Annotated in this window: 54 protein-coding genes, 1 pseudogene and 2 riboswitches (1 of these 57 cut by a window edge); of the genes and pseudogenes, 13 read left to right on the top strand and 42 right to left on the bottom strand. The window is 41.1% G+C overall.

The window, feature by feature from the left end:
• From KTHG_RS01145 to KTHG_RS01050, 20 genes are all read right to left on the bottom strand, one after another.
• A protein-coding gene (locus tag KTHG_RS01145; RefSeq protein ID WP_020189080.1) for an ABC transporter ATP-binding protein crosses the window boundary here: on the bottom strand, positions 1–426 show its 5' portion. 237 nt of this gene lie to the left of the window's left edge; only the first 426 of its 663 coding nucleotides appear in the window; its start codon is at positions 424–426; its stop codon lies off the left edge, out of view.
• On the bottom strand, positions 423–1,349 hold the full coding sequence (locus tag KTHG_RS01140) for an ABC transporter permease (RefSeq protein WP_020189079.1): 927 nt from the start codon (positions 1,347–1,349) through the stop codon (positions 423–425). The genes KTHG_RS01145 and KTHG_RS01140 overlap by 4 nt, the downstream gene beginning before the upstream one ends.
• Entirely contained in the window at positions 1,346–2,491 is a 1,146-nt protein-coding gene (locus KTHG_RS01135) for an ABC transporter permease (protein ID WP_020189078.1), read from the bottom strand. The genes KTHG_RS01140 and KTHG_RS01135 overlap by 4 nt, the downstream gene beginning before the upstream one ends.
• A gap of 35 nt (positions 2,492–2,526) precedes the next feature.
• Entirely contained in the window at positions 2,527–3,996 is a 1,470-nt protein-coding gene (locus KTHG_RS01130) for a DUF6583 family protein (RefSeq protein ID WP_020189077.1), read from the bottom strand.
• Between the two features lie 173 nt (positions 3,997–4,169).
• Positions 4,170–5,759 carry a CTP synthase gene (locus KTHG_RS01125; RefSeq protein WP_020189076.1) on the bottom strand — a complete coding sequence of 530 codons (1,590 nt, stop codon included), beginning with the start codon at positions 5,757–5,759 and terminating at the stop codon, positions 4,170–4,172.
• A gap of 181 nt (positions 5,760–5,940) precedes the next feature.
• Complete coding sequence (gene rpoE, locus KTHG_RS01120) at positions 5,941–6,471, bottom strand: DNA-directed RNA polymerase subunit delta (RefSeq protein ID WP_020189075.1); 531 nt, start codon at positions 6,469–6,471, stop codon at positions 5,941–5,943.
• Between the two features lie 310 nt (positions 6,472–6,781).
• On the bottom strand, positions 6,782–10,006 hold the full coding sequence (gene icmF, locus KTHG_RS01115; protein WP_020189074.1) for a fused isobutyryl-CoA mutase/GTPase IcmF: 3,225 nt from the start codon (positions 10,004–10,006) through the stop codon (positions 6,782–6,784).
• A gap of 132 nt (positions 10,007–10,138) precedes the next feature.
• On the bottom strand, positions 10,139–11,296 hold the full coding sequence (locus KTHG_RS01110; protein WP_020189073.1) for an acyl-CoA dehydrogenase: 1,158 nt from the start codon (positions 11,294–11,296) through the stop codon (positions 10,139–10,141).
• 80 nt (positions 11,297–11,376) lie between these two features.
• Positions 11,377–12,567, bottom strand: a complete 1,191-nt coding sequence (locus KTHG_RS01105) for an acetyl-CoA C-acetyltransferase (protein ID WP_044527189.1) — start codon at positions 12,565–12,567, stop codon at positions 11,377–11,379.
• Between the two features lie 87 nt (positions 12,568–12,654).
• Complete coding sequence (locus tag KTHG_RS01100) at positions 12,655–14,835, bottom strand: (Fe-S)-binding protein (protein WP_020189071.1); 2,181 nt, start codon at positions 14,833–14,835, stop codon at positions 12,655–12,657.
• 287 nt (positions 14,836–15,122) lie between these two features.
• Entirely contained in the window at positions 15,123–15,713 is a 591-nt protein-coding gene (locus tag KTHG_RS01095; RefSeq protein WP_020189070.1) for a cob(I)yrinic acid a,c-diamide adenosyltransferase, read from the bottom strand.
• Complete coding sequence (locus KTHG_RS01090; RefSeq protein ID WP_020189069.1) at positions 15,710–16,105, bottom strand: bifunctional adenosylcobinamide kinase/adenosylcobinamide-phosphate guanylyltransferase; 396 nt, start codon at positions 16,103–16,105, stop codon at positions 15,710–15,712. The genes KTHG_RS01095 and KTHG_RS01090 overlap by 4 nt, the downstream gene beginning before the upstream one ends.
• Positions 16,048–16,650 (bottom strand): histidine phosphatase family protein, encoded by a 603-nt coding sequence (locus tag KTHG_RS01085; RefSeq protein WP_083851433.1) that lies wholly within the window; start codon positions 16,648–16,650, stop codon positions 16,048–16,050. Before KTHG_RS01085 ends, KTHG_RS01090 begins: the two co-directional genes overlap by 58 nt.
• A complete protein-coding gene (cobS, locus tag KTHG_RS01080; RefSeq protein ID WP_020189068.1) occupies positions 16,623–17,393 on the bottom strand; it encodes an adenosylcobinamide-GDP ribazoletransferase in 771 nt (256 codons plus the stop codon). Before cobS ends, KTHG_RS01085 begins: the two co-directional genes overlap by 28 nt.
• Positions 17,374–17,961, bottom strand: a complete 588-nt coding sequence (locus KTHG_RS01075; RefSeq protein WP_020189067.1) for a bifunctional adenosylcobinamide kinase/adenosylcobinamide-phosphate guanylyltransferase — start codon at positions 17,959–17,961, stop codon at positions 17,374–17,376. Before KTHG_RS01075 ends, cobS begins: the two co-directional genes overlap by 20 nt.
• Positions 17,946–19,013, bottom strand: coding sequence for a pyridoxal phosphate-dependent aminotransferase (locus KTHG_RS01070; RefSeq protein ID WP_020189066.1), 1,068 nt, complete (start codon positions 19,011–19,013; stop codon positions 17,946–17,948). Before KTHG_RS01070 ends, KTHG_RS01075 begins: the two co-directional genes overlap by 16 nt.
• Positions 19,003–19,959, bottom strand: coding sequence for an adenosylcobinamide-phosphate synthase CbiB (gene cbiB / locus KTHG_RS01065; RefSeq protein WP_020189065.1), 957 nt, complete (start codon positions 19,957–19,959; stop codon positions 19,003–19,005). The genes KTHG_RS01070 and cbiB overlap by 11 nt, the downstream gene beginning before the upstream one ends.
• Positions 19,956–21,422 carry an adenosylcobinamide amidohydrolase gene (locus KTHG_RS01060; protein WP_020189064.1) on the bottom strand — a complete coding sequence of 489 codons (1,467 nt, stop codon included), beginning with the start codon at positions 21,420–21,422 and terminating at the stop codon, positions 19,956–19,958. The genes cbiB and KTHG_RS01060 overlap by 4 nt, the downstream gene beginning before the upstream one ends.
• Positions 21,423–21,424: 2 nt before the next feature.
• On the bottom strand, positions 21,425–22,420 hold the full coding sequence (locus tag KTHG_RS01055; RefSeq protein ID WP_020189063.1) for a FecCD family ABC transporter permease: 996 nt from the start codon (positions 22,418–22,420) through the stop codon (positions 21,425–21,427).
• Positions 22,420–23,379, bottom strand: coding sequence for an ABC transporter substrate-binding protein (locus KTHG_RS01050; RefSeq protein ID WP_020189062.1), 960 nt, complete (start codon positions 23,377–23,379; stop codon positions 22,420–22,422). Before KTHG_RS01050 ends, KTHG_RS01055 begins: the two co-directional genes overlap by 1 nt.
• 58 nt (positions 23,380–23,437) lie before the next feature.
• Positions 23,438–23,569, bottom strand: a riboswitch (adenosylcobalamin (AdoCbl) riboswitch).
• Positions 23,570–23,771: 202 nt separating this feature from the next.
• Here KTHG_RS01050 and KTHG_RS01045 point away from each other — a divergent pair.
• From KTHG_RS01045 to KTHG_RS01030, 4 genes are read left to right on the top strand one after another with little or no spacing between them, the layout of a single operon-like run.
• On the top strand, positions 23,772–24,779 hold the full coding sequence (locus KTHG_RS01045) for a MupG family TIM beta-alpha barrel fold protein (RefSeq protein ID WP_020189061.1): 1,008 nt from the start codon (positions 23,772–23,774) through the stop codon (positions 24,777–24,779).
• Positions 24,770–25,657 (top strand): N-acetylmuramic acid 6-phosphate etherase, encoded by an 888-nt coding sequence (gene murQ, locus KTHG_RS01040; RefSeq protein WP_020189060.1) that lies wholly within the window; start codon positions 24,770–24,772, stop codon positions 25,655–25,657. Before KTHG_RS01045 ends, murQ begins: the two co-directional genes overlap by 10 nt.
• 20 nt (positions 25,658–25,677) lie before the next feature.
• The gene (locus tag KTHG_RS01035; protein ID WP_020189059.1) at positions 25,678–27,138 is read left to right on the top strand and encodes a PTS transporter subunit EIIC; all 1,461 of its coding nucleotides are present in this window, start codon (positions 25,678–25,680) and stop codon (positions 27,136–27,138) included.
• Positions 27,128–27,979, top strand: coding sequence for a MurR/RpiR family transcriptional regulator (locus KTHG_RS01030; RefSeq protein WP_020189058.1), 852 nt, complete (start codon positions 27,128–27,130; stop codon positions 27,977–27,979). Before KTHG_RS01035 ends, KTHG_RS01030 begins: the two co-directional genes overlap by 11 nt.
• Before the next feature lie 145 nt (positions 27,980–28,124).
• On the opposite strand, the gene argS is transcribed toward KTHG_RS01030, so the two are convergent.
• Together argS and KTHG_RS01020 are read right to left on the bottom strand one after the other, a co-directional pair.
• A complete protein-coding gene (gene argS, locus KTHG_RS01025) occupies positions 28,125–29,792 on the bottom strand; it encodes an arginine--tRNA ligase (RefSeq protein ID WP_020189057.1) in 1,668 nt (555 codons plus the stop codon).
• Positions 29,792–30,232, bottom strand: coding sequence for a YwiB family protein (locus tag KTHG_RS01020; RefSeq protein WP_020189056.1), 441 nt, complete (start codon positions 30,230–30,232; stop codon positions 29,792–29,794). The genes argS and KTHG_RS01020 overlap by 1 nt, the downstream gene beginning before the upstream one ends.
• Positions 30,233–30,381: 149 nt before the next feature.
• Here KTHG_RS01020 and KTHG_RS01015 point away from each other — a divergent pair, with 149 nt between their 5' ends.
• A complete protein-coding gene (locus KTHG_RS01015) occupies positions 30,382–31,473 on the top strand; it encodes a GGDEF domain-containing protein (protein WP_020189055.1) in 1,092 nt (363 codons plus the stop codon).
• A gap of 226 nt (positions 31,474–31,699) precedes the next feature.
• On the opposite strand, the gene KTHG_RS01010 is transcribed toward KTHG_RS01015, so the two are convergent.
• The gene (locus KTHG_RS01010) at positions 31,700–32,200 is read right to left on the bottom strand and encodes a YwhD family protein (RefSeq protein WP_020189054.1); all 501 of its coding nucleotides are present in this window, start codon (positions 32,198–32,200) and stop codon (positions 31,700–31,702) included.
• 70 nt (positions 32,201–32,270) lie between these two features.
• On the opposite strand from KTHG_RS01010, the gene KTHG_RS01005 reads away from it, so the two are divergent.
• Positions 32,271–32,456 (top strand): 2-hydroxymuconate tautomerase, encoded by a 186-nt coding sequence (locus KTHG_RS01005; RefSeq protein WP_020189053.1) that lies wholly within the window; start codon positions 32,271–32,273, stop codon positions 32,454–32,456.
• A 342-nt stretch (positions 32,457–32,798) separates the two neighbouring features.
• On the opposite strand, the gene abc-f is transcribed toward KTHG_RS01005, so the two are convergent.
• The 5 genes and pseudogenes from abc-f to lipL form a co-directional block, all read right to left on the bottom strand.
• Entirely contained in the window at positions 32,799–34,397 is a 1,599-nt protein-coding gene (gene abc-f / locus KTHG_RS01000; protein ID WP_020189052.1) for a ribosomal protection-like ABC-F family protein, read from the bottom strand.
• 285 nt (positions 34,398–34,682) lie between these two features.
• Positions 34,683–35,189: a YwgA family protein gene (locus KTHG_RS00995; protein ID WP_020189051.1), complete on the bottom strand. Its 507-nt coding sequence runs from the start codon at positions 35,187–35,189 to the stop codon at positions 34,683–34,685.
• A 19-nt stretch (positions 35,190–35,208) separates the two neighbouring features.
• The gene (locus tag KTHG_RS00990; protein ID WP_020189050.1) at positions 35,209–36,507 is read right to left on the bottom strand and encodes an HD domain-containing protein; all 1,299 of its coding nucleotides are present in this window, start codon (positions 36,505–36,507) and stop codon (positions 35,209–35,211) included.
• A gap of 185 nt (positions 36,508–36,692) precedes the next feature.
• Positions 36,693–36,911: pseudogene (locus KTHG_RS00985) on the bottom strand (YuzB family protein); the annotation flags it as partial.
• A gap of 84 nt (positions 36,912–36,995) precedes the next feature.
• A complete protein-coding gene (gene lipL, locus KTHG_RS00980; protein ID WP_020189048.1) occupies positions 36,996–37,829 on the bottom strand; it encodes an octanoyl-[GcvH]:protein N-octanoyltransferase in 834 nt (277 codons plus the stop codon).
• Between the two features lie 154 nt (positions 37,830–37,983).
• Between lipL and hemQ the strand changes: the two genes are divergently transcribed.
• Positions 37,984–38,748 (top strand): hydrogen peroxide-dependent heme synthase, encoded by a 765-nt coding sequence (hemQ, locus tag KTHG_RS00975; protein WP_020189047.1) that lies wholly within the window; start codon positions 37,984–37,986, stop codon positions 38,746–38,748.
• A 36-nt stretch (positions 38,749–38,784) separates the two neighbouring features.
• Here hemQ and KTHG_RS00970 read toward each other — a convergent pair whose 3' ends face one another.
• The 6 genes from KTHG_RS00970 to KTHG_RS00945 form a co-directional block, all read right to left on the bottom strand.
• Entirely contained in the window at positions 38,785–39,552 is a 768-nt protein-coding gene (locus tag KTHG_RS00970) for an HAD hydrolase family protein (protein ID WP_020189046.1), read from the bottom strand.
• 276 nt (positions 39,553–39,828) lie between these two features.
• Positions 39,829–40,212 (bottom strand): DUF423 domain-containing protein, encoded by a 384-nt coding sequence (locus KTHG_RS00965; protein ID WP_020189045.1) that lies wholly within the window; start codon positions 40,210–40,212, stop codon positions 39,829–39,831.
• Positions 40,213–40,227: 15 nt separating this feature from the next.
• Entirely contained in the window at positions 40,228–40,518 is a 291-nt protein-coding gene (locus tag KTHG_RS00960; protein WP_020189044.1) for a YwdI family protein, read from the bottom strand.
• Between the two features lie 4 nt (positions 40,519–40,522).
• Positions 40,523–40,690, bottom strand: coding sequence for a hypothetical protein (locus KTHG_RS00955; RefSeq protein WP_020189043.1), 168 nt, complete (start codon positions 40,688–40,690; stop codon positions 40,523–40,525).
• A gap of 12 nt (positions 40,691–40,702) precedes the next feature.
• Positions 40,703–41,383 carry a uracil-DNA glycosylase gene (locus KTHG_RS00950; protein ID WP_020189042.1) on the bottom strand — a complete coding sequence of 227 codons (681 nt, stop codon included), beginning with the start codon at positions 41,381–41,383 and terminating at the stop codon, positions 40,703–40,705.
• A 3-nt stretch (positions 41,384–41,386) separates the two neighbouring features.
• Positions 41,387–41,998, bottom strand: coding sequence for a DUF4230 domain-containing protein (locus KTHG_RS00945; RefSeq protein ID WP_020189041.1), 612 nt, complete (start codon positions 41,996–41,998; stop codon positions 41,387–41,389).
• 184 nt (positions 41,999–42,182) lie between these two features.
• Between KTHG_RS00945 and thiD the strand changes: the two genes are divergently transcribed.
• Positions 42,183–43,031, top strand: a complete 849-nt coding sequence (thiD, locus tag KTHG_RS00940) for a bifunctional hydroxymethylpyrimidine kinase/phosphomethylpyrimidine kinase (protein ID WP_020189040.1) — start codon at positions 42,183–42,185, stop codon at positions 43,029–43,031.
• Between the two features lie 435 nt (positions 43,032–43,466).
• Here the strand turns inward: thiD and KTHG_RS00935 are convergent, their stop codons facing one another.
• Positions 43,467–44,885, bottom strand: a complete 1,419-nt coding sequence (locus KTHG_RS00935) for a magnesium transporter CorA family protein (protein ID WP_020189039.1) — start codon at positions 44,883–44,885, stop codon at positions 43,467–43,469.
• A 114-nt stretch (positions 44,886–44,999) separates the two neighbouring features.
• Between KTHG_RS00935 and KTHG_RS00930 the strand changes: the two genes are divergently transcribed.
• Together KTHG_RS00930 and bshB2 are read left to right on the top strand one after the other, a co-directional pair.
• Complete coding sequence (locus tag KTHG_RS00930) at positions 45,000–45,353, top strand: YojF family protein (RefSeq protein ID WP_020189038.1); 354 nt, start codon at positions 45,000–45,002, stop codon at positions 45,351–45,353.
• 14 nt (positions 45,354–45,367) lie between these two features.
• On the top strand, positions 45,368–46,063 hold the full coding sequence (bshB2, locus tag KTHG_RS00925) for a bacillithiol biosynthesis deacetylase BshB2 (RefSeq protein WP_020189037.1): 696 nt from the start codon (positions 45,368–45,370) through the stop codon (positions 46,061–46,063).
• Positions 46,064–46,117: 54 nt separating this feature from the next.
• On the opposite strand, the gene KTHG_RS00920 is transcribed toward bshB2, so the two are convergent.
• Positions 46,118–46,420 (bottom strand): hypothetical protein, encoded by a 303-nt coding sequence (locus tag KTHG_RS00920; protein ID WP_020189036.1) that lies wholly within the window; start codon positions 46,418–46,420, stop codon positions 46,118–46,120.
• Between the two features lie 2 nt (positions 46,421–46,422).
• On the bottom strand, positions 46,423–48,633 hold the full coding sequence (locus tag KTHG_RS00915) for an ATP-dependent helicase (protein WP_020189035.1): 2,211 nt from the start codon (positions 48,631–48,633) through the stop codon (positions 46,423–46,425).
• Between the two features lie 216 nt (positions 48,634–48,849).
• Here KTHG_RS00915 and ilvA point away from each other — a divergent pair, with 216 nt between their 5' ends.
• The gene (gene ilvA / locus KTHG_RS00910) at positions 48,850–50,109 is read left to right on the top strand and encodes a threonine ammonia-lyase IlvA (protein WP_020189034.1); all 1,260 of its coding nucleotides are present in this window, start codon (positions 48,850–48,852) and stop codon (positions 50,107–50,109) included.
• 214 nt (positions 50,110–50,323) lie between these two features.
• On the opposite strand, the gene KTHG_RS00905 is transcribed toward ilvA, so the two are convergent.
• Genes KTHG_RS00905 through KTHG_RS00895 form a run of 3 tightly spaced genes read right to left on the bottom strand, consistent with a single transcriptional unit; the run spans position 50,324 to position 53,152 of the window.
• Positions 50,324–51,121, bottom strand: coding sequence for an ABC transporter ATP-binding protein (locus KTHG_RS00905; protein WP_020189033.1), 798 nt, complete (start codon positions 51,119–51,121; stop codon positions 50,324–50,326).
• Positions 51,114–52,145, bottom strand: a complete 1,032-nt coding sequence (locus KTHG_RS00900; RefSeq protein ID WP_020189032.1) for an ABC transporter permease — start codon at positions 52,143–52,145, stop codon at positions 51,114–51,116. The genes KTHG_RS00905 and KTHG_RS00900 overlap by 8 nt, the downstream gene beginning before the upstream one ends.
• Before the next feature lie 17 nt (positions 52,146–52,162).
• Positions 52,163–53,152: an ABC transporter substrate-binding protein gene (locus tag KTHG_RS00895; RefSeq protein ID WP_020189031.1), complete on the bottom strand. Its 990-nt coding sequence runs from the start codon at positions 53,150–53,152 to the stop codon at positions 52,163–52,165.
• 216 nt (positions 53,153–53,368) lie between these two features.
• Positions 53,369–53,413: riboswitch (PreQ1 riboswitch) on the top strand.
• A gap of 8 nt (positions 53,414–53,421) precedes the next feature.
• Between KTHG_RS00895 and KTHG_RS00890 the strand changes: the two genes are divergently transcribed.
• On the top strand, positions 53,422–53,931 hold the full coding sequence (locus KTHG_RS00890; RefSeq protein WP_020189030.1) for a QueT transporter family protein: 510 nt from the start codon (positions 53,422–53,424) through the stop codon (positions 53,929–53,931).
• A gap of 42 nt (positions 53,932–53,973) precedes the next feature.
• Here KTHG_RS00890 and KTHG_RS00885 read toward each other — a convergent pair whose 3' ends face one another.
• Positions 53,974–55,590, bottom strand: a complete 1,617-nt coding sequence (locus tag KTHG_RS00885) for a long-chain fatty acid--CoA ligase (RefSeq protein WP_020189029.1) — start codon at positions 55,588–55,590, stop codon at positions 53,974–53,976.
• A 220-nt stretch (positions 55,591–55,810) separates the two neighbouring features.
• On the opposite strand from KTHG_RS00885, the gene KTHG_RS00880 reads away from it, so the two are divergent.
• Positions 55,811–56,131, top strand: a complete 321-nt coding sequence (locus KTHG_RS00880; RefSeq protein WP_020189028.1) for a YflT domain-containing protein — start codon at positions 55,811–55,813, stop codon at positions 56,129–56,131.
• A gap of 145 nt (positions 56,132–56,276) precedes the next feature.
• On the opposite strand, the gene KTHG_RS00875 is transcribed toward KTHG_RS00880, so the two are convergent.
• Positions 56,277–57,227 carry an L-threonine 3-dehydrogenase gene (locus tag KTHG_RS00875; RefSeq protein ID WP_020189027.1) on the bottom strand — a complete coding sequence of 317 codons (951 nt, stop codon included), beginning with the start codon at positions 57,225–57,227 and terminating at the stop codon, positions 56,277–56,279.
• Positions 57,228–57,671 lie beyond the last annotated feature (444 nt).

Here is a 57,671-nt window from a genome sequence, read left to right as displayed (position 1 = left end):
CCCAATAATTAAATTCACCTTACGCTGCGTACCACCGGACAATTTTTTTACGACGGTTTTGCGCTCCTGCTCTATCGAGAGCTTTTTTAAATAATACGCGATTAATTCATCATCAATCGTTTCTTTCAATAGACCTTTAAAGAACGCCAGATTTTCATCGACGGTCATATGCTCCCACAACGCAATTTCCTGCGGCACATAGCCAATACGTTTTTTTCGTTCATTCGCACTCCACTGCACACCATCATATAAAATGGTGCCAGCGGCAGGCTTTTCAATACCGGCAATCATTTTAAGTAGCGTGGATTTCCCGATACCATTTTGGCCGATAAAAAGTGTCATACCAGCCGTCGGAATTTCAAGTGAACACTTTTCATATACGGCTTTTTTTCGGTAATGTTTCGTGACATTTTGTAGCGTAATCATGCCACCCCTCCTAACTGTAGCAAGATGATAATAACAGCAAGCGTCATCGCTAAAATAAGTGCCATAAATAATTGATGACTCCATGTGCGCACATGCGTCAGTAGCAATGCGACGCCAATTTCAAAAACAACGGCGGCCGCAAGTAATATGAAAATGGCTGTAGCAGATACCGATAGGCCAATCAGCATCATCAGACCAAGTGCCCCGACAACTAGTACAAAGCTATGCGCCGCGACATACACCATATAAAACTTGCGATAATTCGTCTCATAAATACGCACCCTCGCCAATGCTTGTGGCTGGCAAAGTGCGCGATTAAGACCAATTTGTGCGACACCAACAAGCAACATCACAATAATGACAGCTGCTAAGCCAAGTGACTGCGGCGATGAATCGACTAATGAACGCATCGTTAATTGCCCCTTTGGCTCCACCTTTTTATATTTTGCGAAAACATCTTCAAGCGCGATGTTTTTTACTTTTAAATGCTGTGCGACGATATATGGTAGCTGCTGTTTATAAGCGGTTTTACTAATTGTTTCTGTTACAATATCGCCAACCATATTATGTTGTACATAAAGCGTTAATACGCCGCTTGTCTGTCTTGCTGCTAAGCGTTTTTCATAGTCATCTGGAATGATCACAACCGCCACAGCACGCTGCTTCGCTACTTCATCCTCAGGATAGCGCTCCTCTGTTGATAAATTTGTGACGTGGAAGCGTGGCTGTTTTTTTAATGCTGTCATCAATTGTTTTGACGATTCACTATCGTCAAAATTTTGCACAGCAACGGGTAATTCAATAAGACGATTTTGCTCTGCAATCAGCAGTTTTAGAACGCCTCCTAATACAAGAAGTGCCGCGAATAAAATCGCATAGGTGCGCCAGTTTTTAACAACAATCAATTGAAAGAAAGACTTCATGCGCGCCCCCTCCTTCCAATGATTACAAGCAGTAGCACGAGTAATATACCAATACTAAGCCAAATCGACAACGCGTAATCGATAACATAATTGTTCATAAACAACTGCAACAGCGCATCAAATAATGGCGCAAATGGGTTGTAATATAGCCATGTGCGCTGGAAGTACATCGTCGGAATAATCGCACCTGAGCCGAGCATAATGAATAGCGTCACAATTATTTTCACGATGCCCGCTAAACGGTTTGCACACAATAAGTCAATGACGACATACACGAATGCCATTAAGACGACAAGGCTACTAATTGTGATCACTAAATACGATAGATTATATGTTTCAAATGCGGGCTGTACGAAGTGATACAGCGCAAATATACTAATAAACGCAAACGCAAGTGTATAAACCGTTGCGAGTGCATAGCGCGCAAGTAAAAGTTTTTCCTTTGCAAATGGATACATTTTTAGCCGGTCGCGCATTGCTCTTGGCATATTCATCTGGAAAATTGTGAGCAGTGCTAAAAAGAAGCCTAGCAATACGAGTACATACGCCGATACGACATAGTAATCGGCAAACGGAATCGTTTCTATTTGATGGGCATCAAAAATTGCACCACGATTTAAGCCATTCGCTAATAAATCCATCATCATCGCAATAATTTCATCATTCGAGGCATCGCGGTAAAAATGACCATACGTCAAAATTCCTGCCTCTGAGACCATCAAGCGGTCATAGACAGATAAAGTCAGTTGATTAATAAGAAGTCCTTGCAGCGAGCGATCATCGTATGTCACGACCTCAATGGGCAATGAACCATTTTTATAAAATGCCTTAGTCATGCCTTCTTTCAAAATGATATAGCCATTAATTTTTTTATCGCGCACGCCTTGCTCTGCTGCCTTTTCATCGTATTCCTTTAAGTGAAAGCCATTCGCGAAGCCATCACCCTGTTGTATGGATTTTAAAATCATACGTGTCTCTGCTGTTTCATCGTTATCTACGACGCCAATATGAATCGTTGACTCAGCTGACTGTTTTTGAATGCCGACAATCGTCGCAAGTATAATAAAACAGGCAAACACTAAATACGGAATGATGTACCACTTTTGCAATAAAAAAGAGTGGTACGCTTTCAGTATCTTCATAAAAGCACCACCCTTCTTCTTATTTATTCAAATGATTAAGCGCCAAACTGACTAAATAGCATCTCCATATTCGTTTCAATTGAATCTTGAAGTTCTTGTAGTTCAGCATCTGATAATGTATTTAAATCAACAGCGCCGTCTGCTTTCACATTTAATTTTTCTTTTACATTTGTTGTTGTATCAATATTAATTTTAATTGGTTCGCCGTCCACATCAAAGCTAATTGTCCCTTTTGATGTTTGTTTATTATTCTTCACATCTGAATCAAGCGTACCTTCATATTTTGCGTTGTACGTTTCACCTGTTTGATCTGTAATCGTAAAGTCGATATTATTCGTACGTTTATTGCCATCTAATTTTTCGTCGTTTTTCATGTTAATGGCAAACTCTTCGCCTTCAGTAATTGATGTCACTGTGTAATCATCTTTTACTGTGCCTTTACCTTTTGATGTACCTTCTAAACGGAAGCTTTCAACCGCTTGGTCACTACTTTTAAGCTCTGCTACTACTTGTACATCATCGTCCACTTTTTCTGTCATCGTAAATAGCATGTTGTTGTCTTCTTTGCCATCTGCACCTGACCAATTGATATCACGTTTTACGATTGTTTTACCGTCTAAGAAGTTTTTCGCAACAATTTTACCAAATTTCTCATCATCGATGTCCTTCAGTAAATCATCAATTGATTCCTCGTATGATTTTGTTGTTACGCTTGTGATAGATGAACCAAACATTTTTTTGATTTTTTCATCTTTCTTCAGCTCAGCGCCAACATTTTTTAAGACACGTTTAATATCTGCATCTTCTAATGTCATCGTTACTGTATTTAGCTCTTCTTTTTTACCGAATACATCTGTCGTTTCTTTTCCTTTTTCAAACTGCTCATCTTCTAAAGAATCCATTACAACTTTTAAATAACGGTACTGCATTTCTTCCGCTTCTTCTTGCGTCATATTTGATGCCATTAATTCATTTAAGTTCAGCATGCTCGGATCGAAATCCTCTGGTGCTGGCTCGCCTGCAATGCGTTCATATACTTTTTTCATATCAGCATTTTTAACCATTAATTTATCATTGAATAATGGTGCTGCAATGTACTGTGCATCTTTGTCAGCTGTCCACTCAAATTTATCTATTTCTGTACCCGCAAAAGTTGGTACAAATGATAATTCTGATTGTTGATTCTTTTCGTCATGACCTGCGTTAAATACAAGATTTGTTGATTCGACCATTGATGCCGGAACACCAAGTGATGATAGTAATGAGTCTGAAACTTCTGCACTCAATTTAACCGATCCACGGTATGATTCATTAACCATTTCATCTTGAAGTGCTACCTCATTTTTGAAACGTTCATCGAAATAGCTACCCCATGTTTCCATTGATTGCTTTTCACTTAATAAATATTTGTTCTTTGGTGTATTTGTCATGTAATAATAAATGCCGCCTGCTGCTGCTAATAATAAAACAAGTACACCTACGATAATCCCTACTTTTTTACCCATATCCACACTCCTTTTCTCTTTAATTCCATTATATAGGAAATCAACACCTATCTCTATGGTCTGTATTTCCTTCATTGCTTTAACACTTTTTCACTATATTTCACTATTTAAATATAGAATAGGCGAAAAAAATGAGGGCTCCTCAAGAGGTAGCCCTCATTTACTAGTACCGATTATTTTACAGAAGCACCAATGAAGTCACGGAATAACGGTTGTGGACGTTGTGGACGTGACACGAATTCTGGGTGGAATTGTGCCGCCACGAAGAAGTCTTTTTCTGGTAGCTCAATGATTTCTGCTAAACGGCCATCTGGTGATAAGCCTGAGAAGACAAGACCAGCTGCTTCCATTGCTTCACGGTATTCATTATTGAATTCATAACGGTGACGGTGACGTTCGTACACTAAATCTTCTGCGTAGATTTCACGTGCGCGAGAGCCTTCTTTTAATTTACATGGGTATAAGCCAAGACGTAATGTACCGCCAAGATCTTCTACGTCTTCTTGGTCTGGTAATAAGTCGATGATTGGGTATTGCGTTTCAGCCAATTCGGTTGAGTGCGCGCCTTCTAAGCCGAGAACATTTCGTGCAAATTCAACGGCCGCCATTTGCATCCCTAAACAAATACCTAAGAATGGTACATTGTTTTCACGCGCAAATTTAATTGCTTCAATTTTCCCTTCGACACCACGGTCACCGAAGCCACCCGGTACAAGGATGCCGTCTACATCTGACAGTAATTCGTTCACATTTTCAGCGTTGATGTGTTCCGCATTGATCCAGTCGATATCGATATCGGTATCATGCGCGTAGCCTGCGTGTTTTAATGCTTCTGCTACAGAGATGTACGCATCTTGCAGCTCAACATATTTCCCAACAAGTGCGATTTTTGTTGTTTTCGAAAGGTTTTTCACGCGTTCCACAAGTGCTTTCCATTCGGTCATATCAGCAGCTGGTGCTTGGATACCGAAGTGGTCAAGTACGATTGAATCTAGCCCTTGTGCTTGAAGTGCTAATGGAATATCGTACAAGCTTTCTGCATCGACACATTCCACGACTTCATTTGATTCGACGTCACAGAATAGCGCGATTTTGTCTTTCATGCCCTGTGGTACTGGACGGTCCGAACGTAATACTAGTACGTTTGGTTGAATCCCTAACGAACGTAATTCTTTTACTGAGTGTTGTGTTGGTTTTGTTTTTAATTCGCCTGACGCTGCGATATACGGTACAAGTGTACAGTGTAGGTAAAGCACGTTGTCACTACCTAAATCGCGTTTTAATTGGCGAATTGCTTCTAAAAATGGTAGTGATTCGATATCACCAACCGTACCGCCGATTTCCGTAATCACGACATCCGCGTTTGTTTCACGGCCTGCGCGTTGGATACGGTCTTTGATTTCATTTGTGATATGAGGAATAACTTGTACCGTACCACCATTGTAATCACCGCGACGTTCTTTACGTAATACTGAAGCGTATACGCGACCAGAAGTGACCGTTGAATGTTTGCCTAAGTTAATGTCGATGAAACGTTCATAGTGACCTAAGTCTAAGTCCGTTTCTGCGCCGTCATCTGTAACGAATACTTCCCCATGTTGATACGGGCTCATTGTGCCTGGGTCAATATTGATGTACGGGTCAAATTTTTGTGTTGTGATTTCTAGGCCACGGTTTTTTAATAAACGGCCAAGTGATGCTGCCGTGATCCCTTTACCAAGTGATGATACAACGCCGCCTGTTACGAAAATATATTTAGTCAAAATAATTCCTCCTCAGTAATTCTTTCTTTCCCAAAGCACTAAAATACCTTTAGAAAAAACAAAAAAACGCTCCGCCCGCAACTAATTGCAGGGGGAGCGTGAATTTACACGGTCATACTCCTTTTTTAAGGAGCCCATATAAAAGGTTAAACGTTTTGTTATTTAATGTCAAGAGTGAAGATTATTTTTCGTCTTCGTCCTCTTCGTCTTCGTAGTCTAAATCGTCTTCATCGTCTAAATCGATGTCTTCTTCAACAACGTCAAGGCCAGCTAATTCGTCGTCCTCTTCGTCTTCGTTTAAATCGCGATCAAGATCGTCATCTGATTCATCGTCGAAGTCATTTTCGTTATCTTCTAACACTAATTCTTCGTCGTCATCTTTGTCGATTTCTAAATCAATTTCTTCGTCTTCATGTTCGTGAACTTTTACAGTTGGAGCAGTTTCTTCTTCAACTTGGTCAATTGCGTACCATTCACGTAGACCCCAGCGGCTTTCACCTAATACTAGGAAACGACCGTCGATGTTCATATCTGTATAGAATTGTACGATTGCATCTTTTAGTTGCGCTTCTGTACGCGCGCCTAAAGCAATAATTTGGTCAGTAATTTCGTTAAATGGAATCGCTTGGCCTTTTTCAACTAAAATACGATGTGCTAAGTTAATTAATGATTCTTGAGTTAATTGTTCTGATGTTAAATCACGAAGGTTCAATTCGTGCACGTCCTTTCTCTACTTAAACATACTAATTATTATATACATATTGTGCTCTGTTACGCCACATTCAATTGTCTTTTTTCTGACGTTTGACACTACGATAAACGTAGTAAAATAAATATAGGGCTAAAATTAAAAGTGGAATCGCGCCCAATTGTTTATTATACAACAAATACGTCGCAATGGCGCAAGCGATTATAATTAAATAGTGTATGATTCTCTCCATATACCTTGGTGCTCCTCAGCATAGCTTTTCCCTATATTATACAGAAAAAACCATAAAAACACGTCTATGAACCTTCTTTTATTACATATTTCGACGATATTTACCGCCAACTTCATATAAAGCATTTGTGATTTGTCCCAAACTTGCGTATTTAACCGTCTCCATTAACTCATCAAAAATATTATTTCCTGATTTCGCAACTTCTTGCAGACGTTTCAGCATTTCAGCAGATTTCCCTTCATGCTTCGCTTGGAATTTACGTAAGTTCACAATTTGCGTTGTTTTTTCTTCTGTCGATGCACGCGCAATCTCCATATTATCGAATAATTCTTCATCATTGGCATTTGGATTTAAGTACGTGTTCACACCGATAATTGGTAGCTCACCAGAATGTTTCAAATGTTCATAGTACATTGATTCTTCTTGAATTTTTGCACGCTGATACTGCGTCTCCATTGCGCCAAGCACGCCACCACGGTCATCAATACGGTCAAATTCTGCAAGTACCGCTTCTTCCACTAATGTCGTTAACTCATCAATAATATAGGAGCCTTGTAAAGGATTTTCATTTTTTGAGAGGCCATGCTCTTTCGTAATAATTAACTGAATGGCCATCGCGCGGCGAACAGACTCTTCAGTCGGTGTTGTAATCGCTTCATCGTATGCGTTTGTATGCAGTGAATTACATTGATCTTGCAGTGCCATTAATGCTTGCAGCGTCGTACGAATATCATTAAAATCAATTTCCTGTGCATGGAGGCTACGACCTGACGTTTGTACATGATATTTTAATTTTTGACTACGCTCATTCGCACCGTATTTATCACGCATCGCAACTGCCCAAATACGACGTGCCACACGGCCAATCACTGTATATTCTGGGTCTAAGCCATTTGAGAAGAAGAACGATAGATTCGGCGCAAAGTCATCAATATTCATACCACGGCTTAAATAGTATTCCACAAATGTGAAGCCATTTGATAACGTGAACGCTAGTTGTGAAATTGGATTCGCACCTGCTTCTGCAATATGGTAGCCAGAAATCGACACTGAGTAATAATTACGTACATCATGGTCGATGAAGTATTGCTGAATATCGCCCATCATACGTAGTGCAAACTCTGTTGAGAAAATACATGTATTTTGCCCTTGGTCTTCTTTTAAAATATCCGCTTGTACCGTACCACGCACGACATGTAAGGTTTCTGCTTTTACCGCTGCATGTTCTTCTTCTGTAAGCTCACGTCCAAGCTCTGCTTCCTTCTGCGTCACCTGCTGATCAATCGCCGTATTTAAAAACATCGCTAAAATAATCGGCGCTGGTCCGTTAATTGTCATCGATACCGATGTTGACGGTGCACATAAATCAAAACCGGCATACAGCTTTTTCATATCCTCTAGCGTACAAACACTCACGCCTGATTCACCAATTTTCCCGTAAATATCTGGGCGCTCATTCGGGTCCTCACCATAAAGCGTCACCGAGTCAAAGGCCGTTGATAAACGTTTGGCATCATCGCCCGCTGATAAATAGTGGAAGCGTTTATTCGTACGCTCTGGTGTGCCTTCACCTGCGAATTGACGTTTTGGATCTTCTCCCTGACGCTTGAATGGGAATACGCCTGCTGTATACGGGAACGAGCCTGGTACGTTTTCGCTATACGCAAACTGTAAAATTTCGCCGTAGTCCTTCATTTTTGGTAGGACGATTTTCGGAATTTTTGTACCCGATAAAGACTCGCTCACTAAAATCGTGCGAATTTCCTTATCACGTACTTTCGTCACCATAACATCCCCTGAGTAGCTTTCTTTTAGCGCCTCCCAGTTATCTAAAATCTTCTTCGATTGTGGTGTCAGTTCAATTTGAAGCGCTTTCAATTTTTCCGTTAAAATCGCTTGTGTCGGTGCATCATCCACTAATGAAATCGCACCCTCTAGCTGGAAGATTTTACGCGCAATATCGACCTGCTGTGCGGTTGTCTTTTTGTAGCCACGTACCGTATCGGTAATTTCACGTAAATAATAGCGGCGGTCATTCGGGATAATAACATGGTCCTTTTGCGTTTTTACAAATTCACTATACGACGTTTCCCAGTTAAGACCTGCTTTATCACGTAGCACATGCAACAGTGCCGCAAATAATGAATTCGTTCCCTTGTCGTTAAATTGACTCGCAATTGTACCATAGACGGGCATATCGTCTGGTGATTCATTGAAGCGATTATGACTACGCTGATATTGTTTTTTCACATGCGTCATCGCATCCTCTGACCCTTTACGCTCAAATTTATTGATGACAATCAAATCGGCAAAATCAATCATATCGATTTTTTCTAGCTGTGTTGGCGCACCAAATTCACTCGTCATCACATACATCGATAAATCCGATACTTTTGTAATGGCCGCATCCCCCTGACCAATACCGCTTGTTTCTACGATAATTAAATCAAAGCCAGCTGCCTTCACTACGTCTAGTACATCATCGAGATTATCTGAAATCTCTGAGTGTGACTCACGCGTTGCCAGTGAGCGCATATAAATACGATTATTAAAAATGGCATTCATGCGAATACGGTCACCAAGTAATGCTCCGCCTGTTTTTTGCTTTGTCGGGTCAATCGACACAATCGCAATACGTACATCTGGTAGTTCTTGTAAGAAGCGACGAATTAATTCATCTGTGAGAGAGCTCTTACCTGCACCACCTGTACCTGTAATACCTAAAACAGGCGTATTTTTTGAACGTTTGCGTGCCTCCGCCATAAATTCCTCAGACGCTTTATTTTCAGCAATCGTAATCGCCTTCGCAAGCGCTAGTTGATTATCTGGTGACATAGCATCAAGCAGGGACACATCTTCTTGCTCAACCGTTTTGAAATCACTGTTTTCAAGCATTAAATTAATCATACCTTGAAGGCCTAATGTGCGCCCATCCTCTGGTGAGAACAGATGATTGACACCATATGCGTGAAGCTCCTTCGCCTCGGACGGTAAAATAACCCCGCCACCTCCGCCAAAGATTTGAATATGCTCAGCGCCTTTTTCTTTCAGTAGGTCATAAATATATTTAAAGTATTCGACGTGACCACCTTGATAAGAAGAGACTGCAATCCCTTGTGCGTCCTCTTGAATCGCTGCATCGACAATTTCTTCTACAGAACGATTATGCCCTAGGTGAATGACTTCTGCACCGCTTGCTTGCAAAATACGACGCATAATATTAATTGTGGCGTCATGCCCATCGAATAAACTTGATGCTGTCACAAAACGTAATGCATTTTTCGCTTGGTATACCGTTGCTTCCATAATAGAACTCCCCCTTTTAGTAAAAAAAGAGACTACCCGCTGATGCGTCCTCTCTTTATAGAAAATGTTCTCTATAGGATCGAATACAACTAACGAATAGCCTCAACATGAATCATATCTGTACTATCAAAATTATGCTTTTTGTAATGGACGCGTATTTTCTAAACCACGCGCAATAACCATACGTTGAATTTCTTGTGTACCTTCATAAATTTGAGTGATTTTTGCATCACGCATGAAACGTTCCACAGGATATTCTTTTGTATACCCGTAGCCACCGAATACTTGAACCGCTTCAGTCGTTACGTTCATTGCTGTATCCCCAGCCATCAATTTCGCCATTGCTGACGCTTGACCGTATGGTAGTCCTTCCGTTTCTAACCACGCTGCTTGGTAAGTTAATAGACGAGAAGCTTCGATTGCTGTCGCCATATCTGCTAGTTTAAAGCTAATGCCTTGGTTTGCAGAAATTGGTTTACCAAATTGAACACGTTGACCAGCATATTCTACTGCTGCATCAAGTGCGCCTTGTGCGATACCAACAGCTTGTGCTGCGATACCGTTACGGCCGCCATCTAATGTTTTCATTGCAACTTTGAATCCTTCACCTTCAGCGCCAAGAATATTTTCTTTTGGCACACGGCAGTTTTCGAAGATGATTTCCGTAGTAGCAGATGCACGAATACCCATTTTGTGCTCTTCTTTCCCTACTTTGAAGCCTTCGAAATCCGATTCAACGATGAATGCTGTTGTACTACGACGGTCTTTCGGGTCTAGTAGTGCAATTACGATATAAATATCTGCTACCCCACCGTTTGTGATGAAGATTTTCGAGCCATTTAAGATATAGTCATCGCCATCTTTCGTTGCGATTGTTTTCATACCACCTGCATCACTACCTGAACCTGATTCTGTTAAGCAATACGCGCCAATTTTTGCACCTTCAGCCATTGGGCGTAAGTATTTTTGCTTTTGCTCTTCAGTACCAAATTTGAAAACAGGCCAACCTGCTAATGATGTATGAGCTGATAACGTAACAGCTGTTGAGCCACAAACACGTGCTAACTCTTCAACTGCGATACAGTATGCTAAAAAGTCCATACCTGCACCACCGTACTCTTCAGGCCATGGAATACCTGTTAAGCCAAGCTCTGCCATCTTATCGAAAATCTCGCGATCAAAACGTGCTTCTTCGTCGCGCTCTGCTGCTGTTGGTGCCACTTCATTTACGGCGAAGTCGCGTACCATCTTACGTAACATTTCGTGTTCATCTGATAATTTGAATTGCATGTTGTTTTCCCCCTATTTCTAAATAACTAATTTTGCAGCGTGTTCTAACCTTAATCTTCAATGCAAGCTCGAACACAAGTCTATGGTGCTACTTCAATCATGATGGCGTCTCCTTGTCCGCCACCCGAACAAATCGCTGCGATGCCGATACCGCCACCGCGACGCTTTAATTCTTTTGCGAGTGTTAGCACGATGCGCGCTCCACTAGCGCCAATTGGATGCCCAAGCGCAACTGCGCCTCCATTGACATTCACCTTTTCAGGGTCGAGACCAGCAAGTTTATTCGCTGTTAATGCCACGACTGAGAAGGCTTCATTTAGTTCAAATAATGCAATATCTTCTAATGTCTTGCCTGTCTTTTTAAGAATTGTTTCAATGATTAGGCCCGGTGTTTCTGGGAAGCGCTCCGGCTCAATTGCGATTTCTGCATGACCAATAACAGTTGCTAATGGTTCAAGCCCTCGCTTTTGTGCCTCGTCCTCTGCGACAACGACAACGGCTGCTGCACCATCATTAATCCCTGGTGCATTGCCGGCTGTCACTGTGCCATCCTTGCCAAATGCGGGCTTCAGCTTCGCCAGTGACTCCGCTGTTGTCCCTTTACGTGGTGCTTCGTCTGTATCGACAACGACGGGCTCACCCTTACGCTGTGGAATCGTTACAGGAACGATTTCTTCCGCGAAAATACCGGCCTCAATCGACTTCACAGCAAGCTGCTGACTACGCGCCGCAAATGCATCTTGCTGCTCGCGCGTAATCGTAAACTTATCTGCTGTTTCATTGCCGTAAACACCCATATGCACATGATCCGGATGGAATGCACAGGTTAGGCCATCGTGAAGCACGCCATCGACTAGCTTGCCATCACCCATGCGTAATCCCCAGCGTCCTTGTGGTAAGTAGTACGGTGCATTAGACATCGACTCCATACCACCAGCAACGATAATGCGCTCGTCACCTAAGCGAATCAGTTGGTCTGCTAACGTAATACTGCGTAGACCTGACGCACATACTTTGTTGATTGTCTCGGTCTTTACCGTATACGGAATGCCTGCTTTGTGCGCTGCTTGTCGTGACGGGATTTGACCTTGCCCCGCTTGAAGTACCGTCCCCACGATTACTTCGTCGACTTCTTCCGGTTTAATATTCGTTTGCTCAAGTGCACCTTTAATGGCGATACCACCTAAGTCGCTCGCCGTTAAACTACTAAGTGCACCTCCGAATTTACCGAATGGTGTTCTTGCTCCTGCTACAATGACTGATTTCACTATTCAACACCTCTTTACTTAGAATAAAGTTGGACCTAAATCATGAAACGGACAGAAGAAAAACGCGGAATCCCACGTTTTTCCTAACGATTAATTTGATAAACTTGCTTCTTCTACGCCCGCTGCTACAGGTTCTTCAGCAGCAGGTGGTGCATCACCGAAAATCGATTTTTCTAGTAATTCTGCTACGTCGTATGTGCCAACAGAATCCTCTACCTCTTTCGCCTTCGTACCATCTGATAACATCGTTAAGCAATATGGACAACCAGCTGAAATTACCGTTGGATTTGTTGCAAGTGCTTGCTCTGTACGCGCGACATTGATACGGTTGCCGACATGCTCTTCCATCCACATCAGACCACCACCAGCGCCACAGCACATTGCCTCGTCACGATTACGTTCCATTTCAACAAGCTCTACACCTGGAATCGCTTTTAAGATTTCACGCGGTGCATCGTATACATTGTTGTAACGGCCTAAGTAACATGAATCATGGAAAACGATTTTTTCGTTTACTGCATGTTGCGGCTTAATACGACCTTCTTGTAATAATTTGAATAAGAACTCTGTATGGTGATAAACCTCACCACTCCAGCCGAAGTCAGAGTACTCATTTTTGAATGTGTTATACGCATGTGGATCGATTGTAATAATCTTCTTCACTTCTGCTTTATCAAACTCTTTAATATTCGCTTCAACAAGCTCTTGGTATAAGAACTCATTACCTAAACGACGTGGTGTATCACCAGAGTTTTTCTCTTTGTTACCTAAAATTGCGAACTTCACGCCTGCTTCATTTAACAGATGAGCAAATGATAGGGCGATTTTTTGTGAACGGTTATCGAATGATCCCATTGACCCTACCCAGAATAAGTGTTCAAATTCTTCGCCAGCTTTTTGAGCTTCTTTCACAGTTGGGATGTGAAGTTCTGGACGAGCTTCGCGCCATTCTTCTTTTTGCTTACGGTTGATACCCCATGGATTCCCTTGACGCTCGATATTGTTCATTGCGCGCTGTGCATCCGAGTTTACTTTACCTTCTGTCATCGTTAAGTAACGACGTAGGTCGATAATTTTTTCTACGTGCTCGTTCATTACCGGACATTGGTCCTCACAGTTACGGCAAGTTGTACATGCCCAAATTTCTTCCTCTGTGATAACATCGCCGATTAATGATGGGCTATAAATATCCTCAATTACTGCACCTTCAGCGCCCGCTGCAGCTGCTAATTGATTGCCTTTTGCATTGTTGAAAATAAAGCTTGGTACCCACGGCTTTTGCTGTGTTTGTACCGCGCCTGTAAATGTTAAGTGGTCACGTAATTTTGTCATCAAATCCATTGGTGATAACATTTTACCTGTGCCTGTTGCGGGACACATGTTTGTACAACGACCACATTCCACACAAGCGTATAAGTCGACGAGCTGTAAGTCAGTGAAATCGGTAATTTTACCAACACCAAATGACGCTTCGACTTCTTCTTCGCCTTCTGCCTCATCATCTTCTTCAAATGCGCTGAAGTCGATTGGTTTTAGCTTCCCTGGAGGCGTTAATGGATTTAAATATACATTCGCCGGTCCTGCGATTAAGTGCGCGTGTTTTGATTGTGGAACATATACTAAGAATGTTAGAAGCACTAATAAGTGAATCCACCACATAATATAAAATACTGTGATTGCTGCGGCTTGTGGTAAGAATGAGAATATTGCGGCAATTGCAGATGCAACTGGCTCCGTCCATACCCAAGTCGTTTCACCGTGCCAAATGAGGCCCATACCGTTACCAACTAATACAGAAACCATTAGTGATCCGATAAAAATGAGCACAAGCCCCGCTTTTAGACCGCGTTTTAAACGGACAAGTTTTTCAATGTATCGACGGTAGAATGCGCCGATTACCGATACTAAAATCATTAGTGTAACGAGCTCTTGGAAGAACGTAAAATATGGATATAACGGTCCAAGAGGTAAATGTGATCCTGGTGCTAAACCTTTCCAGATAAAATCGATTGCACCAAATTGAACTAAAATGAAACCGTAGAACATCATAACGTGAAGAATACCACTCTTCTTATCCTTCAACAGTTTCTTTTGTCCAAACACAAACACCCAAATTTTATTCAGGCGCTCTTTCACATTGTGATCGAATTCCTCTTTCTTACCCATCTTAATGAATTCGATTCTTGTCTTAATTAGGTATGCAAATAAATACACACCATACGCGATAACTAGAATCGCCAAAATCCAGTTCGCGATTAATAATGGACTCATGCCTTTTCCCCCCTAAAGACTGATTTTCCTTTTTGTATAGTATTTGGTTACATTTGGAATTAGTAATATTCTACTTTATGAATCATCACTCAGTCAATAATTTTCCGCAATATGTTTTATTTTTTCGTAAAAATACATATTTTTCTTTAAAAACAATATTAAAAAAAGATATAAGGTATCACATAACGTGCATACCTTATATCTTTTTTGTGGTTTTATTGGAATATTTTACTACAAAATGAATTTTACTTTTATGGATAGATGTACATCGACATCTACATGTAATATTACTTTTTGTCCTTTTTCTTACTAGTCGTAAACACATTTGCACTACGAACATACTCATTGTTTGGTACACCAAGACGTGCATTCACAACAAGTGCTGCTGCGAATAAATAGTCTGATAGACGGTTTAAATAGCGCTGTACAACAGGTGATACATCGCCCTCTTCGGTATTTTTTAGTAGTGTCACTGTCAGACGCTCTGCGCGACGTGTCACTGTTCGTGCGATGTGTAAGGTTGCTGCTGCTGGTGAACCCCCTGGCAAGACAAATTTTTGAAGCTCTGGTGCCTCGCTCATTAACACATCGATACGTGCTTCCATCTCTTCAATCGCCTCGTCTGCTAATTTATAATGGCGCTCTTTCATAACATTCGCTAAATCGCCGCCACCATCAAATAATTCATTTTGGATTTTTTCTAAATCATCTAATAAATCCTTAAATTTTTCTGCGTCTAATTCCGTCATTGCCTTCCCGATAATCGCATTTAATTCATCAATTGTGCCATATGCTTCTACGCGGAAATCATCTTTATCAACGCGTCCTCCGATAATGCTCGTTTTCCCTTTATCCCCTGTACGTGTATAAATGTTCATTGTGCCAGCCCCTTTTTTAAAATTTCTGGAATGCCATACCAAATACGCGTAATCGTCGTCGCCTCTTTAAAAAGCAATTGATACAATCGACCACATGTATCACGTAGTTGGCGTTGTTCTTTTTCAAGCGGTACAACACCGCGTCCCATATCCGTTAAAATGACAACCAACTCGTCGCTTTGTGCATCGAGTAAACGGATTTTTTCAGCAATATCGGACGCAACTTGCTCCTCTTCTTCTTCGAGATGCGCCTGTAAAATTCCTTCTATGTTAGCAAGAACTATATTGCCCGCGACCTTTTCAGGTAGTTCTCGCTCATACCACGTCGCATCAATTAATTGTTTGACGTAGGCTCGTTTGCCATTAAAGGCTCCACCGATAATGATGTGCATCGTTGTCCCTCCTCAAAAGCCTGACGCGTCGCCCATGCGAGTACAAAGCGTGTGTCATGCCCTACTTGCCAATCCCAAAAGGCACTTGGCTTTGGCCCAAATTGCACAAGAATCGCACGAATCGTGCCACCATGCAGCACCGCATATTGATACCGCTTCGCCTCTAGTTGTTCCATACCCGCTCGTACGCGGCGATAAAGCGATACCAGTGTTTCTCCATTTGGTGGCGCTAATTGCTCCGGCCTATTAATCCAGTTGCGATACGCCTCATTATTTTTTAATTGCTCATACGTTTTCATTTCAAAATCGCCAAAATGACTTTCACGAAATGCCGCAATACAATACGGTTTCGCCTGTGGAAAATACTGCGCAGCCGTTTCAACTGTACGTTTTAAATCACTGCAAATCACTTGTGAAATGGTGTCATTTAAAATAGGAAGTGATGTCTCCGCAATCGATTCATCTGTCCAGCCAACATAGCGATGCGCGATATTCCCTGGTGTTCTCGCATGACGTACTAACTCAAGCACAACAGCGTAATCCATAACAGCGCCTCCGTTCCCTCGATGAATGCACCGTATAAATCACCAGATGCTCCGCCAAAGTTTTTCTTCGTCCACATTTTATAAAACACTACAGCGATTAGTGTAATGCCGACAAGCACTGCCGGAATCCATGTGTGTGCCCAGTACATAATGAGCGCTGTGCCCATAAGTAATGACACCACGGTAAACAGTAAATACTGCGTTAAGTGAATATGTGTGCGGAAGAAAAAGCCGATGCCCTTATCTTTTGATGGCTTCGTCCATACAAGGTAAAAGCCGAGTGCTGCGCGCGCTAAAAAAGGCACGAAAATCAGCCAATAGCTTGCGAGAATACCTTGCGTTACGAGCTCTGTCAAAAAGATAATCTTCGTCAACACTAAAAATAACAGCGCCATTGCACCAAAGGCACCAACGCGTGGGTCATCTAAAATTTCCTGACGCTTCTTCACATCCTGATACGAAAAATACGCGTCGCCCATATCTGTAAAGCCATCTAAATGAAGCCCACCAGTCCAAATAATAAAGGCCATCGCCATCAGGAAGCCAATTAGAAGCGAACTGCTATTCGTTAGCTGCAAGCCTTCAAAAATAAGCGCAACAACCGCTCCCATAAAGGCACCTAGCCACGGTAAAAACTGAAACATGCCCGTTACCGTTTTATGATTCAAATCGATATTTTTAGTTACTGGCACAATCGTAAAAAACTGAAAAGTCAGCAATACACTAGCTAAAATAGTTTTCAAAAACGTCTGCCCCTTTCCATATTTTTTTATAGCCATATTCCATTTCAATCGCAATCGTTGCCTCCGCCACAAACCATTGATGCAATTCACCAAGCATTTGCGTATAGACACGCGTTTCATCATAATGTGGAACCGGCGAATCAAGCATCTCATTTGAAACGATGACGAGTGGAATGCCCCTTTTGCGAAGTGTCCAAAGAGCCTCCTTCATCGCCTCTATTCGAGCCTGTAACTTCGCTTGGTCCTGCCACGCATTATCGTCATAGCACTCATTGCCAAGCCATGTCGTCGCACAGTCCCAGAGTACAACCGCATTGTCTGGGATATGTGGTGGCAGTGTCGAAAAATTAGTCGGATGCTCAATTGTTTGCCAGCCCTCACCAGCGCGAAGCTGTTGATGATGCGCAATGCGTCGCGCCATTTCATCATCAAATGCTACACCGGTCGCAATGTATACGAGTTGATGCGTTAGTTCACATAATTGCTTTGTTAGCGCTTCTGCAAAATGACTTTTGCCGCTACGCACGCCACCGGTTATAAAAATAAGGGGTGCTACTGCTGGCTCCATGCAATCATCCCCTGTTCAAAGGCTTCCATTTGTGGGCGCGCCTTGATACCAACGCGGAACCATGAGCCATCCATTCCTCGGAAATTTTTCGAATGACGTAGCACAAGCCCACGCGCTAGCATAAAGTGATAAAATGCCTCGCTTTTTTCAACTTCCGCAAGCTGAAAACTCATATAATTCGTTTGGCTATTCGTCACAACACAGCCCTGTCCCTCTAAAAACGTGCGTAATGTTTCACGTGAAACCGCTACTTCACGAATTGATTTTTCTCGGTAATTATGTAATTTAAGCATTTCGGCACCAAGTGCACTTGCGACACCGTTAATATGCCAGTGTGATGCAAATCGTGCTAGCGAGCGAATAAGCGACGCATTGCCTACCGCATAGCCTAGACGTAACCCCGGCATTTTATACATTTTTGTCATCGACCGGACGACAAGCACATGATCATAGTTAGGTGCATCTGTAATAAATGTGTGCTCCTCCCCAATCCAATCTAAAAATGCTTCATCGAGCACAACAAGTGTCGCTGTTCTCTGTGCCCAGTCAATTATTTGCTGAATCTCCTCACGCGGTGGTAGCACACCAGTCGGATTATTTGGCGTACATAAATAAATTGCGGAAGCATATGGGATTTTTTCCTGTAAGGTCTTCATCGGTAATTGATACGTAGCGATGTCCTCAACAAGCACACGCTCAAATTCAACATGATGCGGTGCAAGCGTCGCCTCGTATTCAGAAAAGGTCGGATGCACGACAAGCACCCGTTTATTCGCTAATACATTCCCAAGCAACGCAAAAATTTCTGCCGCGCCGTTGCCAAGTAAAATCGCCTCTTTCTCAATCCCATGATACGCCGCCACTGCACTTAAAAATGGTTCGCCATCTGGATGGGGATACGCCGTAATGACCGGCAATAGTTTCTCGATATCTAAATTTAACGGAAACGGTAAATGATTCACATTTTCACTGAAATCAATTAACGTCTCGGGCGCCTTTAAATTCATTGCCTCATATACTTGTTGTGGATTTGCTCCGTGATTAGGTAACAATGAAAATTCCTCCTATCATGATGCCAATCAATAAAAATGCGATTGTTGTCACCTGCATTTGTACAACCGCCTCATCAATATGTTTTGCTGATAATACAACATGCGGCTCGCCCATCTCCTGACGATGAGAAGCGATGCCACCATAGTAATTTAAGCCACCTAATTGAATGCCTAGCTGATAGGCTGTTGCCGCTTCTAAATAACCACTATTTGGACTTGGATGTTTTTTTGCGTCCACACGCCACTTCTGGAATCTTTCTTTAAACGGTAAACCATAATGATTTTTCGTAACAATTAATAATAAAAATCCAGTAATTCGGCTTGGGATAAAGTTGGCGATATCATCGACTTTCGCCGCAAAAAATCCGAAGTCTCTATATGTCTCATTTTTATAGGCAATCATCGAATCTAATGTGTTAATGGCCTTGTAGCACCATAGCCCAGTGGCCCCAAATAATAAGGCGTAAAATAGCGGCGCTGTCACGCCATCACTCGTATTTTCAGAAACGGTTTCGACAACACCTCGCGTAATATTGGCTTCATCTAAATGCTTGGTATCACGTCCGACAATCCAGCCAAGCTTCGTACGTGCCTCGTCTAAATCACCGGCAACGAGTGGCTTATAGACATCTTGTGCCGCCTGCTTTAAGCTTTTCTGCGCAAGCCCAAGTGCTATTAATATACTTTCGGCTGCGACACCTAAAAATACATGCAGCTGATAGCTACCATAGACAATGAAAAAAGCGATGAGCGTCGTCACAACAATCGTCATCACCGCTGCCATCGCTCCTTTTACTTTACGCTGATTGCCGTGATTTAACTTTTTCGTTAGCCATGCAATGAAATTCCCAATTAAAATAACAGGATGCTTTATATAGCGTGGCTCACCGTAAATGCGGTCGATGATTACACCGATAACGCAGGCGATAAGATGATTCAAAATCATTGAATCCACCCTTTCGCACGCTTATAGTCATCTAGCGCAATAATCATCGTTTCATACACACCACGACCAATTAATTTGCCGATGTCTGTAATCGTTCCCGCATACTCATAATTTTGCCCGCTTTGCGTTGAAGCAATTAGCACACTATCTGTTGATGTTCCCGTCGCAATCGTCCCTGTTTGGGTATCATAAATTTCGCCATCTTGCATCGCCTTTACTTTCGCCTCAATGGTCGTCATCATCGCCTGCATGAATGATTCATCACTTAATACCCCATTGATAATGACCCATAAATTAATCGTGCCAACACGCTGTGGCTCCGCATGTAAATGGCCGCGTGCCGCATCGACGGCATTGCCGACACCGGCTGTGACCATCACAAAAAGTTCATGGTCATCCTCTTTATAACGGCGAATCACCGCATGCTTTACATCTACCGCTGTCATCATCGCAACGGTTTGCTCAATTGGTAAATGATGATTTTTAATATAGTTTTTCATTTCTGCATGTGCATCATCACACATATATTGCGCATCGACAGTGCGATTTAAAAAATGACGGAACCAGCCAAACCCCGGATTATGCAGTGCCGCAGATAATGTACGAAGCGGTTTTGTAGCCTTTAAATGAACAAATTCATTTTCCACTCGGAACTGCTCGAGCGTCACGCGATTTTGTGCTATTTCAATATTCGGCAACAGTGCCATTTGCGGCGTCGCTAGCTGTGGATGTGCAAAGCGTGCGACCGCCGTATGATACACTTGTGCAATCTCGTCTTCAGTCAAGACTTCCGCAGGCGCACCGTATGCGCGTACGCGTCCATTTTCTAGTAATAGAAGCTCATCGCAGTACAACGCCGCTAAATTCATATCATGAAAAATCGACACAACCGTTAACTGTCGCGTTGCTACCTCATGCTTTAGCATGTCCATAATTTGACGTTGATGTTCTAAATCTAAATGATTTGTCGGCTCATCTAGCAGTAAAAGCTCCGCCTGTTGGGCAAGTGCTTGTGCAATAAAGGTCCGTTGCTGCTCGCCGCCTGATAAATATTCCAGCTCCTCATCGCGGTACTTTGCGACACCCGTTTGAGTCATTGCCTCCGTTGTCGCCGCCTCATCTTCTGCTGACCACTGTGAAAATAAGCCGCTTTGATGCGGGTAACGCCCAAGCGCGACTGTTTCCACGACGGTATGGGAAAAAGCATGGGCATGAAGCTGTGGTAGCACGGCCATCTTGCGAGCTAATTCCTTTTGTTTGTAGCTTGTTCGAGGCTTGTTATCGATTAAAATATCACCGGCAGTTAGCGGTAAAATGCCACTAATCATTTTTAAAAGCGTCGATTTCCCGCTACCATTTGGCCCTAAAATGCCGAGCATTCGCCCCTTCTGTAATGAAAAGCTCACATCTCGAACAATTTCTTTTTTATCATAGCCCCCTGTTAAGCCGTGAATCTCTAACATGTTTAACGCCCCTTTCTACGTTGTCTAAAGAAAATATAAGCAAATACTGGCGCACCAATAAATGATGTAATGACGCCAATCGGTAATTCGGATGGTGCAATAATCGTGCGCGCTACTAAATCACAGACGATAAGTAGCGTGGCACCATTAATAATTGAGAGCGGTAGTAAATGACGATGGTCCGCACCGAAAAGTAGACGTGTCATATGCGGTACAACTAAACCAACAAAGCCAATTGTCCCTGACACTGCTACGGCACAGCCTGTTAAAATTGAGCCGCCCACTAAAATCATCCACTTGCTGCGCTTCACATTGACCCCTAAATAATGCGCGCGCTCCTCGCCAAATAATAAGGCATTTAGTTCCTTGCGATTCATCCATAGCATCAAGGCACCCACAAGTAAAAATGGCCAAATCATTTTAATATACGGCCAGCCACGCATCGATACGCTCCCCATGAGCCAGTTTAAAATCTGACGCAGTTCCTCACCAGTTAGTGCAATCATAAGTGAAATAACGGAGCTTAAAAAGGCACTAATAATAATCCCTGTTAAAATCAATGTTTCCATTTTCATCGAACGATCGACAAGGCGTGAAAAGCCAAGCACTAACACCATTGCGACCATTGCACCCATCATACTAAAAATTGGTAATGTGTATAGGCCAAGCGCAGAGGATGAAATACCGAAGAAAATCGTCATCACCGCTCCGACCGATGCCCCAGAAGAAACCCCCAGCGTATATGGATCAGCCAGTGGATTTTTCAATAAACCTTGAAAGGCAGCACCTGCCATAGCAAGTGCTGCCCCTACAAGACCGGCTAAAATCACACGTGGCACGCGGATTTTCCATATAATATTTGCCGAGGCTGCATCCGCTGATGACGGATTCCACAACACAGATAGTGGAACCTTCACCGAGCCAATACTAATCGCAAACCATGCCGCTACAACTAATAGCGCAAAGGATACGGTATACCCGACAACATGTTTTTTCATTATTTAAATGCCTCAGGATAGACAGCTTTCGCGATTTCTTCTAAGCCATCTGCTAAACGTGGACCTGTACGACTTGTTAAATTGTCATCGACTTGCACAATTTGGTCTTCTTTCACCGCTGTAATGGTATCAAAGCCATCACGTTTTTTAATTTTCTTCATGATATTTGGTACGTAATCATACTTCACGATAATGACATCTGGGTTGCCTTTTACAATCGCTTCTGGGTCGATTTTATACCAATTTTCGCCGCCATCTTTAGCAATATTATTCGCACCAATTAAGTCGAACATTTCTTGCATATACGAGTTATTACCCGCTGTATAAATATCTGGTGCATCTGATGTTTCGACAAATACAGAACGTTCTTTCACATTGGCATCTTTAATTTTCTGTTGTACATCCGCTACTTTTTTCTGCATATCTGCAACAATTTTTTTCGCTTCAGCTTCTTTATTTGTCACCTTACCGATTAGTTCGATATTGGCATACGTTTCATCAAATGAATTTGCTGTTGGCACAACAAATACAGTGATTCCTGCATCACGCAACTGTTCTAATCCTGCTTCAGCCGTACCTAATGATGACGCATCAATTAACACGAAATCAGGTTCTAACGAAATGATTTTTTCGATATTTGGATTCATATCGCCAACCATTGTTTTTTTAGTCGCTTCTTTCGGATAATCATCATTCGTTGTAACACCTGTCACCTTATCTCCTAAGTCAAGTGCGAATAATGATTCCGTAATGCTTGGTGATAATGTAATAATTTTTGAAGGCTCTTGCTTAATGCTAATTTCTTTACCTGTCGCATCCTTCACTGTTAATGGGTACGCATTTTGCTGCGCTGACTGTGTTGTTTTTTCCTTGTCATTTGTCTGATCTGCTGTACCGCAGCCTGATAATAACATTGCTGAGACCGCTAATGCGGAACCCCATGACATCCATTTTTTCAAAATCCATTCTCCTCTCATTTCCCGAGAACATAAAAAGGCCCCTGTACATACAGAAGCCCCCTAAAAGTTGACTATCCTCGTAGCACATTCAAAAAAATAGTAGGTAATCTGGCTTCGAATTACTTCATTACAGTGGCGGGACCGCATGAGATTTTCACTCATTTCCCCTACTATCTCTGTGTGTTTAATTGCCCCTATTATACAAAACTTCGAGACGTTAAGAAAGCATATTCGGAATAGTGCGTCATTTTCATGTAATTACGCACCAATTTTTCATTTATTTTATTTAAAAATGTAATTTAATTTCTTTTTAAAAAATATTTTAAATAAAATTTGAAATTTTATTACTTTTAGATTACACTATTTGTAAATAAATGAAAGGGGTTACATTCATGTTAGGGTTTTCTGTTTTTTTAAATAATATAGATGCTACTTACATGCATAACATGACAGATGCTGGCTTTAGTGATGTTTTCACATCACTTCAGCTTCCTGATGTAACCGAAGCTCATTTAGCCCGGCTAGGTGAATTATGTGCAGTTAATCATTTACGTTTAACGGTGGACATTCATCCTGCACTTTTCGAGCAATTCCCAATCGAAAAGCTACAAGCATTCGGTGTACATCAACTACGTTTAGACGACGGCTTCTCTATTGAGCAGATGATATCACTTTCTACGGCTTTTCATATCATTTTAAACGCTAGTACGGTAACGCGGAAGGAACTAGAGCAATTGCTCATAAATGTGCCAGCATCTCGCCTTGCTGCCTGGCACAATTATTATCCACATGTCTCAACGGGCTTAAGTGAAGAATTTTTCAAGCAACAAAATGATCTTTTTAAACAGTACGACATCCCAGTAGCTGCTTTTATTCCTGGAGATGAATACCGCGCACCGCTTTTTGAAGGCTTGCCCACACTCGAGAAGCATCGCCATTTTTCACCGTTTGCTTCTTATTTAGATATTTTTGAACAGGTAGACCTCGTTCTTGTTGGCGATTACAGCTTAAATGATGTCAGTCTAAAACAATTTGAACTGTTTATACAGCAACAAACGATTTTACTGCACACCTCACTTGAGCGTACGTATGAGGATTTACATGCGACACGATTTCATAATCGCCCTGACTGCGCCGCGGATGTTATTCGCTTTTTGGAGTCTCGCCAAACGAAGCGACATGTCAAGCCGGGGGTTATTACAACTCGACCGATTGGTGCTGTGACAATTGATAATGAACAATTCGGGCGCTATGAGGGTGAGGTACAGCTCGTGAAAAATCCATTAGCAAGCGATGCTCGCGTCAACACTATTGGTTATGTCACAAAAGCCGACATTCCATTATTAAAATTGATTGGTGCCAATCAAGCACTACAACTGGAGGTTATCGAATGGATTTAAACAAATTAACGACAGAAAAACGTAATGAGCGCTCGATGAACTTAGATACGCTGTCGACAGAGCAAGTCATTCGCTTAATGAATGAAGAAGATGCCGTTGTACCAAAGGCAATCGAGCAAATCGTGCCAACGATTGCGAAGGCCGTTGATGCAATTATCGCGCGCTTCAAAAAAAATGGTCGCCTTATTTACATTGGTGCTGGTACGAGTGGCCGCTTAGGCGTGCTTGATGCGGTTGAATGTGTGCCAACGTTTGGCGTACCACCTGAAAAGGTCGTAGGTGTTATCGCAGGTGGTGACCGTGCTATGTACCGCGCAGTCGAGGGTGCAGAAGATTCACCTACACTCGGTCAGCAAGATTTAACAGCGCTTTCCCTGACAAAAGAAGATGTGGTTGTCGGCATTGCAGCAAGTGGTCGTACACCGTATGTCATTGGCGCATTAACGTATGCTAATGAGGTAGGTGCTGAAACGATTGCCCTTTCTTGTAACCAAGATGCGGAAATTAGCGCATTTGCTAATATTGCCATCGAGGTCATTGTTGGCGCTGAAGTATTAACAGGCTCGACACGTCTAAAAGCTGGTACCGCCCAGAAACTTGTACTAAATATGTTGTCGACCGCTTCAATGATTGGCATCGGTAAGGTGTACAACAACTTAATGGTCGATGTACAGCCAACCAATGAAAAGCTACGTGTTCGTGCCGTACGCATTATTCAACAAGCAACGGAATGTACAGAAGAGCAAGCACAAGAAGCCTTTGAGCAATCAGGTGAGCAAGTAAAAATCGCCATCGTCATGATTTTATTCGATCAAACGAAGGAACAAGCAGAAGAAACATTGGTGCAGAACCAAGGATTTATCCGTAAGACTACTTAACAAGTAAGGAGGAGTTCTAGATGACTGAATCAAAAGAAGTACGCTTAGCACATGACATATACGCTCAGATTGGCGGCAAAAAAAATGTCGATAAAATCATTCACTGTATGACACGTGTTCGAATTTCAATTAACGACTATAGCAAGGTAGATATTGACGCATTAAAAAATGTACCGGGTGTATTAGGGGTCATTGAAGATGATACGCTACAAGTTGTTGTCGGACCAGGTACGGTTAATAAAGTAGCTGCCGAAATGGTACGCGAAGCTGGTGTTAAGCTTGGTGAGCCATTCCCTCGAAAAAACAAGTCCAACAAGGAAATGGTCGAGGAGCGCGCGAAAGAAATGCAGGCAGCAACAAAGGCTAAGCAGAAGAAATCAAAGCTTCGTAGCGTACTAAAAACCATCGCCAATATTTTCGTGCCACTTATTCCTGCATTCGTTGGTGCCGGTTTAATCGGCGGGATCGCTTCTGTATTAACGAACTTACAAACAGCTGGTGACATTGGTGATAGCTGGACGCAATTAATTCTTATTTTAAATGTAATTAAAAATGCCTTATTTGCTTATCTTTCTATTTATGTAGGGATTAATGCTGCCAATGAATTTGGTGCGACACCTGGTCTTGGTGGGATTATCGGTGGTACGATTCTCTTAACGGGGATGACACCTGAAGCACCTATAACCAATATCTTTAACGGCGACCCACTTGTTGCCAATCAAGGCGGGATTATCGGCGTATTAATCGGGGTTTGGGTACTATCAATCGTTGAACGAAATGTCCGAAAAATCGTACCAAACTCCATCGATATTATCGTAACCCCAACCATTACATTACTAATCGTTGGCTTACTGACAATCTTCATTATCATGCCGTTTGCTGGCGTTGTTTCTTCTGGTTTAGTTGGCGTTATTACAAGCGTCTTAGATATTGGTGGACCATTCGCCGGCTTTGTTTTAGGGGCATGTTTCCTACCAATGGTTATGCTTGGACTTCACCAAGTGCTCACGCCTATTCATATTGAAATGATTACGACAACGGGCGTCACATTACTATTACCTGTTTTAGCAATGGCTGGCGCAGGTCAAGTTGGTGCAGCGGTTGCATTATGGATTAAATGCCGTCGCAACAAACAATTAACAAATATGATCAAAGGCGCGCTGCCGGTTGGTTTCCTTGGCATCGGTGAACCACTGATTTACGGGGTAACACTTCCATTAGGTAAACCATTCTTTACAGCCTGTCTTGGCGGTGGTGTTGGTGGTGCAGTTATCGCCGGCATCGGTGGTATCGGCGCACAAGCTATCGGTCCTTCTGGTGTATCACTCATTCCGTTAATTAATTCCGGTCATGTGGTACATTATATGTTAGGATTAGTTGCTGCGTATATTGGTGGATTCGTCTTTACGTATTTATTCGGAACACCAAAATCAGCAATGGAGCCAACAACACTTGAAGGTGATGTACAACTTGAAAAATAATATTCTCTTAACAATTCAACATAGTCTTTCTCAGCTCTCTAAAAAAGAATATGTGATTGCAGATTTTATCTTGCAGCATGGCAAGCAAGTGATGACCCTATCGATTCATGAGCTCGCACAACAATGTGATGTCAGTGTCGCAACCGTCGTACGCTTTTGTCGCTCAATCGGGCTCTCTGGCTACCCAGAGCTCAAGCTCGCATTATCTGCTCAAACAGATGCTGATCAGCAAACGATTTACGAGGAAATTGCTCCCGATGATTCATTTGAGATGCTAAAGGATAAATTAACACAGCGACTTACTTCTACACTCTCGTTAACAAATGACGTATTAGAGGAACAGTCATTATTAGAGGCCGTTCAGCTCATCGAAAGCACCTCACAAATCATCGTTTTTGGTTTAGGTGCCTCGCACATCGCAGCGGAAGATTTCTTTCAAAAGTTTTCGCGTATCGGAAAAAATGTCATTACCCATTCAGACATTCATCTGATTACAACACTGCTTTCTGCTAACCCAGAAAATAAAGTACTTGTGCTTATTTCAAATTCTGGTGAAAAAACGCAAATCGAACAGCTAGAAAACATTGCGAAGAGCCTACAAATTCCTGTCATTGCGGTGACCGGCAATCAAGACTCCGAGCTTGCAAAGCAAGCTACGGTGACACTTTTACACAGTGCATTAGAGGTTAGAGGTAAAATCCGCACAGCCGCTACAGCGTCACTTATCGCGCAGTTGTATGTCGTTGATATGCTCTACTATTACTTTTTAACATCGAATTATACGAAGTATTCGGAGCCTATTTTACGTACACATGATGCGACCAATTTATTTTTAAAATAAAAAAGTGACTGAGACAAAACACGTCATTTTCTTTTTTAACGTTCGAAACGAAAAACCGGAACCGCGTCACAGCGCGATTCCGGTTTTTTTATGCTCATGGGAGCGACTTTACACGTATGTCAAAGCCTCGTTTTATTTAGCTAAATTACATTTTTTCAGGAGCAGCTACGCCTACTAATTTAAGCGCATTTTTAATTGTTTGTGCTACTGCTGTAATCATTGCAAGACGTGCTGCAGAGCGTTCTTTATTGTCAGCATCTAATACTTTTTCAGCATTGTAGAAGCTGTGGAATGTAGCAGCTAATTCTTGTACGTAGTTTGTGATACGGTGCGGTGCGCGAGCGCGTGCAGCATCTGCTACCACTTGTGGGAAATCCCCAACTTTTTTCAGTACATCGATGTCTTTTTCTGTAGATAATGTTTCAAGCGCATCTGTTGAAGGTGCGAAACCTTTTTCTTCTGCTTGACGTAGGATTGAACAAATACGTGCATGTGCATATTGTGCGTAGTATACAGGGTTTTCGTTTGATTGCTTCACAGCTAAATCTAAATCGAAATCTAAGTGTGTATCACCGGCGCGCATTGCGAAGTTGTAGCGTACTGCGTCTAGACCTACTTCTTCTACTAATTCACGTAATGTTACTGCGTTACCTGTACGTTTAGACATTTTCACTTTTTCGCCGTCACGTAATAAGTTAACCATTTGGATAACTTCTACTTCCAGCATGTCGCGGTCATAGCCTAGCGCTTGGATTGCAGCTTTCATACGAGGAATGTAACCATGGTGGTCAGCACCCCAGATGTTGATGATTTTATCGAAGCCACGTTGTAATTTATCTTCGTGGTATGCGATATCTGGTGTTAAGTAAGTGAATGAACCATCTGTTTTACGTAATACGCGGTCTTTATCATCACCGAATGTTGTAGAACGGAACCATACAGCGCCGTCTTCTTCGTATACGTGACCATTATCTTTTAATGTTTGGATGGCTTTTTCAACTTTACCATCTTTGTATAAAGAAGTTTCAGAGAACCATACGTCGAAATCAACGCGGAAGTCTTTTAAGTCTTTTTGAAGTTTACCGAATTCATGTTTTAAACCATGTGTACGGAAGAATTCAAAGCGTTCTTCGTCTGATTTATTTAAGATGTCTTCGCCAAATTCATTTGATAATGTTTCAGCAATCATGACGATGTCTTTACCGTGGTAGCCGTCTTCTGGCATATCTGCTTCTTGACCTAATGCTTGACGGTAACGAGCTTCTAATGATTTTGCTAATTTCGTAATTTGGTTACCCGCATCATTGATGTAGTATTCACGAGATACATCATAGCCTGCTGCATCTAAAATATTACATAATGAATCCCCGATTGACGCACCACGCGCATGACCTAAGTGAAGATCACCAGTTGGGTTCGCAGAAACAAATTCTACTTGTACTTTTTGGTGTTCACCTGCTTCAGAGTGACCGTATGCTGCTTGTTGGTCTAAAACAGTTGTGACAACTTTTGTTAAGTAGTCTTTTGCTAATGTGATGTTCATGAAACCAGGACCAGCGATATCGATTTTTTCGATATTTGTGCCAGCTGTTTCTAAATTATCTAAAATAGCCTGTGCGATATCACGAGGTGGTTTTTTCGCTAATTTCGTCATTTGCATCGCGATGTTTGTTGCGTAGTCACCGTTTTCTTTACTACGTGGTGTTTCTAAGTGGATATTTAAAGCACTTGGGTCTTCTACAAGCTCAGCTTTTGTAATAGCTTTTAATAAAGCGTCTTTAACTGACTGTTGGACTTGTTCTACTGCGTTCATTATTTTCCCTCCGTATAGCTATATTCTAATGTATAATCACCGACTGAATTTCCGCCTACGATTAGTTCGTAGTGTACCAAAAGTGTACCTTCTGCTGCTTGTTCTGTAAGTGGTTTATTATCGATATGATGCGTGCGTACAATGATTGGCATTGTCCCAAAATCCGCTTCATAATGGCCTCGTTGGTCAAGCCCTTTCAGAAACGGTAAGCGCATTTTTATGTCTCCGTTACGCATAATAATACCATCGGATTCATCAAAACGTAACGTTGTACGCATCTTTTTATCATTTAATAGTTCTTCATATTGAATGTACACTTTTTTACCGTCTTTCAACATATAAGAAGCGTCCACAAAAATCTCCATGATTTCAGGTAGTTCACCTTCATGTTTAATGGTCGTCTTAAATTTTAGTTGAATCGGCATCGCATTATTACTCAAAAAAGCTCCTCCGCTCTTTGTTAATATAACCTTATTATTATAGGCTAAGATATAAGTTTTTTTCAAGGATGTAGAGAAATTTCACTGCTCCTAAACGACTCTAAATAATTTAGTGTATAATAGAACCACTATTAGCTAGGAGAAATCAAATGATACTGAGCCTTATTATAAACTTTTCAATTTTATTTACGTTTATCGTATTAGCTTATTTTTTATATGAATTCTTTGGCGGCTTTAAAAAAGAATATCAGTCTTATTATCCTATTCTCGTTGGATGTGGCGCAGGAATCATCGCGGTTTTAGTAATGAAAACTTCCTTACATTTATCCAGCGAAGTGATTGGTGATACACGCTCTGCCGTCTTGTTATTGGCGATTATTATCGGTGGTCCACAGGCAGGGTTTATTACGGCTGTAATTGCGGGGCTCTTCCGCATGATTTCCGCTGACTTTTCAATGAATACGATGTTTTTTGGTCTTAATACGATATTTGTCGGTAGCGTCATGTCACTAATTGCAATGAAAATTCCGATTACCTCTAAAAATGTACATGCCTATATTTGGCCATGCGTGCTAGAATTTTTATTTTTCATTATTATTGTGACACCCGTCACTTGGGATGATCCATCACTTTGGACATTAACATTCATGAGTGCCTTTGCCTTTTATGCAACTTATGGCGTGCTACATATTTTCAAAAAGCAATTTGCTTATACACGTGCTGTTGAAAAATTAGCGGACACAGATTATTTAACGGGCGTCCCAAATAATCGCATTTTCCGCGAAGAATTAAATCGCCTGACAAACAACCGTCTGGCATTTGCACTTGTTTTAATTGATATTGATCGTTTCCGCGCAGTTAATCATCATTATGGTCATTTATACGGGGATGAAATTTTAAAACAACTCGCAAAAATTTTAGATGATTACGCAAAAGAACATAATAGCCTTTTAACACGCGTGAGCGGTGAGGAATTTTATTTAATTTGTTATGATGCGGCGCCAGCTATTGCGTTAAATTACGCATCTGAGCTACGCGTGCTCTTACGCGATCATACATTTATTTTGTCTAATTTTGAAAAAGTACATGTAACTGCTTCGTTTAGTATCGTCAATTACCCAGACAATGCAATCACAAGTGAATCACTCGTCAGATTAGCAGACGATATTCGCCAATCTCAAAGTAATTCAAAGCAATTAAATTCAATTCTTCATGCGAATCAAATAAAAAAAGAACATTAAAAAAGCTTTCAATATCGCCATTGTCCGTTAGGCGTATTGAAAGCTTTTTCTGCTTGTTTTATGTTTAAGACGAGGCATCTGGCTTGGGTTTAGGGTTTCAAATACCTGCATAAACACAAAGTATACAAGACTGCTGTCCAAAGTCTAGTGTTAGACTTTATATTTTAGTGTACTTCCTTTTCAGGTTAGTTTCAACCTTGGGGGAAGAACTTCATATTTTGGTCACTTATGCGAGCTCATTACGCAATTGTTCATCACTACGATTCCACATTGCCTCATCAAAGCCTCTTAAGAAATCAGCTAAAACGTGTTTTGACTTCTCATCCATATTGTCGACCATAATTTTACGTTTCATTGATTTGTCCATGCGATTGACGTGGTCTGCTAAAATTTTATAGCCACGACGTTTTTCGCGATTGACGACCATTTCACAAGCTGTCACCCCTGCATAGTAGCCGCCCTCTGGTTTTTGTTCAATCGTTACCCAGACAAGCCAGTAGTTTTTACCACCCTCTGAGTCTTCACGATTGGTTGTAAATTTAATGCCCTTTTCAACAACACTACGCGCATGCATCGCACCGATGTCAACAGCAGCAGTGCCCTCTTCTACATCGATAATAACAGGTGATACGTTTTCTAATGATAACGAGCCAATCCCGTATCCTTTATGCCCATCCGTAGGTGCATTTTTTATAATATTAAATTCCATTTTTTTCTTTTCAGCCATTCCAAAAATCCTCCGTTCTGATATGATTAACTAAGATTCACTATATCATTATAAACGAGGAGTGTCACAAATGCCTGTAGTAACGATTAAAATGATTGAAGGTCGTAATGATGACCAAAAACGTGCGCTTGTAACAGAAGTTGCGGATGCAATTTCTCGCACAGTTAACGCACCAAAGGAAAACATCACCATCATCATTGAAGAAATGAAAAAAGAGCATTATGCAAACGGTGGCGTACGCGCGTCTGATAAATAGTTTGAATAATCTAACAAGCAGAAATCGCAGTAAAATGCGATTTCTGCTTTTTTTATGATTATTTTTTTCATTACGTCATCGCCTATCGCCGTTCAAATGAAACCAAAAGGTTCCTCTAGCACAAAAAAGTACGTACCGAAAAAAAGGATGGGACAAGAATTTGACGGCGACTCCTAGGGAAGCCCTAGCCCTTAGCATGAGTGGAAGACCCCGCAGTAAGCTTGCGAGCGAGGAGGCTTCCGCCATGCCCCGGGAAAGCGTCCGTCAAATTCAGTTGAAAAATATTGTCTTTTTCTTTGTCTCACTTTCGTGGGTCAGTTCCTTTAAACGATTCCTTTTTTGCTATGACTTTAATTGTCGTAATTGCACCGTCAATCGGTGAAACTCCTCATCAAGCTCCTCATACTGCGCGTCCTTTGCCGTCAAAAAGCTTAGCTGACCGAGCACATCTTGTAGACGATTTTCGAGTTGCATACGCTCTTTATCATCTGCTGTCTCTACGTCCTGTGCTGGTGTAATTAATTGATGATTTTCAATAAAGAAACGTGTTGTCGTCGTTTTTTCAACAAAGTAGGCATCATGCGATACGACGATAACCGTACCATTATAGTCGCCTAACACCTGTTCAAGCTGCTCACGTGATTCCAAATCTAGATGATTCGTCGGCTCATCTAAAATAAGCACATTTTTCTTCGCTAAAATAAGGGCCATCAGCTTACATTTCACACGTTCCCCCATACTCATTCGTGCAATCGGCTCCTCCCACTGCGCACTCGTAAAACCGAGGTGAATCATCAGTGTCTGTACAAGACCACGTTCTTCAAATGTGGGGCGCTCAAATAGTTCACTCGGCGTTTGATCGTCTGGCAAATCAAAAACCTGCTGTGTTAAATAGCCAATGTCTGCAGCCGGCGAACGCCAAATTTCACCGTCATAGCTTTCTTGATTCAGCAGCATACGCAGTAGTGTCGTCTTGCCCGCACCATTTGCGCCAACGAGTGCAATGCGCTCTCCGTAGCCAATCGTCGCATTCACATCATTAAAAATGACCTGCTCACCAAATTTTTTCGATACATGCTTCAGCTCTAGCAAATGCTTTCCTGTTGGATCACTTTGCTGAAATTCAAATTGCACCGCGTACTTCTTTTTAGGTTGTTCAATCTGATGCTTATCAAGCTCTTTTTCGAGGCGCTTTTGCTTCGATTTCACTTGTGCATCCATACGCTTGGCCTTCACACGATAAAATTCCTTCGCAAATTCATGCTTCGTTGAATCAGCATGCGCTTGCTCACTCCATGAGGTGATTTTCGCCATTTGATGTTCAATGCGCGCCACCTCTTGTTGCTGCTTGTCATATTCTTTTTGCTGACGTAGAAGCTTTGCCTCGTACTGCTCACGATACGCCGCATAATTGCCCTTATACCGCGTTACCTGTTGCTCCTTGATATGCCAAATTTCATTTACAACATCATTTAAAAAAGCACGATTATGTGATACGACAATGACTGTGCCGCGGTAGCGCTTTAGCTGCTTTGTGAGTAGTTCTAGGCTCGCTGCATCAAGATGATTGGTTGGTTCATCGAGTAATAAAAGCTGTGGCTTCTTTGCAAAGGCCTCTGCTAAACGTAACTTCAGCTTTTCCCCACCACTTAGCTGCTCATAACTACGTGCTGGCACCTGCCAAACTTGCTGTACATTTTTCGCCACCTCTCGCTCAAACGTTTCCTGCTCCTGCTCTACTAAAAAGGTCGACGCTTTTTTGAACCATTCTATATGCCCCTCTGTCGGCTGTATTTTCCCTGCTAAAAGCTTTAATAATGTTGATTTCCCTGCACCGTTTGCGCCAACGATGCCAATGCGCGCACCTGCCTTTATCGATACGGTATTATTCGTTAAAATTTCTTTATATGAAAGTTGATGTATACGACATAATTCTGTCATGGGGTTGTCCTCCTAAAGAGGGACTTTTCACTATATAAAAATCCCTCCAAAAAATTTTGGAAGGATTAGTCAGAGAGTGTTTCCTGAAATTCAGGCATACTCCGCCACTCTAGCGGTTGTATAAGAAAGCCATGCTGATGACATTTCTCTGTATAAATTGAATTTGGGCAGACTAATCCTATTTTTTACGCAAAGTTTTGTTCACTTCGTTCGTTAAAAAATAAGACTACTTCATCGGCCACCCTCATTCCTTTCGTTTATAGGATAGTGTTATTATACACCATTTTAATTATTTTTAAACTGATTTAGTTTCGTCATAAACGTAAAAGCATGCTCGAACTCTTCATCTGTAAAGTTTAATTTTGCTTTTACGGTACGTACTTTTACTATTTGCTGCTCGCGTGAAAGCTCGTCGAAATAAAGCAGAGACGATACTAATTCTAAGAAGCGCGCACTTTGTGTATTCAGCTCTTTAATGATTTGCGGCAACCCGCCCGCTTCCTTACAAAAGCTCTCTGTAAATGTCGTTCCTTTATCCGTTACTTCATAACGATACTGTTGATAAGAGCCTTTATCTTCCTTGCGTTCTGTTAAAAAGCCCATCGTGCATAATTCTTCCACACGCATCGTTAATTCTTCGGAATAAGGTCCATACATATGAAAATGATATTTTTCATGGAATGGATAATTCAATTTTTTCGCGATATAGACGATTTTTTGTAACTTCTTTCGACCTGTTACTTCACCGGCTAATGATACAACACGTACGACATTGGCATGTTCTTCTAACACAAGTCGCTCCCCTTTCAAACTATCGATTTAATACTTCTAATATTTGTTTACGTAGCATACGCTTTTTGCCATTTTCTAATAATACGTCTTCTGGAAAATAAATTTTATGATCAAAGCGTCGTTTCCCTGAAATCGACTCAACCACCTCTGAACTACGAGATAGCTCAGATAATTCACCATTCGAGCGCAGTAAATGAATCGGCAAGCGCCCCTCTTCTTCACCTGGACGGTAAAAATCATACGGTAGGTCTGATGTCGAATCATGCACTAAATAATAATTCGCATTCAGACCGGCCTTTTTATATAATTCCTCTAACTCTAAAACCTTTTTAAAATCTGAACCTGGGTCATACTCAATATATTTGAATAGACGACGATTTAAAAATCGACTACTTAAATCACTTAAAATCGCATCTTCTTCATGCGTCCAAAAATGGAAGTACGTCATAATGATAGTTTCATCTAGCTCAATATATTGTTGAAGCTCAATATTGCCATCAAAAAATGATTTAAATGGCGTTGGTTCTACTTTAAATGTGTAGCCCTCATGATATAACTCCTGCGCACGCTCTAATGTCTTACGCAAAATCACCTCTGCGCTGCGTGATACCGGGTGGAAATAAACTTGCCAGTACATTTGATAGCGGCTCATAATATAGTCCTCTACGGCATGCATACCACTCGATTTAATGACGATTTGGTCCTCGCGCGGACGCATAACACGCAAAATGCGCTCCATATCAAAATGACCATAACTAACACCAGTAAAATATGCATCTCGCTGTAAATAATCCATGCGGTCTGCATCAATTTGACTTGAAATTAGACTGACCACCTGTTGATTCTCATATGTTTTTTCAATAACATCTGACACTTTCTGCGGAAAGTCCTCTGCGACACGACGAAGCACTTCATTGACTTCTGTATCCCCTAAAATAATGGCACGTGTATACGCCTCGTGGTCCAAATTAAAAACATGTTCAAACGCGTGTGAAAACGGCCCGTGACCGAGGTCATGTAAAAGTGCCGCACATAGCGCCACAAGACGCTCTGAATTATCCCACTCTGGATAATCGACAAATACATCATCGACAACACGACGCGTAATTTCATACACCCCTAATGAATGGCTGAAGCGGCTATGTTCCGCACCGTGGAATACTAAATAGGTTGTACCGAGCTGTTTAATTCGGCGTAGGCGCTGGAATTCACGCGTTGCGACTAAATCCCAAATCACCTGATCTCGCACATGCACATAGCGATGGACGGGATCTTTAAATACCTTTTCTTCTGCTAGCTTTTTCGTTGCATAACTCACACGCATTACCCCCTTATTCCATTGTACGACCATCTCTATTTTCGAAACAAGATGGCTTTTGTCCTTTGTCTTTTAGAGAAAAAAATAGAGCAGGTCGACTGCGCAACCTGCTAAAATACTTATTTTTCTTCTGCTTCTACTGGCGTCCATTTATCGACAAAACCTTCTGGAAGCTTTTTCTGTGATTTTAATTTTTTGATGATTTTCGGCATTAATTCTTCTTCTGTATGTGCCGCGCATGGACGGTTATTAACGATCGTAAATGTTTTACGAAGTCCCGGTCCACAATATGATTGGCATTTGATGTCAATCTCTGCATCCGGATCGATTTCCTTTAATTTTGGAATCAACGTCTTTAAATTAACGGCCTGACATTCATCGCAAACTCGAAATTCGTTTGCCATTCGTAAATGCAACCCTTTCTATACTTAAATATATACCCATTTTAGTGTACGGAAATCTACTGTGACATTCAAGTGTCTAAAAATTTACGATTCGATTAACAATTTTTTATTACGCTCAAAAACGCGCTTTAAATAATACATATATTGTTCCATCTCATCTTCCACGAAAGGCCCCATACGTAATTCATCTGAATGTGTATACAAAAATTGCTGCAAGCGTGCATTTACCTCTTGTACCGTCAATGACTGGCCAATGATTTCCGATAATGATGCCATCACTTCTGGACGTACTTTTGGATACTCAAACTTTGTTGGCTCCTGCTGAAGTGCACGTTCATAAAAATCACGAATCAATTCAGCTCGTTCGCCACCACTTCCCTCAACAGATAAATAAATCTGAACGGCAATCCCACCGCGAATACGACGCTGTGCAATGCCCGCAAATTTTTTACCATCCACGCTTAAATCATATGACCCCGGGCAATAAGAGCCGACGATTTCATATGCTTCAATACGCGCTGCAATTTCTGGAAATAGCGCTTTAATCAAATCCACCATCATGTCATAGCCTGTATTAATATCGATATGTCCTTCTTTTTCGCTAATGACAATCGAAATATTAAGCACACCCTCATCTAATACAACCGCTAACCCACCTGAGTTGCGCACGATTGGATGATAGCCGCGCTCTTCTAGTAAATCCATCCCTGCTTGTACATACGGCAGACGATGATCCTGGATACCCATTACGACTGATGCACTGTGCACCCATGTTCGTACTGTCGCAGGTGAAATCCCTGCACCGATTAAATGGCAAAGCGTATCATCCGCCGCAAATGATTCTAATGGAGAACGACCGATACCACTAACCGATTGATCGATGTAGCGCCATGTTTTTTGCGTTAAAAAATCCTTCATAATTGTTATCTCCCGTACTCATAATCTAATTCTTACTCAGTGTACACGAATTCGTCATTTTTTGAAAATGTCGTTACCTGTTCAACGGACGAATTTCAGAAGTTGTGCTAAAATTGCATGGAAGAAGATTCTTACTTAATAAGGAGTGTTACACATGATCGAAGCAGCACAAACATTAGATGGCTGGTATGTATTACATGATTTCCGCGCAATGAACTGGACAATGTGGAAACAGATGGATGAGGACTTCCGTAAAGAAGCTACCGATGAATTTATCGCATTCCTTGCCGAATTAAATAAAGCAGATGAAGCAAAAACAGGTTCTCATGCCTTTTATTCAATCGTTGGTCAAAAAGCAGATTTCGTGCTTATGACATTACGCGAAACAATGGAAGAATTAAATGAAATCGAAACAAAATTTGCGAAACTTACAATTGCTGATTTCACAATTCCAACATATTCTTACGTATCCGTTGTTGAGCTTTCAAACTATCTTGCAAAGGCAAAAGCTGGCGACGAGCCTGCTCAAGATCCATATCAAAATGAACATGTACGCGCTCGCCTATATCCTGAGTTACCTCGCTGGGAGCATATTTGCTTCTACCCAATGGATAAACGTCGTGAAAAAGGCGCCAACTGGTACATGCTAGAAATGGACGCACGTCAAGCAATGATGCGCTCTCACGGAATGATTGGACGCAGCTATGCAGGCAAAGTGAAACAAATCATCTCTGGTTCAATCGGCTTTGATGACCACGAATGGGGCGTTACACTATTCGCAAATGACGTACTACAATTCAAGAAATTAATTTATGAAATGCGCTTTGATGAAGTATCTGCTCGCTATGCAGACTTCGGCGAATTCTTCGTTGGTAATATTTTAAATGAAGAAAAATTACGCAACTTATTAGCACTTTAATCGCACGAAAAAGAGGCTGGATATCCAGCCTCTTTTTTATACCGTATATTTCTTCGATAACTCATAGCATTTATCAATGATATGTTTTTCTACTTTTTCATCATTTGGTAAACGAGACTCCGCATAATGCGCGAGCTCCATTGTAAAACCAATCATCGACGCGTGCTCAGCATGCTCTAGCACCGCTAAATCGGTTAAGTCTGAACCAATCGCAACATAGTTTTTTTCAGATACACCTAATTTTTGTAGTGCATGCCATTTATTGATGCGCTTTGGTGTAATGAGTAGCTGGGGATTTTCTTGCCCCTTACTTTGAACATTAAAGCCATGATTTGATAATTCTAAGCGCATGTCTTCGATACCATCTGCAGCTAAAATTGTTATATGTGAAATAGGCCCAACTTTTTTAAGCGAGACATTTTGTCCAAGCTTTGCCGGATCAACTGTCGGTGCAATCGCATGATAGTCGCCACCTGTATAACAGTAATCCCACTCACCCTCCATTAAAAATGTCGCATCATATTTTTCAATTAATTGTTGTATTGTTTCAAAATCCATTTGATCAAATGTTGATAATTGCTCTAGTGCACCTTCTTTACAAATAACCGCGCCTTCTAAGCTAATCATTGCCTCATTATGAAAGCGTCGATCTAGCTTCAGCAACATATTGCGCACTGCTCCTGTTGATGTAAAAATCAATTGATGTCCATTATCCTTCAAAAAATCAAACATATATTGTAAGTTCAGTGATACGGGTTGGTTATCGTAAGAAATGGCTTGGTCTAAGTTAAAGACAAATTGCATACGTTCCACTTCTTTCTGTATTAATATTGGCTTAGTGTATTAATACCCTCCATATAGTGAAAACAAGCCTCTTTTATACGATTCGCGAAAATAGCATTATTTATGACGAGAATCATTATGTCATTTTAATATTTTTTATAGAAAAAACGTATATTCCACCGTATATCTATTACTTATATCGTTATTTCCCCACATAATCATGCTAAAAAAGAAACATAACTTTTAACGTCAATTAAAAAAGGAATCACCAATAATGTGATTCCTGCTTATCTACCCTTATTCTTTAATATGCTTGGCTGACATCACAACGGCAATCCAACCAACTAAAAAGGCTACGCCACCAATCGGTGTAATCGCGCCTAATACCGTAATTTTTGTAAGCGCCATAACATACAGGCTACCAGAGAATAAAATCGTTCCGATAAGCATAGCTGTTCCGGCAACACGTAATGATTTTACATTGCCGATGATATTTTTACTCATTAATACACCAATGACCATAATCGCTACTGCATGGAACATTTGATAATGCACACCTGTTTCCCAGACATCCTCATAACCGTTTTTCACAAGTAAATCTTCTAGTGCATGTGCGCCGAACGCGCCTAGTGCAACGGCTAAAAAGCCAAATACTGCACCGATAATTATATTCTTTTTCATTGTTTTCTCCCTTATCTAAAAATCAAATAGCGAATCACCATTCGCATCTTCTTCATGGATTTTCTTCGTTGGTAAGCTAGGAGCCGCCTGTTGAATCACTGCAGGCTCTACTGGTACATACTGCATTTGTTGAACAGGCTGCTGTGGTACTACCGTTTGAGTAGGCGCAGCGGTGTGATTATCTGCTAATGCTACATCACATAATGCACGAATTGCGGCTAACTCCTCACGAATTTTCGCATCACTGCCAGTTGCTACACCTGCATGTTTTTGAATTTCTGTAATAATCGTTTCATAGGAAATCATACAACTATCCTTTCTGCTTCGGTGCGAATTTTAAACAATCCATACCAGATGAGTTTTTTACAACAACGGAAGGTACGGCTCTCGATTTAAAGCCATATGCACGACAAGCACGTGGTGATGCTTGGTCCCACGTCACCTGGAAATATTGGCATTTAAAACAATTGGGCTTCATCGGAAATCCTCCTTATGATTTTGTTAAATCAAAATCGATTGGTGCCGTACCAAAAGATGCTAGTTGCTCATTAATTTGTGAAAATGGTCGACTGCCAAAAAAGCCTCGATGGGCACTTAACGGACTTGGATGCGGCGCTTTAATAATCGCATGACGCGACGTATCAATAAGGCGCTCTTTTTGCTGTGCTGGGCGACCCCATAGCACAAAAATAATCGGCTCCTCGCGCTCAGATAGCTTTTCAATGACACGATCTGTGAACTGCTCCCAGCCTTGGTTTTTATGTGAATGTGCTTCATGCGCACGCACAGTCAGCACCGTGTTCAGTAGTAACACACCTTGCTTGGCCCATTTCGTTAATGTTCCTTGCTGTGGAATCGGCACACCAATATCTGCATGCATTTCTTTGAAAATGTTTTGCAGACTTGGTGGATGCTTGACGCCTTCCTTCACAGAAAAGCTCAAGCCATGCGCCTGACCTGGTCCATGATAGGGATCCTGTCCTAAAATTACGACTTTTACATCTGGATAATCTGTGTAACGAAAAGCATTCCACATATCTTCCATCGGCGGATAGACGGTCTCGTTAAAATATTCCTGCTTTAAAAATTCACGTAGTTGTAAATAATACGGCTTGTCGAATTCTTCCCCTACAACTTGCTGCCATGTATTATCAAAAATTTGCTTCGTCATAACCTACTCCTCAAATTTGACCTCTACTTTATAGTTTACTAAACCAAACATATTTTTCAACGATTCCTCTGCATTGTCTTGGGCTTTTGTTAAAAGCCCCTCTGCCCCTACTTCTTTTAGCATTTCTTTCTGTGCCTGATTTGCTAAATCATAGCCCTCTTTAATCGTCGCCTCGTCGCGGAAAATCCCTTCGCTCGAGAATACTTTTACTTTATCTAATGCGAGTGATGGTGTGCCTAAAATTGCAGGCTTTGGTAGCGTAATCTCTAATGTTTTTTGCGCTTCATCCACGCGCACTTGTTTTTCTGTTAGCTCACTTAAATCAACGCCTGCTCGCACCGTTCCTGGCACGACAACGAGCACCTTTTGCTCCGTTCCTGGAATGGCGATGCTAATTTCTTGTCCAAAAATTTTATTATTCGTACGTTCAATTAATACTTTTGTATAGGCTTCTGCTGTCGTTAGCTCATTCAAATCATTCATGCGCTCAACTAATGCAGCGGTTTCAATTTTTTCGTTACTTCCTGTTAGTGCTTTCCAAATGGCAAACGGCGCAATAATCGCCGCAATAAATAGAACAATGGCTGACGTCACTAAAACGCGGCCTTTTTTCATGTGCTTATTCCTCCTAAATACAATCTCTGAATTATTATAAGAGAGTTTTACGTTTTTTGCATATCCTGTAATCTGACTTTATAAAAAAACCATTTTTTGACCATTTTCAAACAATCAGTTTCGGCGCATAATAGACAGTACTTACTATTTACTGAAAAATATGATAATGAAGGAGTTTTCCATTATGGCATTACCAAAAACCTTAACAATTGCAGGCTCAGACGCTTCAGGTGGCGCTGGTCTTGAGGCAGATTTAAAAGCATTCCAAGAGCATAACACATACGGCATGGCTGCAGTATCGGTTATCGCTACAATGGACCCTGATAATAACTGGGCACACGGTGTCTATACATTACCAATCGACGTCCTTGAAGCACAACTAAAAACAGCATTTTCAACGACGATTGACGCGGTAAAAACAGGTATGTTATCAACTGAAGAAGTGATTATAACAGCTGGTAAAGCAATCGCAGAAGCTGGCATAAAAAACGTTGTTATTGACCCTGTGATGGTTTGTAAGGGTGAGGATGAAGTGCTGAATCCTGGAAATGTGACAGCAATGGTACAATATTTATTACCACATGCACTTGTCACAACACCAAACCTTTTTGAAGCCGGTCAACTTGCAGGTGTTAAAACACCAAAGACCATTGCTGAAATGCAAATTGCCGCTGAAAAAATCACACAATTAGGTGCGAAAAATGTTGTTATTAAAGGTGGCCGTGGTATTGCACATGACCAAGCTTTCGACTTATTCTATGATGGTGAAAAGCATTATTTATTAGAAACAGCAAAAATCGATACAACGTATAATCACGGTGCTGGTTGCACATTCGCAGCATCTGTCACTGCAAACTTAGCGCTTGGCCTATCTGTCAAAGAGGCTGTTTTTGAAGCGAAAGAATTTGTCGCAGCAGGTATTGAGCATGGCTGGAAATTAAATGAATTCGTCGGCCCCGTTCATCACGGTGCTAAATCACGCTTTGGTGCGCCAAAAGTGACGCTAACAGAATTAGAACCAATCACTTATTAAGCTATCCAAAAAGAAGGAATCACCAACGCGTAAGGACCTAAAAATCTGAGGCAACATAAAAAGACACTTTCAAGGAGAAAAATCTTTGGAGGTGTTTTTTGATGGGCAAAAAATAGACGTATTCATATGAAATAAAAGTTAAAGGCACATCATATGAGTATCAGCAAGTGGTCAAAGAAAACGGCGTTATCATGAGCATGTCCTGCAAAGGCACGCCTGCTAATAACGCCGCTTTATCTTAAAGTGCTTTTGACAACAAATGACGTTGTCGTTCAAAAATAGCTCAGCTACGAGAATAATAAACGAATTTTGGTAATTCAAGCGAGGAGGCTTCTGCCATGCCTCAGGAAAGCGTCCGTCAAATTTAGCTGAAAAATATTGTCTTTTTCTTTGTCTCATTTCCATGGGTCAGTTCTTGGCGCGATTCCTTCTTTTTTATTCATAACGTCGCCGTTTCCTTTTACGTAATTGGAGACGTATCTTGCTAAAGCCTGATGTTGCAATAACCGCAATCGATAAGCCAATACCAAAAATGGCTGTGATAAAGGAAATCCATTCAAAAAACGTATAGCTTTTCAAATACGATAATTTGTACGGCTCTTTCCATTCGTCGATAATCAGGTTCATGCCATAAATACCTGAGAGGACCGTAAAAATCGTTAGCATAAATAATAGACTATTTTGTCGACGTGTCGATGTACTCTCTTGATTACGATATAAACTCTCAAGTGTTTCCTTCGCCTCGGTATATTGTTGCTCGATTTTAAACACTTCTTGCAGTTTATTCGCTAGCTCAATACCTGTCGAACGACTGCTCACTTCCTGGAAATAATACGACGCCGAAAACTGATCAATTTGCTCCATCAGCTGCTCCGTATAATCTTGGTCATGCAATACGCTTACTTCACTATATAAATACGATAATTTTAATAATGTGAGCTTGTAAAAATAATGCAAAATCAACTGATAATATTCCGTGCCCATAAAGCGAGACTGAGCGATTGCCTGCATTTTTTTAGGAATATGAGGCAGCACAATCGACATATACACATGCTCGGTTATAAGCTTTTCTATTTTAGGTGAAAACCGCTTATTCATTCGTTTATCTAAATAATTTTCCATATACTCATCATTCTCAGCCGAAATATAAGGGTTGCCATGTTCATCAAGCCCATCAAGTTGACTCAAACGATAGAGTTCCGCTGTCGACAAGGCTTCCTCTGGCTCAATATAACCAGCTAAAAGCATTCGTTCGTCTTCAAAAAAAGGTAGGCTACCAAAATAGCCGCCACGTACTGCATCATGGTTAATAAAGTCATGCATAAACGCACATAAATCATTTAGCATATACTCACTAACACTTTTAAAAACCTGGTCATTACGACGAATCTGAATGCCTGTCTCATCTGGCATCTTTGGCTCTAAAATACGAATATGATGCATGAAATCCACTACTTCATCAAAAGTGTAGTCTCCTTTTAGCTCAATACGAAAAGAGATAAAACCTACTTGAAATGGGCATGCGATAATATCGACACTCAGGACGTTAAATTGATACGCTTTTTGATGAATGTGCAATGTAGCAAATTGTTCTACTTTTTTTGAGTAGCGCAGAAAAGCCTGTGATTTTTCTTTTTTCGGAAAAATACGTCGTTCAATATACGGCAAAAAATACTGGTCCATTTCTTCGTGAAGCACACAAATGTCCCCATAAAACGCCTTTTGAAGCTGTAAATTATCTAACGTAAAAAACGTGTATCCCTGCTCTTTTAGCGCATCGTACAATTTATATTTAGATCTCTCATGATATGAAAATGGCATCATACAAGTAACATAAGTTGTTGAAACCCCCATAACCTCACCTCCCATTTACTGTTTTTAATACTTTTCCCGAGCTTACAAATCGCCAAACTGCGACAACTTCACTATAATTAGAAATAGATTTGAAACGTCGGAAGGAGATTTACAATGGAAACAGTTGAGATTACAAAGCTACAAGAGCTAATTAACTCTTTCGCAAACGAAGATGTATATATTCACTTAGAAACAACAAACGGTGCTTACGCAAGCCACTTTGATGAAAAAGTATTTAATGCGGGTTGCTTCATCCGTAATGTTGTCGTGCAATACGAATTAGGAAAGGTAACACCTGAGGCACCTCACCGCGTTGGCTTAAAGCTAGCAAATGGTGGTTGGATTTATGCTCAAGGGATTACACATTTTGAGTTAGATGGCCAAGGCCGCCTATTGATGGCTGGCCATGATTATGAGGGCAAATTAGCAGTGGCGCTTGAAATTAGTAAAACGCCTTTCGCTTATTAAGGGAGGATTTTTTCATGTTAGAACAACAAGAAAGCCAAATTTTAGTCGTATTCCCACACCCAGATGACGAAGCATTCGGTGTCTCTGGTACGCTTGCGCAATATGCCAATGCGGGTGTGCCGATTACATACGCTTGCTTAACATTAGGTGAAATGGGTCGTAATTTAGGAAACCCACCATTTGCAACACGTGAAAGTTTACCAGAAATCCGCAAAAAAGAATTACAAGCCTCTTGTGATTCAATCGGGATTCAAGACCTTCGTATGATGGGCTTACGTGATAAAACAGTTGAGTTTGAAGATGATGAAAAAATGGTTCAAATGATGACAAAATTAATCGATGAATTACAACCATCACTAGTCATTACATTCTATCCAAACTATGCTGTACACCCTGACCACGAAGCAACATGTAAAGCGGTTGTACGTGCCATTCGTCGTATGCCTGTTAATGAACGTCCCCGCCTCTATGGTGTCGCGTTCGCTAATGATACAGTAGAAGGCCTTGGCGAACCAGACATCGTTAATGATATTCGCGATGTCTATGAACATAAATTAGGTTCAATGAAAGCACATGCCTCTCAAACTGGCTGGATGCTACAAGAGGAAGAAAAACGCCGAGAAGAAGGCGATACAGCGGAAAGTAATTGGTTTACTAACGAGTCGATGTATTCGTATAAATGGGACCAAGATTTCGAAGAATCGTTTTAATATCGGTTTATAAAAAAAGAAGGAATCGCGTTGGCGATTCCTTCTTTTTTAATTCTACCATTCTCGTACGACACGATTTAAACGGAACCACTGGCGCATAATTTTTGAATGCGTCAGTAATTTCTTACGCCAATTATTTTCCTGTGCAGAAATAATCGCTTGTAAAAAATGTGTCATCTGGCCTTCACCTAATTCTGTCGGTGAAATTAATACCTGCATTTGATAATCAATATAGCCTTGCTTGGCAGCGAAGGCGATTAATTGTTGCATTTCCTTCGTCAATGCAACACGGTCATCTTTTTCATAAAATTTTAACACGCGCTCAAACGTTTGCTGTGCTTTTTGTTGTACATCCATTGCTAAACCTCTCCAACACGACGAAGCATTCCTTTTTGCAAACAAAAATCAATCATAAATTGCTTCGTACCATAATGCTCAAAAACTAGTTCAATCTCATTGCCATTAATTCGTTTAATATAGCCTTTACTATATAAATGATGTTCAATTTCCATGCCGCGATGCAAGTCACTACGTTCTGTAATTGCATCCTCTGGAATATCGCGTGCCACTTTTTTTTGCTGATAGGATTTATTGGTCACTACTGCCTTACGTTCAATTGCTGGCTCCTTAAAATCAAAGTCTTTTACCTTCTCACCTTGTAAGATAGCCTTTACATCATCTAAGAAGACAGAGGGGGCCGTTTTTTCTTCATTATTTTGCTCATAGGTTAATAGCTCTAATCTCGTTTTGGCACGCGTCATGCCGACATAAAACAAGCGCACAGCCTCTTCCATCTTCGCTTCTTTACCGTCTTTGTATTCCTTAATATCATCTGGCGCTGGAATAATGCCATCCACAAGGTCTATCATATATACCCGGTCAAACTCTAACCCCTTGGCACTATGGAACGTCGACAATGTCACCACCCCAGGGCGCTTCTCGTTTGATTGTCGCATAATTTCCTCAAGACGTGTCAGACGCTTCGCGAATGCCGTTAAATCCGGTAATCCCTCCGCAATATACTCGAGCTGCGTGACGATACCAAGTAAACGGTCCTCATTTAATTTCAAATGCTCTGCTGTACGCTGCAAGCTCTTCTCATAGCCTAAGTCATGACGAATCATTTGAATGGCGTCCTTTGGTGGCAAATCTTTTAATGTACGAATTTTCTTTTTCGCCTTGCGAAGTGCCTGCTCCTGATAAGGCGCATGCACATTTGCCGCAAGCTGATCGAAAACAGACGTCGTACGGTCATTTTTATTTAGCAACTGTGTGATTTGTGCTTTTTTAATATAGGCGTTCATTTTCGGGTAAATGCGCTCTAAAATATCCGCTCGCTTATCATTAAATGTCAGACGCATAAAATTTAAAATATCTTCAATAATGAAATGACGGAAAAACTTCACATCGACTTCCTTCATATAAAATGGAATTTGATGCTTTTCAAGCGCATCCACAAGTCGGATAGCAGATGTATTATTACGATACAATACCGCAATTTCCCCCGCATCTTGTGTACGTTCAATTTCCTCTACTACATAATTGAGCTGTAACGTATAACGGCGCATATTATGAATGATTGGTGGCCGCCCATGCCCATTTTCAGTAAACATTTTCTTATCATAGCGCTTTTTATTGCGCTTAATAAAATGGTCTGCCACATCGGTAATTTCCTTTGTCGAGCGATAATTTTGTGCCATCGTCAGTACGACTGCATCTGGATAGACTTTTGGAAACTCGAGTAACTTTTCTACATCTGAGCCTCGCCAAGAAAAAATCGATTGGTCATCATCTGCTACAATACACAAATTATTATGTGGTGCCGCTAAAATACGGACAATTTCATGCTGAATAACAGAATTATCCTGGCCCTCATCGGTTAAAACATATTCAAACTGCTGCTGATAATGTGTGCGAATTGCTTCGTCATCGCGTAAAATCTCATAGCAATATGTTAGCATATCATCAAAATCTAAGAGCACATTGACCCCATCACGGCGCTTGAATTCCTCATAGCGAGTTAAAATTTCTGCCGCATCCGTTAGACTACAAGGAGCTTCCTTTAAACGCTCACCTTCTAGCATACGGTTTTTCACATAGCTAATATACGTCAACAGCTCATCCATCTCATCTTCTGTTGGCTGCGTTTTTCGCTTTTCTGTAAAGAGATTACGTAAAATGATTTTTTTATTCCACTGCATATCCTTCGTACCTTCAATTAAACGGAACTGACGACCGGTTTTATAAAAATATTGCCGCACAATTTGATAAGCCAAGCTATGAATCGTTGAGAAATGAATACGTTCATGCGTCAATGTGCCAAAAAAGCGTTCAAAGCGCTCACTCATATCACGTGCCGCCGCTTTACTAAACGTCATTGCTAAAATGCGCTGTGGTGCGATTTTTTTCTCAAGTAATAAATAGCCAATTTTCATATTTAATGTCGTCGTTTTCCCAGAACCAGGTGATGCGAGTAACAACAATGGCCCGTCCGCACATTGTACGGCCTTACGTTGTACATCATTTAGATCCACACCCGTCACACGCTCCATCGTCTTAAAAAAATCCATGTATTACTTCCTCCGTTCAAAAATCATCTATCCTCTATTATACACATTTCTGCTTTTGACAAGGCAGTAGGTGCTTTCAAAAAACGTGGCCACCTCACTACAACGCTTTTCTTCTGCATAATGAACGAAATATTTTGAATTGACTAAAAATTGCGTACTTTATTAGGAATAGTATGTTAAAATGAACAAATATAATTTTACCTAGGAGGCAATACTATGGAAGCAACTGAAAAAAGCGTTCAAGTTGAGAATGTGTTAATCGCACATCAATTATTAAAAGATGTCGTCAAACACACCCCGCTTGAGAAGGATGATTTCTTATCAAAAAAATACGATTGTACCGTCTATTTAAAACGTGAGGACTTACAACATGTACGTTCATTTAAATTACGTGGTGCATTCTATAAAATTAAAACAATTGAGGAGACTGCCCGTGAAAGTGGCGTCGTATGTGCATCAGCAGGAAATCATGCACAAGGCGTTGCTTTCGCGTGTGCCCATCTAGGCATTCACGCGCATATCTTTATGCCAACGACTACGCCGAATCAAAAAATCGAGCAAGTACGCATGTTTGGACGCGACTATGTTGAAATTATTTTAGCAGGTGATACATTTGATGCCTCTTCTAAAGCGGCACAGGAATTTTGCGAAGCCGAAAATCATATCTTCATTCACCCATTTGATGACTTAGATGTTATTGCGGGTCAGGGCACCGTTGCCGTAGAAATTATGAATGATATTGAGGAGCCAATCGACTACATTTTCGGTAGTATTGGCGGTGGCGGACTGATTTCTGGTGTCTCAACATATATTAAAAATTTGTCTCCTAAATCTCAAATTATTGGCGTCGAACCTGCAGGAGCTGCCAGCATGAAAGCAGCACTTGCTGAGCATCATCCAGTCGAGCTACCAAAAATTGATAAGTTCGTCGATGGCGCTGCTGTACAATGTGCCGGTGAACTTACATCAAAAATTTGTGAGCAATTGGTCGATGACATCGTTGTCGTGCCAGAAGGTAAAGTGTGTACGTCTATTTTAGAGCTTTATAATAAGCAAGCCATCGTCGCTGAACCAGCGGGCGCATTATCCGTGTCTGCACTTGATTACTACAAGGATCAAATCAAAGGCAAAGCCGTTGTTTGTATTATTAGCGGCGGTAACAATGATATTGGTCGTATGCAGGAAATCAAAGAGAAGTCATTGATTCATGAAGGGCTACTTTATTACTTCATCGTCAGCTTCCCACAACGTGCCGGCGCACTTCGCCAGTTCCTAACAGAGGTGCTTGGTCCAAATGATGATATTACAACATTTGAATATACAAAGAAAAATAATAAAGAAAGCGGCCCTGCATTAGTCGGCATCGAGTTAAAACATCCTGGCGACTACAATGCGCTGCTCGCTCGTTTTAAATCAAATGGCTTTGACTATATGGAAGTTAATAATGATAGCACCTTATTTACATTACTCGTTTAATTCAGTCCATAAATAAACACAGAGGCTTTGACATACGTGTAAAAACAGCCGCTCCTAGGAGTATAAGAAAAACCGGAATCGTGCCATAGCGCGGTTCCGGTTTTTCATTGCGCACGCGAAAAAAAAGGAAAATGACGTGTTTTGTCCCAGTCTCTTTTGTTATACAAAAAAACACTTTCAAAGATTTGTACATCTTTGAAAGTGTCTGCATTTTTCACGTCGATAATAAGGCGCGGTCCGATACCATTTTTTCACCACGAATACGCTGGAACTCATTCATTAAATCTTCAATTGTTAAGTTCTTTTTATCCTCAGGTGATACTTCTAAAATGATTTGACCCTTATCCATCATAATTAGGCGATTGCCTAAATCAATCGCTTGCTGCATATCATGCGTAATCATTAGCGTCGTTAATTGATCCTTTTCAACAAGCTCTTTTGTTAGGCCAGTAATCAACGCGGCGCGTGACGGATCAAGCGCGGCTGTATGCTCATCTAGCAGTAAAATATCTGGCTTTGTAAAGGTCGCCATTAAAAGCGATAATGCCTGACGTTCCCCGCCTGATAGCATCCCAACCTTAGCATTTAGACGATTTTCTAAGTTTAAGTGAAGTGACTCAAGTGCCGTTAAGAAAATTTCCTTACGTGCCTTGGATACACCACTACGCAGGCCACGTGGTTTATTACGCGAATAGGCTAGAGCCAAATTTTCTTGAATCGTCATCGTCGGTGCAGTACCCGCCATTGGATCCTGGAATACGCGACCAATGTATTTTGAGCGCTTATATTCAGGGAGCGCTGTGACGTCCTTATGATTAATTGTAATCGAGCCCACATCTGGTGTGAGTGCGCCTGAAATCATATTCATCATCGTTGACTTACCCGCACCGTTACTCCCAATAATCGTCACAAAATCGCCCGCTTCAAGCGTTAAATTAATATGATTAAGCGCGATTTTTTCATCGGGAGTGCCCTCGTTAAAAATTTTATGAATATGTTGTAAATTAAGCAAGTGGCTTCTCCCCTTCCGGCATCGTAGCGACTTGTCTCATCAGCTCAGCTCGACGTTTTGCACGACGTTTTTTCTCTTTATATTTACCCATTGCATATGGAATAACAAGTGCGATAATAACGACGATTGCTGTAATTAACTTTAAATCACCTGTATCTAGGAATTCCACTTGTAATGCAAGTGAAATGACGACGCGGTAAATAATCGCCCCGAAAATAACCGCAAGTGTTGCACGGACAATCGTTTTCTTACCGAAGATAGCTTCTCCGATAATCACCGATGCAAGGCCGATAACAATCATCCCAATCCCCATACCAGCATCCGCAAATTTATTTAGCTGTGCGATTAATGCACCTGATAATGCCACTAATGCATTCGATAATCCTAATGCAAAAATTTTCACACTATCTGTATTCGCTGAAAAGCTACGAATCATTTTCACATTGTCGCCTGTAGCGCGTAATGCTAAGCCGAACTCTGTTTTTAAGAACCAGTCTAAAATAAATTTAAGAATAAAGACGACGATAAACATCACAATCACGATACCCCATGTACGAGGTAAGCTCGTTAAGCCTGTTGCGGCTAAAAGATTGTTAAGTGTGTCATCAATGCCTAATTTTGACCAAAAATTATGTAGCATCGTGAATACGGTATCTGAATTCGATAATGGAATATTTGGTCGTCCTACGGCATTTTCTGTCGTTAAGCCCATAATTCGAAGATTAATCGAATACAGTGCAATCATCATTAAAATCCCGGCTAAAAGCTCATTAATATGTGCTTTCGTGTGTAAAATCCCTGTGATGCTACCAGCGACAAAGCCCGCTAGTAGTGCACATAATGTTGCAAGTAATGGATTATAACCAAATGTAATCATCGTCGCGGCTGTTGCAGCGCCCGTTACAAAGCTACCGTCTACTGTTAAGTCTGGAAAATCTAAAACCCGGAATGTAAGGTACACGCCAAGTGCCATAATTGCGTAGATAATCCCCTGTTCAACAGATCCAAAGAGTGCTGTAAACATACTGAATCATCTCCTATTTATTCAACTACCTCTGCATCCCAGTCTTTATCGATGTCGATGCCTAATTTATCTGCAGTTTCTTTATTAATTTCGAATTTTAAATTTGCTGGGTATGCTGCTGGAATATCGGCAGGTTTTTTACCGTCCTCTAAAATCTCAGCCGCCATTTCGCCCGCTTCTTTACCAATATCATAATAGCTGAAGCCGTAAGCACCTAAACCACCACGTGCTACGGAATCAAGCTCACCAACCATAACTGGTTTTTTCTTCGCTTCTGCTACGTCTAATACAGACTCTAATGCTGAAACTACTGTATTATCTGTGATAATGTAGAATGCATCTACTTTATCAACTAATGATTCCGTTGCTTGTTTTACTTCTGCTGAAGTAGAAGCTGATGCCTCAACGATTGTGACACCATTCTCTTTTGCTGCTTCTTTCGCACGATCTACTTGCACACGTGAATTTTGCTCACCTGAGTTAAAGACCATGCCGATTTTTTTCGCCTCTAATTCCTCCGCTAAAAACTTCACTGTATTTGGAATCGCATCTGGATGTGTATCTACTGTACCGGTTACATTGCCGCCTGGTTTTTCCATTGAATCGATTAGTTCCGCACCTACCGCATCTGTTACAGATGTAAATAAGGTTGGAATATCTGACGTTGCTGCCGCCACAGCTTGTGCAGATGGAGTTGCATTTGTGAAAATAACATCTGGTGCTGCTGCGACTAAGTTATTTGCCGCTGTCGTATTAATACTCGCATCACCCTGTGCATTTTCCTCCTGATATTTCACGTCAAGACCCGCTTCATCAAGCGCTGCTTTAAAACCTTTTGTTGCTTCATTTAACGAAGGGTGCTCCACATATTGTAAAATGCCAACATTATATGTTTTGTCACCTGACTCTGCTTTTGAACTGTCATCTGCTGCTTTATCCCCGCCACATGCAGCTAGTGCTAACGCTGCTGTCGCTGTTAATGCTAGTAAGCTAAAACGTTTCTTCATCCCTATTTCCCCCATGTTCTATGTAGTCTTATTTGCTATTATTGCAACTGAAAATTAAATCGTCAATAAAATTATGAATATTTAGATAATTTTATACGTTAAACAGTTACGCTTTAAAGTATTAAAGCATAAAAATTTAGTTTTAACAACACTTTTATGGCATGAACATTTTACGTCTTTTTTGACTTTCTTTATAAAAATCGCTAAAATATACTTCTGACCGTGGTTCGAGACCATCCCACGTAAAAAAACTAAGGAGCGAAAAAAATATGCAAAATACAATGCAACGATCGTCTTCTAAAGTACGATCTATCGCAATCAGTGGCATCATCGCAGCACTCTATGTTGCCGTTGCCATGCTCGTTGCGCCTTTTGGTTTTACGCAGATTCAATTCCGTGTTGCCGAAATGTTCAATCATTTAATTGCGTTTAATAAAAAATATATCGTTCCTATCGTGTTAGGTGTTTTCATAACGAATTTATTTTCACCGCTTGGTTGGTATGATTTAGTATTCGGCGTTGGTCAAACAGTGATTTCACTTGTTGCCGTTATTTTAATCAGTCGCTATATTAAGGGTGAAACAGCGCGTATGATCGCGACGATGCTTGTCTTTACATTCACGATGTCGATTATTGCGTTTGAGCTACATTTAGCCTTTCAACTTCCCTTCCTGCTAACATGGTTTACATGTGCAGTTGGCGAATTCGTTGTGCTACTTGCTGGTATTCCAATTATGAAAGCCCTCAACAAACGCTTGAACTTTAAGGAATTGATTTAAAAAAAGAAGGCACTCCCCACACTAGGAGATGCCTTCTTTTTATTATGGTGTCAGTTGGTAATCCTTCATATCATCACGTAATTTGGCCTTTAAGAATTTCCCAACCGATGTTTTTGGAATTTCTCGTACGAACACAATATCATCTGGCATCCACCATTTTGCTACTTGTGTCGCTAAAAAGGTTTTAAGCTCATCCTTTACAGAGGTGTCATAACCTTCTTGTAATACGACGCATGCAAGTGGCCGCTCCTGCCATTTAATATGTGGAATTGCAATGACTGCTGCTTCAAATACCGCATCATGTGCCATTAGCGCATTTTCAAGGTCCACTGATGAAATCCATTCACCACCCGATTTAATTAAGTCCTTCGTACGGTCGGTAATTTTAATATTCCCCTGTGGCGTACGCACCGCAATATCACCTGTATATAACCAGCCATCGCGATACGCATCAATCGTGCGCTCATCGTTATAATATTCACTTGAAATCCACGGGCCACGAATACGCAGCTCACCCATCGTTTGGCCATCCGCTGGCACTTCGCCGTCCTCGTTAATGATTTCCGTTTCAATTAAAGGCACTGTTAGGCCCTGTGTAGATAAGGCGGCGATTTTTTCTTCTTCGCTCCAATCATCCATTTCAGATGTTAAAGCCGCCACAGATACAATCGGTGACGTTTCTGTCATACCGTACACCGTTTTATATGGAATGCCAAATTTATGCGTGAATTTTTGAATCAGTGCGGGTGGTGATGCAGAGCCCCCTGCTGCGACCATTTCAAGTGATGACATATCTCGCGGTGTTTTTTCAAGTTCCTGTAGCACACCCATCCAAATTGTCGGAACACCTGCAGTGAATGTCACACGTTCTTCTTCAATTAAGTCAATCAATGTGTGCGACGTAAAGTTGGGCCCTGGTAACACCAGCTTTGCACCAAAGTTCACCGATGCAAACGGAATCCCCCATGCATTTACATGGAACATCGGCACGACCGGTAGTGCCACTGAACGCTCAGATAAGCCAAATGAATCGACTAACCCTAAATTAATGGCGTGTAGCACAAGCCCTCGGTGTGTATACACGACGCCCTTAGGGAAACCTGTTGTAGCACTTGTATAACACATTGCGGCTGGTAAATTTTCATCTAAGTCTGTCGGGAATTGATAATCATCCGGTGCCTCAGCTAGTAACTTTTCATATGAATAAAGCGCACTAAACTGGCTTTCTGGTAAATCATCTGAGTCACTCATCACGACAATCTGTTTAACCGTTGTTAGTTTCGGTAGAATACGTTCAATCGTTTCAAATAAATCAATATCGACTAATAAAATTTCGTCCTGTGCATGATTAATAATGTATTCTAAGTGCTCATCTGCCAATCGAATATTAATCATATGTAGCACTGCACCTGTACATGGCACTGCAAAATAAGCTTCTAAGTGGCGATGCTGATTCCACGCAAAGCTCCCTACCTTCATCCCTTTTGTCATCCCTATTTTTTCTAATGCTGACGCCAACTTACGTGTACGAGTCGCGAAATCTTTATACGTTAAGCGGTGAATCTTGTCCGCTGATGTACGTGATACGATTTCTTTATGCGGAAAGTACGTCTCGACCCGTTTTACAAAACCATTTAATACTAGTTGTGTATCCATCATCGTTAACCATCCCCCTAAGCATTGTTGTCAAGATTACCAAATCCTGTATAAAATAGTGTATAAAATTATTCGTTAAAAATCCAGAATTTTTAGAAAATATTTTATTTTTATAGAATTTTAATTAACTTATAGAGAAAATTTACGTTTTTTCTTTTGAGCCGTTTATCTTACGTTATAAAACGGGAACAAAAAACTATAGCAAGACAAAGGAGAGGTTTTTATGATGAATTATTTTGTTGTTGAAAATGCTGTACGTTTAAAGAATCAAGTTGATTTATTATTGAAAGAAGGCTTTGAACGAGACCAAATTTATGTTTTTTCACGGTATGAGGATCGCGCTGATGATATCGCCAAAGCATTACATATTTCACAGGTTGGCGTAGCCGAACAAGGTGTTATGAACAGTGTTAAAAATTTATTTACGTCCCGAGAATCTGAACTACGAACACAGCTCATGTCACTTGGCGTTACCGATGAGCAGGCAAACGCACTCGATGTACATTTGGATGCGGGGAAATTAGTCGTTGTGGCGACAAAATAAACAGTACTTTTAAGCAATCAAAAGAGGCTTTGACATACGCATAAGAAAAACCGGAATCGCGCTGTAGCGCGGTTCCGGTTTTTCGTTGCGAACACTAAAAAAGGAAAATGACGTGTTTTGTCCCAGCCTCTTTTTCAATTTATCGTTATGAAGCTGTGCGATATAATTTACGGCGTAATTTTTCAAGCATATCGACTGTCATTTTATCTAAATCATAGGCTGCTTTAAAGCCCCATTCCGCTTTTGCCGCACTATCATCTAAAGAATTTGGCCAACTATCTGCAATTGCCTGACGCGCTGGGTCGACATCGTAGTCCATCGTGAAGTTTGGCAGTACTTTTTGAATTGATGCGGCGATTTGCTCTGGTGTAAAGCTCATCGCTGTAATATTGAATGCATTACGGTGAACAAGTGTGTCACTATCTGCTTCCATTAAATCAACAATCGCTTGCAGTGCATCTGGCATGTACATCATATCCATATACGTACCTTCCGCAATATAAGATGTATAGTGACCTTTCTCTACAGCTTGATAATAAATGTCGACTGCATAATCTGTCGTACCACCACCTGGAGGCGTCACATTTGAAATTAAGCCTGGGAAACGGACACCGCGCGTATCCACGCCGAAATGCGTGTAATAGTAATCACATAGTAATTCACCCGCTACTTTATTGACGCCATACATCGTCGTTGGACGTTGTAACGTATCTTGCGGTGTATTGTCCTTTGGTGTTGATGGACCAAATGCGCCGATTGAGCTTGGTGTGAAGAATTGTAGGTTTAATTTACGAGCCGTTTCAAGAGCGTTCATTAAGCCACCCATATTTAAGTTCCAGGCAAATACTGGATCTTTTTCAGCAGTGGCAGAAAGAAGAGCAGCCATATGCATTAATGTATCTGCGCCAAAAGCGTTTGCGATGTCATACATGCGTTCAGCATCCATGACATCAAGCACTTCAAATGGCCCCGAAGAGCTTACCGGTTTGCGAATATCTGTCGCAAGAACATTTTCTGTCCCATACTCCACACGCAACTTCTCTACTAGCTCTGAACCGATTTGACCACAAGCACCTGTTATCATGATTTTCTTCATTTCTTTTCCTCCTCTTACAGCTTACAAATGTATTTTCGGAAAACACATATATATAAAATAAAAACAAATGTATTTTCTAGATGTACAAAAATATCTTTACAAACGCTGTTTTATCAATGTTTTTTGTTTTTTATATTATATAATGTATTCTTTAAGAAAACAATGTTTGTATTCTCAAAAAACACATTTTTTAAAAGACATAAGCATTTAGACGCAAAACAATTTAGTTTTAAAGGTAGGTAAATAGCATAGCATACATTAAGAAAACGCTTTCTTTTGGCAGGTATTCAACGTCACACTTTAGACATATTTTCGTTTTTTACAAAAAAACGAGGCTGGGACATACGTATAAAAACAACTGTTCATATGAGCATAAGAAAAACCGGAACTGCGCTGTAGCGCGGTTCCGGTTTTTCGTTGCGAACGCTAAAAAAGGAAAATGAC

Source organism: Kurthia sp. Dielmo, assembly GCF_000307285.2.
Lineage (GTDB): Bacteria > Bacillota > Bacilli > Bacillales_A > Planococcaceae > Kurthia > Kurthia populi.
This window is presented reverse-complemented; position numbering and strand designations above follow the sequence as displayed.

Excerpts from the sequence above, each read along its gene's own strand:
- KTHG_RS01140 (WP_020189079.1), bottom strand. The coding sequence starts at position 1,349 with ATGAAGTCTTTCTTTCAATTGATTGTTGTTAAAAACTGGCGCACCTAT.
- KTHG_RS01135 (WP_020189078.1), bottom strand. The coding sequence starts at position 2,491 with ATGAAGATACTGAAAGCGTACCACTCTTTTTTATTGCAAAAGTGGTAC.
- KTHG_RS01130 (WP_020189077.1), bottom strand. The coding sequence starts at position 3,996 with ATGGGTAAAAAAGTAGGGATTATCGTAGGTGTACTTGTTTTATTATTA.
- icmF (WP_020189074.1), bottom strand. The coding sequence starts at position 10,006 with ATGGAAGCAACGGTATACCAAGCGAAAAATGCATTACGTTTTGTGACA.
- KTHG_RS01110 (WP_020189073.1), bottom strand. The coding sequence starts at position 11,296 with ATGCAATTCAAATTATCAGATGAACACGAAATGTTACGTAAGATGGTA.
- KTHG_RS01100 (WP_020189071.1), bottom strand. The coding sequence starts at position 14,835 with ATGAGTCCATTATTAATCGCGAACTGGATTTTGGCGATTCTAGTTATC.
- KTHG_RS01095 (WP_020189070.1), bottom strand. The coding sequence starts at position 15,713 with ATGAACATTTATACACGTACAGGGGATAAAGGGAAAACGAGCATTATC.
- KTHG_RS01090 (WP_020189069.1), bottom strand. The coding sequence starts at position 16,105 with ATGCACATCATTATCGGTGGAGCCTTTAATGGCAAACGAGCCTACGTC.
- KTHG_RS01085 (WP_083851433.1), bottom strand. The coding sequence starts at position 16,650 with ATGGATTACGCTGTTGTGCTTGAGTTAGTACGTCATGCGAGAACACCA.
- KTHG_RS01075 (WP_020189067.1), bottom strand. The coding sequence starts at position 17,961 with ATGGAGCCAGCAGTAGCACCCCTTATTTTTATAACCGGTGGCGTGCGT.
- cbiB (WP_020189065.1), bottom strand. The coding sequence starts at position 19,959 with ATGATTTTGAATCATCTTATCGCCTGCGTTATCGGTGTAATCATCGAC.
- KTHG_RS01060 (WP_020189064.1), bottom strand. The coding sequence starts at position 21,422 with ATGTTAGAGATTCACGGCTTAACAGGGGGCTATGATAAAAAAGAAATT.
- KTHG_RS01055 (WP_020189063.1), bottom strand. The coding sequence starts at position 22,420 with ATGAAAAAACATGTTGTCGGGTATACCGTATCCTTTGCGCTATTAGTT.
- KTHG_RS01045 (WP_020189061.1), top strand. The coding sequence starts at position 23,772 with ATGTTAGGGTTTTCTGTTTTTTTAAATAATATAGATGCTACTTACATG.
- murQ (WP_020189060.1), top strand. The coding sequence starts at position 24,770 with ATGGATTTAAACAAATTAACGACAGAAAAACGTAATGAGCGCTCGATG.
- KTHG_RS01035 (WP_020189059.1), top strand. The coding sequence starts at position 25,678 with ATGACTGAATCAAAAGAAGTACGCTTAGCACATGACATATACGCTCAG.
- argS (WP_020189057.1), bottom strand. The coding sequence starts at position 29,792 with ATGAACGCAGTAGAACAAGTCCAACAGTCAGTTAAAGACGCTTTATTA.
- KTHG_RS01015 (WP_020189055.1), top strand. The coding sequence starts at position 30,382 with ATGATACTGAGCCTTATTATAAACTTTTCAATTTTATTTACGTTTATC.
- KTHG_RS01010 (WP_020189054.1), bottom strand. The coding sequence starts at position 32,200 with ATGGCTGAAAAGAAAAAAATGGAATTTAATATTATAAAAAATGCACCT.
- KTHG_RS01005 (WP_020189053.1), top strand. The coding sequence starts at position 32,271 with ATGCCTGTAGTAACGATTAAAATGATTGAAGGTCGTAATGATGACCAA.
- abc-f (WP_020189052.1), bottom strand. The coding sequence starts at position 34,397 with ATGACAGAATTATGTCGTATACATCAACTTTCATATAAAGAAATTTTA.
- lipL (WP_020189048.1), bottom strand. The coding sequence starts at position 37,829 with ATGAAGGATTTTTTAACGCAAAAAACATGGCGCTACATCGATCAATCG.
- hemQ (WP_020189047.1), top strand. The coding sequence starts at position 37,984 with ATGATCGAAGCAGCACAAACATTAGATGGCTGGTATGTATTACATGAT.
- KTHG_RS00970 (WP_020189046.1), bottom strand. The coding sequence starts at position 39,552 with ATGCAATTTGTCTTTAACTTAGACCAAGCCATTTCTTACGATAACCAA.
- KTHG_RS00965 (WP_020189045.1), bottom strand. The coding sequence starts at position 40,212 with ATGAAAAAGAATATAATTATCGGTGCAGTATTTGGCTTTTTAGCCGTT.
- KTHG_RS00960 (WP_020189044.1), bottom strand. The coding sequence starts at position 40,518 with ATGATTTCCTATGAAACGATTATTACAGAAATTCAAAAACATGCAGGT.
- KTHG_RS00955 (WP_020189043.1), bottom strand. The coding sequence starts at position 40,690 with ATGAAGCCCAATTGTTTTAAATGCCAATATTTCCAGGTGACGTGGGAC.
- KTHG_RS00950 (WP_020189042.1), bottom strand. The coding sequence starts at position 41,383 with ATGACGAAGCAAATTTTTGATAATACATGGCAGCAAGTTGTAGGGGAA.
- KTHG_RS00945 (WP_020189041.1), bottom strand. The coding sequence starts at position 41,998 with ATGAAAAAAGGCCGCGTTTTAGTGACGTCAGCCATTGTTCTATTTATT.
- thiD (WP_020189040.1), top strand. The coding sequence starts at position 42,183 with ATGGCATTACCAAAAACCTTAACAATTGCAGGCTCAGACGCTTCAGGT.
- KTHG_RS00935 (WP_020189039.1), bottom strand. The coding sequence starts at position 44,885 with ATGGGGGTTTCAACAACTTATGTTACTTGTATGATGCCATTTTCATAT.
- KTHG_RS00930 (WP_020189038.1), top strand. The coding sequence starts at position 45,000 with ATGGAAACAGTTGAGATTACAAAGCTACAAGAGCTAATTAACTCTTTC.
- bshB2 (WP_020189037.1), top strand. The coding sequence starts at position 45,368 with ATGTTAGAACAACAAGAAAGCCAAATTTTAGTCGTATTCCCACACCCA.
- KTHG_RS00920 (WP_020189036.1), bottom strand. The coding sequence starts at position 46,420 with ATGGATGTACAACAAAAAGCACAGCAAACGTTTGAGCGCGTGTTAAAA.
- KTHG_RS00915 (WP_020189035.1), bottom strand. The coding sequence starts at position 48,633 with ATGGATTTTTTTAAGACGATGGAGCGTGTGACGGGTGTGGATCTAAAT.
- ilvA (WP_020189034.1), top strand. The coding sequence starts at position 48,850 with ATGGAAGCAACTGAAAAAAGCGTTCAAGTTGAGAATGTGTTAATCGCA.
- KTHG_RS00900 (WP_020189032.1), bottom strand. The coding sequence starts at position 52,145 with ATGTTTACAGCACTCTTTGGATCTGTTGAACAGGGGATTATCTACGCA.
- KTHG_RS00895 (WP_020189031.1), bottom strand. The coding sequence starts at position 53,152 with ATGAAGAAACGTTTTAGCTTACTAGCATTAACAGCGACAGCAGCGTTA.
- KTHG_RS00890 (WP_020189030.1), top strand. The coding sequence starts at position 53,422 with ATGCAAAATACAATGCAACGATCGTCTTCTAAAGTACGATCTATCGCA.
- KTHG_RS00885 (WP_020189029.1), bottom strand. The coding sequence starts at position 55,590 with ATGATGGATACACAACTAGTATTAAATGGTTTTGTAAAACGGGTCGAG.
- KTHG_RS00880 (WP_020189028.1), top strand. The coding sequence starts at position 55,811 with ATGATGAATTATTTTGTTGTTGAAAATGCTGTACGTTTAAAGAATCAA.
- KTHG_RS00875 (WP_020189027.1), bottom strand. The coding sequence starts at position 57,227 with ATGAAGAAAATCATGATAACAGGTGCTTGTGGTCAAATCGGTTCAGAG.